The organism is Burkholderia alba (assembly GCF_034721475.1).
Classification (GTDB): Bacteria; Pseudomonadota; Gammaproteobacteria; order Burkholderiales; family Burkholderiaceae; genus Burkholderia; species Burkholderia alba.
Genome location: NZ_JAWJWL010000007.1, coordinates 157,710 through 213,113, shown reverse-complemented (window position 1 = coordinate 213,113; position 55,404 = coordinate 157,710). Strand labels below are relative to the sequence as shown.

Genomic DNA, 55,404 nt, shown 5'->3' with positions numbered 1-55,404 from the left:
GCGATGTGTACGGCGAGCGAGCACGCCCCCGGGGAATAGTAGAGACGATAGGCATTCATCGCGGCGACTCCGGGTGTCGAGTGAAGATGGCGCGAGTGTAGGAATCGCATCGGGGCGCGACAAACGATAAATTGTGACGCTCAGACATTAGTGTTACTAATACGCGATGGCCCGTTCACCGATTCCTCCGCTGCAGACCCTGCGCGCCTTCGAAGCGTCGGTGCGGCTGCAGAGCTTCACGCGCGCCGCCGATGCGCTCGCGCTCACCCAGGGCGCGGTCAGCCAGCACGTGCGCGCGCTCGAAGCGCAAGTCGGCCGCCCGCTGTTCGTCCGCGAGCGCCACGGCGCGACGCCCACCCCGGCCGCGCACGCGCTGGCGCTGCAGGTCCGGCAAGGGCTGAGCGTGCTCGAGCGCGCGTTCGAGCCGACGCGCGCCGGCCGTGCCGCCGTTGCAGGCCCGCCCGCCGAAACCCTGCACGTCGGCGTGCTGCCGAGCGTCGCCGCGCGCTGGCTCGAACCGCGCCTGCCGCGCTTTCGCGCGCTGCATCCGTCGATCGAGATCGCACTGCACCCGGACGTGCGGCTCGCGCCGCTCGGCAAGCGCGACCGCGTCGACGTCGCGCTGCGCTACGGCCCGGGTTCGTGGCCCGGCGTCGTCGCGGAGAAACTGATGGACGAGACGGTGTTCCCGGTCGCGAGTCCGGCCTACCGCAATCGCGACGGCATCCCGCCGCGCGCCGCCGCCGACCTGCTGAGCGCGACGCTGCTGCGGCATCACGCGCAGCCGTGGGAGCCGTGGCTTCAGGCCGCCCGGCTCGACCTCACCGAGCATCCCCGCGCACCGCGCTTCAGCGATCCGGAGGCGCTGATCGACGCGGTGCTGCACGGCCGCGGCGTCGCGCTCGCGCGCCGTTCGCTGATCGCGCCCGAACTCGCGTCGGGTGCGCTGGTGCGGGTGTCGAAGGTCGCCATCGTCGACGTCTACGCGCACTATGTCGTGTGGCGCGACGGCCATCCGAAGCACGCGGCGATCCACGCGTGGCTCGACTGGCTGCGCGGCGAAGTACGCCGCAAGACGCCGCGCCGGTAACGCGGGCGCCCGCACGCCGCCGCGATGCGAGACGGCGACGGCGACGGGAAATCGTCAGGAATACGCAAGGAAATCGTCATAACACCGCTGTTGCAAACGTTTCACGGAATCGTCTCATCGTCTCTTCATACTTTCCGGCGATTCGCGATCAGCCTTTTACCTGGAGACATCCGATGCGTCACCGCGCGACCGTCGTCCTAGCCCTTTCCGCCGCCGTGCTGCTCGCCGCCTGCAGCGACGACGCCACGCATGCCGCGCGAGCCGGCGCCGACGCACGGCAGACGGGGGCCTCGGCGAACGCCGGCGACACGGCGAGCGCGTTCAACAGCACGGCGCCCGCCAGCGGCGGTGCGTCGGGCGACGCGCCGCTTGCCACGCCGGTCGTTCACTATCCGCCCGACGACAGCGACGACGCGCCCGACTCGACCGCCACGGCGGCCGCGCCCGCATCGACGCCCGGCTGATCGCCTGCTTCCGTCCCCCCGCAGAACCCGCCAGAGGTGAAAACATGACGTCAGAAAGTCGCCGCCGTTTCCTGCATACCGTTGCCAATTCCGCGGGCGCCGCCGCCGCGCTCACCGTGTTCCCCGAGTCGATCCGCCGCGCGCTCGCGATCCCGGCCGCGCCGGGCACCGGCACGATCCGCGACGTCGAGCACGTCGTGGTCTTCATGCAGGAAAACCGCTCGTTCGATCATTACTTCGGACACCTGCGCGGCGTGCGCGGCTACAACGATCGCTTCCCGATCGCGCTGCCGAACGGCAAGCCGGTGTGGTACCAGCCGTCGAAGGCGAACGCCGCGCAGCCGGTGCTGCCGTTCCGCCTGAACACGCTGACGACGAGCGCGCAGTGCATCGGCGATCTCGACCACTCGTGGTACAAGACGCAGGCCGCGATCGACGGCGGGCGCTACGACCAGTGGCCCGCGAACAAGACCGACATGACGATGGGCTATCACGTGCGCGAGGACATCCCGTTCCACTACGCGCTCGCCGATGCGTTCACGGTCTGCGACAACTACTTCTGCTCGCTGCCCGGCCCGACCCACCCGAACCGCTCGTACCTGATGACGGGCACCGTCGATCCGACCGGCAAGTTCGGCGGCCCGCTGCTCGACAACAACGACTACGTCGACGGCGACGGCCCGCCGCAATACCAGCTGCTGTCGTGGACGACCTTCCCGGAGCGCCTGGAAGCGCGCGGCGTGTCGTGGCAGGTCTATCAGCAGGGCGTGAACGGCAACGACCCGATCAACGGCAACTACGGCACGAACGTCCTGCAGAACTTCGCGAACTTCATCAACGCGCAGCCGGGTTCGTCGCTCTACCAGCGCGCGCAGACGGCGCGCACGCTCGACGACCTGAAGGCCGACGTACTGGCGAACAAGCTGCCGCAGGTGTCGTGGCTGCTGCCGCCCGCCGCGTTCTCCGAACATCCGAAATACACGCCCGCGTACGGCGCGAACTACACGTCGCAGATCCTCGACGCGCTGACCGCGAATCCCGACGTGTGGCGCAAGACCGTGCTGTTCATCATGTACGACGAGAACGACGGCTTCTTCGATCACGTCGTGCCGCCGCAGCCGGCCACCACGCGCGCGCAGGGCCTGTCGACCGTGACGGTCGACGGCGAGATCCACAACGTCGTGAACCCCGGACGCGGCGGCAGCTACACCGCCGACGGCCTGCCTTACGGCCTCGGGCCGCGCGTGCCGATGACGGTCGTGTCGCCGTGGACCAAGGGCGGCTTCGTGTGCTCGCAGGTGTTCGATCACACGTCGGTGATCCGCTTCATCGGCGAGCGCTTCGGGATCGACGAGCCGAACATCACGCCGTGGCGTCGGACCGTGTGCGGCAACCTCACGTCGGCGTTCGATTTCCGCACGCCGGATGCGACGTTGCCGCCGCTTCCCGACACCAGCAACTACCGTTCGATCGCGGACCAGCTGTGCACGACCAAGCCCGCGCCGACGGTGCCGGCTCAGCCGAGCCCGATCGATCCGCAGGAACCCGGCGTGCGCCCGGCGCGCGCGCTGCCGTACGAACTGCACGCGAATGCGTCGCTGCACGGCACGCAGCTGCGCATCGAGTTCGCGAACCGCGGCGACCAGGGCGCGCATTTCTACGTGTACGCGTCGAACCGCACCGACGGTCCGTGGCGCTATACGGTCGGCGCGCACCACACGCTGCACGACGAGTTCGATCTGTCGGTGACGGGGGGCGCGTACGCGTTCACGGTGTACGGCCCGAACGGCTTCGTGCGCAGCTTCGCCGGCAAGGCCGTCGCACAGGCGCAGCACGGCTGGCGCTCGGCCGCGCATCCGGAGGTGAAAGCGGGCTACGACGTCGCGAACGGCAATCTGTTCCTGAAGATCACGAACCACGGCGGGGAACGCGTGCAGCTCACGCTGACCGACAACGCGTACGGTGCGCCCGCCCGCCGACTGACCCTGCACGGGGGCGAGGAGCGCGTCGAACAGTGGCTGCTCGCGTCGAGCCACCACTGGTACGACGTCACCGTGTCGGACGCCGCGACGGGCGACTTCGTGCGCCGCTTCGCCGGCCACATCGAGAACGGCCGCCCGAGCTATTCCGATCCGGCGGCGGTCGCGCCCGTGACCGCCTGAGCCGGCGGCCCGACCCACGACAAAAGCCTGGCCGCGCGCCAGGCTTTTTTATCGGACGGCCGCGCGCGACGGCCGCCGCGTCACGCCGCCGCCGTCGCGGCCACTGCGCGCGCCGGCGGCTCGAACTCCCCCGCCGGATCGCGGAACCGCAGCGGCGCCGCGCAATGCACGAGCGTATCGATGAAGTACTTCGCGCGCGGCCACGGGCCGTAGCCGGCCGCCGTGTTGATATGACCGGCATCGCCCAGGTTGACGTACGCGCTGCCGAGCCGGTGCGCGAGTTCGCGCGCCTCGCCCGCGCTCATCCACGGATCGGTTTCGCTGCCGATCACGATCGACGGCACGGTCAGACGCCGGCCTTCGAACGCGCCCGCGAAGGTGAATTTCCGGGGGCTCGCCGGTGCGACGAGCAGCACGCCGGCGACGTCCGCTGTCGGCGTGCCGCGCTGCGTGAGCGCGTGCGCGGCCGCGAGGCAGCCGAAGCTGTGCGCGGCAAGCACGAACGGCCCGCGTTCGCGCGCGAGCAGATCCCGCACCGACTGCGCCCAGCGGGCCAGCTGCGGCGCGTCCCAGTCGTCCTGTTCGACGCGCAGCGAACGCGCGAACTGCCGCTCCAGCCAGGTCTGCCAATGCGCGCCTTCGCTGCCGTGCAGCCCGGGCACGGTCACGAGCCGCGGCGGCCAGTTCGATTTGCTGCATGCGCGCATGTTTGCCTCGCTAGGCTGGGAGTCTGGTTCCGATTGTGGTGTGGACCACACGCGCGACGAACCAATTTTTTGTGCTTTGCATTTCGGCGCGCGGCGGCGAAACCGGCGCCGAAACCGTAGAATGAGGGCCTCACTCAGGAGACGTTTGATGCCCGCCCCGCTTCCCGGCGCGTTGCGCCCGTTCCACCTGGCCTTTCCCGTCACGAGCCTCGATCACGCGCGGCGCTTCTACGGCGGCCTGCTCGGCTGCGCCGAAGGCCGCAGTTCCGATCGCTGGGTCGATTTCGATTTTTTCGGCCATCAACTGGTCGCGCACCTCGCGCCCGACGAAACCGGCCGCGCCGGCGTCAACCCGGTGGACGGCGACGATGTGCCGGTGCGTCACTTCGGCGTCGTGCTGTCGATGGACGAATGGCAGGCGCTCGCCGATCGCCTGACGGCGGCCGGCACGTCGTTCGTGATCGAGCCGCACCTGCGCTTCAAGGGCGAAGTGGGCGAGCAGGCGACGATGTTCTTCCTCGATCCGTGCGGCAATGCACTCGAGTTCAAGGCGTTCGCCGACATCGGCCAGCTGTTCGCGAAGTGAGCCGCATGGACCTGCTGTTTTACTCCCCGCATCAGGACGCCGCCGACTGGCAGCGCGAGATCGCCCGCGCGCTGCCCGGCGCGCGGCTTCGCGCGTGGCAGCCGGGCGACGACGCGCGCGCCGACTACGCGCTCGTCTGGCGCGCGCCGCGCGCGTTCTTCGCGCCGCGCGACGGATTGCGCGCGGTGTTCAATCTCGGCGCGGGCGTCGATGCGCTGCTCGCGCTGGAGCACGCGCATCCCGGCACGCTGCCGCGCGAGCTGCCGCTCGTGCGGCTCGAGGACACCGGCATGGCGCCGCAGATGGTCGAGTACGTGACCCATGCGGTACTGCGCTATCTGCGCCGCTTCGACGAGTACGATCAGCAGCGGCGCGACCGGCTGTGGCGGCCGCTGCCCGCGCATCCGCGCGCGACCTTCACGGTCGGCGTGCTCGGCCTCGGCGTGCTGGGCGAGCAGGTCGCGCGCGCGCTCGCGGCGTTGAACCTGCCGGTGCGCGGATACAGCCGCCGCTCAAAGCACATCGAAGGCGTCGCGACGCATGCGGGCGACGTGCGCCCGGGCGATGCCGCGCTCGACGCCTTCCTCGACGGCGCGAAAGTCCTCGTGAACCTGCTGCCCAGCACGCCCGACACTCGCGGCGTGCTGAACGCGCACACGTTCTCCAAGCTCGCGACCGGCGCGTATCTGATCAACGTCGCGCGCGGCGCGCACCTCGTCGAGGCCGACCTGCTCGACGCGCTCGCGTCCGGCCGGATCGCCGCCGCGACGCTCGACGTATTCGAGCGCGAACCGCTGCCCGCCGATCATCCGTTCTGGCGCGAGCCGCGCATCGCGATCACCCCGCATATTTCGGCGGAAACCCTGCGCGCCGAGGCGATCGAGCAGATCGCCGCGAAGATCGGCGCGCTGGAGCGCGGGGAAGCGATCGGCGGGATCGTCGATTACGCGCGCGGCTACTGACCTCGACGGTCCGCCGCTCGCCCCCATCAGGATTCAGGCATCAGGAGACAACCATGACATTTCCCCCATCCGTGAAGATCGTTGAAGTCGGCCCGCGCGACGGCCTGCAGAACGAAAAGGACTTCGTTCCGACCGACGTGAAGATCGAACTCGTGAACCGGTTGTCGCGGGCCGGGTTCCGCAACGTCGAGGCGGCGTCGTTCGTCTCGCCGAAATGGGTGCCGCAGATGGCCGACGGCGCGCAGGTGATGGCCGGCATCGAGCGGCGCGCGGGCACGCTCTATTCGGTGCTCACGCCGAATCTCAAGGGTTTCGAGAACGCGCTGGCCGCGCGGGCCGACGAAGTCGTGATCTTCGGCGCCGCGAGCGAGGCGTTCTCGCAGAAGAACATCAATTGCAGCATCGCCGACAGCATCGCGCGCTTCGAGCCCGTCGCGCGCGCCGCGAAGGATGCGGGCTTGCGGCTGCGCGGCAGCGTGTCCTGCTCGCTCGGCTGCCCGTATCAGGGCGACGTGCCGGTCGCGTCGGTCGTCGACGTGGTCGAACGGTTCGCCGCGCTCGGCTGCGACGAGATCGACATCGCCGATACGATCGGGGTCGGCACCCCGCAGCGCACCCGCGAAGTGATGGCCGCCGTCACCCGGGTGTTCCCGCGCGAACGGCTGTCCGGGCACTTCCACGACACCTACGGCCAGGCGCTCGCGAACATCTACGCGGCGCTGTTCGAGGGCATCGAGATCTTCCACGCGTCGGTCGCAGGGCTCGGCGGCTGTCCGTATGCGAAGGGCGCGACCGGCAACGTCGCGACCGAGGACGTGCTGTACCTACTGCAGGGCCTCGGCATCGACACCGGCATCGACCTGTCGCAAGTGGTCGCGGCCGGCGATTTCATTTCCACCTCCATCGGCCGCGCCAACGTCTCGCGCGCGGGCCGCGCACTGCTCGCGAAAGCGCGCGGCGCCGCCGAAGCGCCGGCCTGTGCATAATGCCGTTCCGTTCACATCCCCCTCCGCAAGCTTCGTCATGAAATCCACCCCCTCACTCGACGCGCTGCCCGATTCCGCGCGCCGCGTCGCGCTGCTGCTGCGCGAGCGCGGCCACGCCAAGGGCATCGTGATGCTCGAGGCAACCGGCAAGACTTCCGCCGAAGCCGCGGCCGGCCTCGGCTGCTCGGTCGCGCAGATCGCCAAGTCGATCCTGTTTCGGCGCCGCTCGGACGGCGCGCCGGTGCTCGTCATCGCCAGCGGCGTGAATCGCGTCGACGAACGGAAGGTCGCCGCGCAGGTCGGCGAGATCGGCCGCGCCGATGCGAAATTCGTCCGCGACCACACCGGTTACGCGATCGGCGGCGTCTGCCCGATCGGCCACCTGGTCGACCCCGTCACGCTGATCGACGCGGATCTGCTCGGGCTGGACAGTCTGTGGGCGGCGGCCGGCCATCCGCATGCGGTGTTCAACCTGACGCCGCAGGAGCTCGTCTCGCTGACGGGCGCGCCGGTCAGCGACGTCGCGCTGCGCGAGGACGCCGGCGCATGAGTGACGCGATCGCCACCGGCGTCCCGTCGCCGTGCACGGGTATTTGCAGGATCGATGCGGCCAGCGGCTGGTGCGAGGGTTGCCGCCGCACGCGCGACGAAATCGCCGGATGGCGGGCGCTCGACGACGACGGCAAGCGCGCGGTGCTCGCGCGCCTCGACGCGAGACGCGTACCGGCGGCGCACGACGGCGACGCCTGACGGTGCGCGCCGGCATGCCGCGCGGTCCGTCCGCCGCGTGTGCGCCGCGCAAAAAAAAACCGTTCAACCAAATTGGCGAACGGCGCTCAGAAACGGAATTCTGTCGACGTGATCAACGTCACTGCGCATCATACGAGCGCCCCCCGGGCATCGCATCGGGAGTTTCCCTACGGATTTTCGCGGCGGCGCGGCATCGCGCGCGGCGGTCCGTTCGCGACGTCCGCCGCATCGCGACATCCCGGCGCCTGCCGCGCGCCGGACCTTCAAATCTTCGCAGGCGCGCGCCGCGCCGGCACGATCCGCCAGCCGAGATTCACCCCCGCCGCCGCAACCAGGATCAACACCGCGCCGAATGCCTGGCTCCACGCGAGCGTCTGTCCGAACGCGAAGCGATCGACCGCGATCGCGACGAGCGGATAGATGAACGACAGCGCGCCCGTGATCGCGGTCGGCAGTTTCTGGATCGCGCCGTACAGCAGCACGTACATCAGGCCCGTGTTCACGATGCCGAGCACGATCAGGTCGGCCCACTGCGCCGGCGTGGTCGCGGGCACCGCGTCGTAATGGACGAACGGCGCGAGCATCACGACGCCGAGCCCGACCTGGATCAACGCGAGCAGGTGCGGCGGCGTCCCTTTCAGATGCTTCGTGATGATCGACGACACCGCGTACAGGAACGCCGCGCCGAGCGCCAGCGCGACGCCCTGGAGATACGCGCCGGGCGTCGCGAGCACCGCCGGCTCGACCCGCACGACGCAGACGAGGCCGGTAAACGCGAGCAGCAGCCAGACGATCGTCGAGGCCGTGATCCGTTCGCGGAAAACCAGCGCGCCCAGCGCGACGAGCATGAACGGCTGCGTATGGTAGACGGCCGTCGCCATCGAGATCGACGCGCGCGAATACGCGCCGAACAGCAGCACCCAGTTCGCGACGATCGCGACGCTGCCGAGCGCCGTCAGGCCGATCATCCGCCACGAGAACAGGTCGCGGCGCAGCAGGCCGAGCGCCGCGCACACGATCGTCAGCGTCGCGCCGCCGAACACGCAGCGGAAGAACACCACATTCATCAGATGCTGCTGCGACGACACGACCAGCCAGCCGATCGTCCCCGACATCAGCATGGCCATCACCATCTCGAGCGCGCCTCGCCGTGTTTCCTGATTCATCATGGTTCGTCATCCGGTATGGAATGACTTGATTTTAGAAGTTGGGCTGCCGACAATCCATGCATAAACCATGAGTCTTGCGCCGATTCACCTTTTAAACGAAGGCCGATATGCCGAAACACCTTATCGCACCGTCCGTCGCGGGGCTGCTCGACGCGACCGACCGCGAACTGCTGCGCATCCTGGCCGAGGACGCGCGCACGGCAACCAGCGAACTCGCGCGCCGCATCGGCCTGTCGGCGCCGAGCACGGCCGACCGGCTGCGCCGCCTCGAAACGCAGGGCGTGATCGGTCGATTCACGGTGGAGATCGACCCGCGCGCGCTCGGCTACACGCTGCAGGCGATCGTGCGGGTGAAACCGCTGCCGGGGCAGCTGCATCTGGTCGAGGAACTGCTGCGGCGGATTCCCGAATTCGTCGAATGCGACAAGGTGACGGGCGACGACTGCTTCATCTGCCGCCTCTATCTGCGCTCGATCGAGCAGCTCGACGGCATCCTCTCGAAGGTGACCGAACGGGCGGAGACCAGCACGTCGATCGTGAAATCGACGCCGGTCGCGCGACGCCTGCCGCCGCTGGGGCCCGACGACGACGCATGAAGCGTGACGACGCGCGGGCCGGCGGCGCGCGCCGTCACGCGGCCACGTCGCGCGCCTCGAAGAACGCCAGCATCTCCTCGATCAGCGGCCCGGGCGCCTCTTCCGGCATGTAATGGCCGCAGTCGAGCGCCCGGCCGCTCACGTCGCGCGCGACGCGCCGCCATTCCTCGAGCGGGTCGAAGCAGCGCCCGACCACGCCCTCCCTGCCCCACAGCACCCGCAGCGGACAAGCGACCTTGTTGCCGCGTTCGAGATCCGCGCGATCGTGATCGAGATCGATCGTCGCCGACGCGCGGTAGTCCTCGCAGATCGCCTGCACGGCGCCCGGCTGCCGCAACGCATGGCGATACGCGTCCAGCGCTTCGGCCGTGAACGGCGCGAGCCCCGCCGAGCGGTTACCCATCAACTGATCGACGTACGCATCGGGATTCGCGCCGATCAGCGTCTCGGGCAGCGGCGCCGGCTGGATCAGGAGAAACCAGTGAAAGTAGGCGGTCGCGAACGCGCGGTTCGTGCCCTCGTACATCGCGAGCGTCGGCGCGATGTCGAGCAGCAGCATCCGTTCGACCGCGTCGGGATGATCGAGCGCCATCCGGTGCGCGACGCGCGCGCCGCGATCGTGCGCGCCGACATAGAAACGCCGGAACCCGAAATGGCGCATCACCGCGACCTGGTCGGCCGCCATCACGCGCTTCGAGTAAGGCAGGTGCCGCGCGTCGCTCGGCGGCTTCGACGACGCGCCATAGCCGCGCAGATCGGTCGCGATCACGGTGAAATGTCTGGCGAGCGCCGCGGCGACGCGATGCCAGATCATGTGCGTCTGCGGGTGCCCGTGCAGCAGCAGCAGCGGCGGACCCGAGCCTCCTTTGACGCCGAAGATGTCGGCGTCCTGCGCCTTGACACGGAACGGCGCGAACTCCTCAAACGACATGGTCTTGTTCTCTAGAATTGTTGTTAATGCCCATTGTAGGAGTGCATTACCCGCAGCACAGCGCGCTTTCCGGCTCAAACCGTAGAACCAGAGCACTCCCTCCACACCCCGCCGCCGGCACGCTTTTGAGCATCGGCCTACAATCGCACGATCGTTCGTATTAATATGCTGCGAAGCACGCGGCACGCAGCCGGTCGAAGCGCAGGGCAGGCGTCGCGTCGCTACACTCTTTCATGCCGTCCGCACCCGGCCACGATCCTGGAGATCCATCATGGCTTTGCCCGCCGTCCTGCAAAATCTCGCGTTGCCCGTCATCGCGTCGCCGATGTTCATCGTCAGTTATCCGGAACTCGTGCTGGCGCAGTGCAAGGCCGGCATCGTCGGCTCGTTCCCCGCGCTCAACGCGCGGCCGGCCGAACTCCTCGACGAATGGCTCACGCAGATCGAGACGCAGCTGGCGCAGCACAAGGCCGGCCATCCGGACGCCGTGATCGGACCGATCGCCGTCAACCAGATCGTCCACCAGTCGAACGTGCGGCTCGAGCACGACGTGCGCGTCTGCGTCGAGCACAAGGTGCCGATCTTCATCACCAGCCTGCGCGCGCCCGCTCGCGAGATCGTCGACGCGGTGCACAGCTACGGCGGCATCGTGCTGCACGACGTCATCAATCTGCGGCATGCGCAAAAGGCCCTCGAAGCAGGCGTCGACGGGCTGATCCTCGTCGCGGCCGGCGCGGGCGGCCACGCGGGCACGACGTCGCCGTTCGCGCTCGTCGGCGAAGTGCGCAAGCGGTTCGACGGCCCGATCGTGCTGTCCGGCTCGATCGCCAACGGCGGCTCGATTCTCGCTGCGCAGGCGATGGGCGCCGATCTCGCGTACATGGGCACGCGCTTCATCGCGACCCGGGAAGCGCACGCGGTCGACGACTACAAGCACGCGATCCTGAACGCCAGCTCGGCCGACATCATCTATACGAACCTGTTCACCGGCGTGCACGGCAACTACATCCGGCAGAGCATCGTGAATGCGGGCCTCGATCCGGAAGCGCTGCCGGAAGCCGACAAGTCGAAGATGAATTTCGGCAGCGACAAGGCGAAGGCGTGGAAGGACATCTGGGGCGCCGGGCAAGGCGTCGGCCTGATGGACGACGTGCCGTCGGTCGAGGAACTGGTCGCGCGGCTCGCGCGCGAGTACGGCGACGCGAAGGCGCGTCTCGGCATTCGCGCATGACGATCGGGCGCGAGCCGGTCGCGCGGCTCGCGAATGCGCAGTGCCTGAAACGCAAAAGGCGCGGACGATGCGGTCCGCGCCTTTTTTCATCGGCTCGCCGCGCGAGCCGGGGTCCGGGTCAGCCGATCCGCTTCATCCGCGGCATCGACAGCACCTTCAGCCGCTCCTCGATCGACGGACACAGCGACTGGCCCGCGAAGCGGTCCGCGAGGAAGTCGACGAACGAGCGCACCTTGGCCGACACGTGGCGCCGGCTCGCATACACCGCGTAGATCGGCAGCTCGCGCGGCGGCAGCACGTCGAGCATCAGCGGCACGAGCCGGCCGGCCTCGATGTCCTCGCCGACCACCTCGGTGCCGAGCAGCGCGATGCCCGCACCGCCGAGCACCGCGACGCGCAATCCTTCGAGATGGTTGACGATCAGGTTGCCGTTGAGGCTCACGCGCGACGCGGCCACGACATCGGTCGCCATCGAGTCGAGCGAGGTCGCGTTCGATTCGCGCCGCAGGTAATTGTGCCGTTCGAGATCGGCGATCGACGCGGGGGTGCCGTGCTTCTTCAGATAATCGGGCGACGCGACGAGCAGGATGTGGGCGGTGGCGATCTGACGGGCCACCAGCGACGACGATTTCATGCCGGCGGGCGCCGCACGCACCGCCACGTCGTAGCCCTCGTCGATCAGTTCGACGACGCGATCGGACAGCGTGATCTCGACCGTGACATCGGTATAGCGTTCGGCGTAGTCGGTGACGGCGTCCATGACGTGGCGCAGGCCGAATGCCGACAGCGACGTGACGCGTAGCCGGCCCTGCGGTACTACGCTGGCCGCGCCGACCGCCTGGCCGGCTTCGTCCAGCTCGGTCAGCGCCTGGACAAGGCGCTCGTAATACTCGCGTCCTGCCTCGGTCGGCGCGACCCGGCGTGTCGTGCGATGCAGGAGACGCGCGCCGAGCTGCTGCTCGAGATGCATCACATGCTTGCTCGCCATCGCCGCCGACATCTCCATGCGTTCAGCCGCACCGACGAAGCTGCCGACTTCGACGACGAAGCGAAACACATTCATGCTGACGAGGGTATCCATCGAAAATGCTCGCAATCGAGGGGAATTAGGCAATCGCAAGCCACTGTAACAAAGCCTGAGAAACGAAAACGTCAAGAAAGGCAAAACGGCGCCACTTATGTGACGCCGCCAACATCCGACGCATCGAGTCCCGATTGTTTAGAACTTCGCACGAATCCCCGCGCCGAACGTATTCCCGTTCGACATGCCCGACAGGCGGTCATTCATGTACGCGGCGTAGAGGTCGGTGCGCTTCGACAGCGGGTAGTCGTAGCCGAGCGCCCAGGTCTGGCGGGTCTGGTCGAGTCCGCCCGCGTCGCGCGAGTACGCATACGACGCCAGCGCGCTGCCGGCGCCGAGCGGCACCGACACGCCGCCCTGCGCGGTATTCACGTGCCAGCTGCCGGCGATCTGATCGTTCTTCGTATACATGTACTGGCCGTATAGCTTCATGAACTTGAGGTCGTAGCTCACGCCGACCTGCGCGACGCCCTGGCTCTTCATCCCCGCGATCAGCGAACCGAGATCGCCCGGGTTGTTGTTGAAGTTCACGTACTGGTAGACGGCCGTCGCGGCGAACGGGCCGCTGAAGTACATGAACTGGCCGCTCCACTTCTTCGAACCGTTGCCGCCCGCCTGGTTGCCGAGCGCGTACATCACGCTCGCGTTGAAGCCGCGATAGTCCGGCGTCGTATACGACACCGCGTTGTTCCAGCCCGAATCGCCGACCACGCCCTGGTCCGTCGTGTAGGTCGGGAAGGTGCCGAGTCCGAGGAACACGTGATAGACCATCGGCGAGAACACGTACGAGTCGATGAACGGATTGAACAGGATCGTCGACACGAACAGGTGCGTGGTGAGACGTCCCGCCGTCACGGTGCCGTACGGCGATTGCAGGCCGACGTACGAATTGCGCGCGAAGAACGTGTCGCCGTTGAAGCGGCCGTAGTTGCCGTTCTGCGGCCGGAAGAAATCTTCGAGCGTGAAGATCGCCTTGTAGCCGCCACCCAGATCCTCGGTGCCGCGCACGCCCCAATACGACGTCGACATTCCGCCGCCCTGCACGCCCCATGCGCGCTCGCTGCCGGGGAATTTCTGCGCGCCGACCCAGGTATCCACCTGGCCGTACAACTGAATGCTCGATTGCGCGTGCGCGCCGGTCGCCCCGGCGGCAAGCGTCGCCGCGGCGGCGAACGAGAAGGAGGTTTTCAGCGCGCGGCTGGCCAGTGACTTCATGTGATCTCCGTGGTGTCGTAAGGGAACGGGCGGCGCGAGCGCGTTGTTGTATGGGCCGGATGCGTGCGCCGGTTGGGGCGCAGTCATCTTTACGGACCATTTGTCCTGTCAAAAAAGGGGGCGCTTATTGCGGGTATAGCGTCAGCATTAATTTGCCGGCCAATTGGCGGGTATCGACGCGCGTATCGGCAAGCGAGGCGGCGGCATTCAAGCCGACAGAAAGCTTTCGATAGACCCGAAAGCCGCGCCGGAGCAGCCGGGCGGCTCGGTCGAACGGGACGATGAAACGCGGACGGGTCGCCGGGCTCGCGCGCACGCACCGGCAACGCGGCGCGAAAGATAGCGCAGGCGGGGAAACCGGCGCAATGCGCGGCGGAATTTCAGCGGGGACTGTGGCGAAATTGCATCATCGGACAGCGTTGCGCCGCCCGGATCGCTCAGGTCAGTTGCGATAGAACGACGAGAAGAACGGCGGACGGGGGACGTCCTCCTGCGATCGCGGCGGCGGCATCGGCCTGCCGCCGCGCTCTTCGTTGTAGCGGGCGACGTCCGCGCGGATCGAGCCGGCGCGCATCGGCAGCGAGCCGTCGGGCGGATGCGGCATCGGACGCGCGTCGGCGCTGATCGCCCGGTACGGGCTTTGCGGCGCGTAGTGGCCGGACGACGGATTCGGGCGCAAACCCCAGCGCGACGCATAGCCGTTGACGCCGATCCGCGCCTGGTTGCCGCGCGGGTAGGCCTGCTCGTACCCGCCGCCGCGCGCGGCGCCATAGCCGCCGAACCCGTGACCGCCGCCGTGGGGCGGCTGTGCGAAGGCGAACGACATCAGCAGCGCGCCGATTGCGCCTGCCGCCCATCGTCCGATCATCCGCTTTGCCCGTTCCGTCATCATCATGTGCCTGCCGACCGCGCTCGCACGTCCGGCGACAGACAGCGCGAGAGCCTTTCAGCAGTAATTTATGGGCGGGTTGCACACGTGTCGAGCCAAAAAGTGTTAGGCCGTCAGCACCGGTGTAACACCGTGTTACTGCTATGTTTTTCAACAATTTCGCGGCCCGAGGGACGGCCTGTCTGTGCCGATCTTTTGACATTTTCACTGTAAGGCGCCGTATTCTTCCGACCGCGCCATCCCCATCCGGGGCAGGATCACATCATGCATCGGAATCATTAATCGATTCACGGAATGAATTTGCCTATTCAATAGGCCGCCGCGACAATGTCGCTTCCGCGACCGGCGCCGGTTTCGTCATGCGTCTGCGCTACCGCCCGCCCGCATTCATTCGAGACTTCCGATGGCCCGCCCTCGTTTCATCCCTGACAACTTCACGCTCGCGCTCGTCGGCACCGTCGTGCTCGCGAGCCTGCTGCCGTGTCGCGGCACGGCCGCGCACGCATTCAACTGGGCGACCAACCTCGCCGTCGGCCTGCTGTTCTTCCTGCACGGCGCGAAGCTGTCGCGCGAAGCCATCGTCGCCGGCGCGACGCACTGGCGGCTGCACGCGGTCGTGCTGCTCAGCACCTTCGCGCTGTTCCCGTTGCTCGGCCTCGCGCTGAAGCCGGTGCTGACGCCGCTCGTCACCCCGGCCCTGTACGCGGGGGTGCTGTTCCTCTGCACGCTGCCGTCGACCGTCCAGTCGTCGATCGCGTTCACGTCGATCGCCAAGGGCAACGTGCCGGCCGCGGTATGCGCGGCATCCGCGTCGAGCCTGCTCGGCATCTTCATCACGCCCGCGCTCGTCGGGCTTATCATCACGTCGCAGTCGGGCGGCGCGGCGTCCCCGTGGAGCACGGTCGGCAGCATCGTGATGCAGCTGCTGGTGCCGTTCATCGCCGGACAGCTGCTGCGGCCCGTGATCGGCGCGTGGATCGAGCGCAATCGCGGGGTGCTGCGCTTCGTCGACCAGGGCTCGATCCTGCTCGTCGTCTATGTAGCGTTCAGCGAGGCCGTGAATCAGGGGCTCTGGCATCAGATTCCGCCGAGCGCGCTGCTCGGCCTCGTCGTCGTCAACGTCGTGCTGCTCGCGGTCGCGCTGCTGCTCACCGCGCTCGTCAGCAAGCGGCTCGGTTTCAGTCGCGCGGATCAGATCACGATCATCTTCTGCGGCTCGAAGAAGAGTCTCGCCGCCGGCGTGCCGATGGCGAAGGTGATTTTCTCCGCGCATGCGGTGGGGGCGATCGTGCTGCCGCTGATGCTGTTCCACCAGATCCAGCTGATGACGTGCGCGGCGCTCGCGCAGCGCTGGGGGGCGCGCGACCTGAGCGGCGAGCAGGACGCCGACGTTCCCGCCGGCGCGCTGCGCACCGGCGAGCGCTGACGCGGGGTTTGCGCGGTTCGCCGGGGCGCTTCGCGAGCGCGACCGGCACCCGGCAAACCCATCCGCCGACGAGCGGCTGCGTCGCCGCTCGGCATCCGCGTTTTCGGTTCGTTCTTCCACTTGCCCTTTTGTCTCACCTCTCCGCCTCACCTTTCCGCCTCACCTTTCCGCCTCACCTTTCCGTCTCACCTTTCCCCGCCTCACCTTTCCCCGCCTCACCTCCATCGCCGCATACCGCACCCTCGACACGCGCGCACCAGTGCCGCCGCCCCCGCATTTCGCCCTCGTCGCGGCCGTCTTCACGCGCCATCGTTTGCGCGGCGCGCCGCCCCACGCCGGTGCGCCGCTTCACAAAAAATTCATTCAATCCTCGCGGTTCCGCGCCGTTAAGCCGGGCGTCCCGTCCCCAGCCGCTCGCCCCATGCCACCGCCCGTCCGCGCCCTCCCCGAATCCACCCGCATCGCCGCGCTGATCGACGAGCAAGCGCTCGCCGCCGTATTCCAGCCGATCGTGGATATCGACACCGGCGCGATCATCGGCCACGAAGGATTGATCCGCGGCCCGTCCGGCTCGCCGCTCGAACAGCCCGCCGCGCTGTTCGCGCAGGCCGCGCGCGAGGGCGCGTCGATCGCGCTCGAGCATGCGGCCGCGGAGGTCTGCATCGAGGCGTTCGTCGCGCTCGGCTGCGACGGCAAGCTGTTCCTGAACTTCAGCGCGAACGCGATCCTGCAGTTCGCCGCCGTGCGCGAACGCGCACGCGCGCTGCTGCGCCGCACCCAGTTCGCCGTCGAGCGGATCGTCATCGAGCTCACCGAGCAGAACGCGATCCTCGACGTCGGCGCCTTCGCGACACGGCTCGCCGCGCTGCGTCACGCGGGCATCCAGTTCGCGCTCGACGACTACGGCACCGCCAACGCCAGCATGAATCTGTGGGTGAGTCTCCATCCCGACGTCGTGAAGATCGACCGGTTCTTCATCCACGACATCGCGAACGATCCGCTCAAGTTCGAAGCGGTCAAGGCGATGCAGCACTTCGCCAACGCGAGCGGCGCGAAGCTGATCGCCGAGGGGATCGAGAACGAGGCGGACCTGATCGTCGTGCGCGACATGGGCATCGGCTGCGGCCAGGGCTTCTTCCTCGGTCATCCGCATGCGCAGCCCGCGCGGCAGGTAGCGGCGCCCGCGCAGGACGCGATCCGCTCGCCGCACATCGCGATCTTTCCGGGCGCGACCCGTACCGGCCCCGCGCCGCGTCCGGGCGGCGGCACCGTGGCCTCGAAGATGCTGGTCGCGGCGCCCGCGCTGCCGCGCCGCGCCACCAACAACGACGTGCTGGAACTGTTCAATCGCCTGCCCGACCTGCACGCGGTGGCCGTCGTCGAAGGCGACCGGCCCATCGCGCTGATCAACCGCCGCAGCTTCATGGACCGCTACGCGCTGCCCTATCACCGCGAGGTATTCGGCAAGAAGGCCTGCCTGCAGTTCGCGAACGATGCGCCCGTCGTCATCGAAAACGCGATGACGGTCGAGCAGATGGCGAAGCTTCTGACCAGCAACGACCAGCGCTACCTGGCCGACGGCTTCGTCATTACCGAACACGGCCGCTATCTCGGCCTCGGCACCGGCGAGAACCTGGTGCGCGCCGTCACCGAGGTCCGGATCGAGGCGGCGCGCTACGCGAATCCGCTGACCTTCCTGCCCGGCAACATCCCGATCAGCTCGCACATCGCGCGACTCGTCGACAACGAGGCCGGCTTTCATGCGTGCTACGTCGATCTCAATCAGTTCAAGCCGTTCAACGATCAGTACGGCTACTGGCAGGGCGACGAAGTGCTGAAGTTCTCGGCCGCCGTGCTTGCCGACGTCTGCGACCCGACCCGCGACTTTCTCGGCCACGTCGGCGGCGACGACTTCCTGGTGCTGTTCCAGAGCACCGACTGGGCCGCCCGCGTGAAGCGCGCGATCCGCCTTTTCAACGAGGGCGCGCAGCGCTTCTATGCGAGCGCAGACCGGCTCGCGGGCGGGATTCGCGGCGAGGACCGCTACGGCAATGCCGCATTCTTCGGCTTCGTGACGATGGCGATCGGCTGCGTGCACGTGCCGCCCGTCAACGGCCGCGCGCTGCGCTACGGCAGCGACGAGATCGCATCGGTCGCCGCGCTCGCGAAACGCCGTGCGAAGCAGCAGCCGACCGGCTATTTCCTGATCGACATCGAAGAAGGCAGCACGTGGCTGCGCACGCGCGGCGACGCGCCGCTCGCCGACTTCGGCTGATCCCTCGCCGCCCCGTCGCGCAGCCTTCGTTCGCCGTTCGCCGTTCGCCGTTCGCCGTTCGCCGTTCGCCGCGAGCCGTTCGCCGCGAGCCGCGAGCCGCGAGCCGCGAGCCGCGAGCCGCGAGCCGCGAGCCGCGAGCCGCGAGCCGCGAGCCGCGAGCCGCGAGCCGCGAGCCGCGAGCCGCGAGCCGCGAGCCGCGAGCCGCGAGCCGCGAGCCGCGAGCCGCGAGCCGCGAGCCGCGAGCCGCGAGCCGCGAGCCGCGAGCCGCGAGCCGCGAGCCGCGAGCCGCGAGCCGCGAGCCGCGAGCCGCGAGCCGCGAGCCGCGAGCCGCGAGCCGCGAGCCGCGAGCCGCGAGCCGCGAGCCGCGAGCCGCGAGCCGCGAGCCGCGAGCCGCGAGCCGCGAGCCGCGAGCCGCGAGCCGCGAGCCGCGAGCCGCGAGCCGCGAGCCGCGAGCCGCGAGCCGCGAGCCGCGAGCCGCGAGCCGCGAGCCGCGAGCCGCGAGCCGCGAGCCGCGAGCCGCGAGCCGCGAGCCGCGAGCCGCGAGCCGCGAGCCGCGAGCCGCGAGCCGCGAGCCGCGAGCCGCGAGCCGCGAGCCGCGAGCCGCGAGCCGCGAGCCGCGAGCCGCGAGCCGCGAGCCGCGAGCCGCGAGCCGCGAGCCGCGAGCCGCGAGCCGCGAGCCGCGAGCCGCGAGCCGCGAGCCGCGAGCCGCGAGCCGCGAGCCGCGAGCCGCGAGCCGCGAGCCGCGAGCCGCGAGCCGCGAGCCGCGAGCCGCGAGCCGCGAGCCGCGAGCCGCGAGCCGCGAGCCGCGAGCCGCGAGCCGCGAGCCGCGAGCCGCGAGCCGCGAGCCGCGAGCCGCGAGCCGCGAGCCGCGAGCCGCGAGCCGCGAGCCGCGAGCCGCGAGCCGCGAGCCGCGAGCCGCGAGCCGCGAGCCGCGAGCCGCGAGCCGCGAGCCGCGAGCCGCGAGCCGCGAGCCGCGAGCCGCGAGCCGCGAGCCGCGAGCCGCGAGCCGTGAGCGTGCGGTGGACCGCTGCCCGGCACCGCTCCACCGCACACGGCCCGCCTCCTCGTCGAAAACCGGCGGCGCACGCGGATGGTCAGCGTGCCCGCCCATGCGGCCGGCGCCGTATTCACCCGCGTCGCGCTTGCCGGTCATACCCGAGGCGACGGCGCCCCTCCCGTAGCAAAGCGCGTCATGCAGCCCACACCCGCCGCCGCCCCCTTTCCTGAACCCGGCTGCGGCTGCCGATAGCCGTCGTGCTCGCCCGCGTCGCGAGGCGCTTGCCCGCCGCACAAGGCGCTATCGACCTTCCCGCCGGCGGTATGAGCCGGGCGTCCCCCGCCGCGCGATTCGACTCACCGGCAAGCACTATGTTTACACCATTTTAGTAAACGATGAAAAACCACTTAACCGTTTAAATACGGGTATTTACCAGCCCTTCCTTATCGTTTACAGACTTCCATTCTTGGATTTTTACTATACAATCGCCGTCACCCTAAACACTCGGGATCCGGACGATGGGAACCACCATTCGCGATGTTGCGCAGGCGGCAAACGTATCGATCGGCACGGTGTCGCGTGCGCTCAAGAACCAGCCCGGCCTCTCGGAAACCACTCGCGAGCGCGTCGTCGAGGTCGCGCAGCGGCTCGGCTACGATCCCGCGCAGCTCAGGCCGAGAATCCGGCGCCTGACGTTCCTGCTGCACCGTCAGCACAACAACTTCGCGGCCACGCCGTTCTTCTCGCACGTGCTGCACGGTGTCGAGGATGCGTGCCGCGAACGCGGCATCGTGCCGACGCTGCTCACCGCCGGCCCGACCGACGACGTGATCCGCCAGATGCGCCCGCACGCGCCCGACGCGATCGCGGTGGCCGGCTTCATGGAGCCGGAAACGCTCGAGGCGCTCGCCGCCACGGGCCGCCCGCTGGTGCTGATCGACCTGTGGGCGCCGGGCCTGCGCTCCGTGAACATCGACAACCGCAGCGGCGCCGCGCTCGCGATGCAGCACCTGTTCGCGGCCGGCCGAAAGCGGATCGCGTTCATCGGCGGCTCGCTCGCGCACTACAGCATCGCGCAGCGTGCGCTCGGCTACCGCCGCGCGTTCTTCGAGGCCGGCCTGCTGTTCGATCCGTCGCTCGAGGTCACGCTCGACGCCGGCCTCGATCCCGACACCGGCGCCGCCCGCGCGATGCAGCAACTGCTCGACGCGCCCGGCCCGCGCCCCGACGCCGTGTTCGCGTACAACGACGCGGCCGCGCTCGCCGCGATGCGCGTCTGCGTCGCGCGCGGCGTCCGGGTGCCGGAAGACATCGCGTTCGTCGGCTTCGACGACATTCCCGCCGCCGCCCATGCCGCGCCCCCCCTCACGACGCTCGCCGTCGACAAGGAAACGCTCGGCCGGCAAGGCGTCGAGCTGCTGCTCGCCGACGCCCCGGAGCACACTGAAATCAGCGTGCCCGTGCAACTGATCGCACGGGCCAGCAGCGGCGCCGCCGCCCCCGCGGCGCGCCCCCTTACCTCGGTTATCGGATCATGACGACCTCCGCCCTGCATGCCGCCCGACCGGCGCCCGACGCGCCGGCCACACCCGCGCCGCCCGTCGCGAACTTCCGCGACGCCGCCTTCCTGCTGTCGCACGTCGAAGACACGCTGCGCTTCTATGCGCCCACCGTGTTCGACCCGACGGGCGGCTTCTTCCACTTCTTCCGCGACGACGGCTCGATCTACAACCGCACGACCCGCCATCTCGTCAGCAGCTGCCGGTTCGTCTTCAACTACGCGATGGCCTACCGGCAGTTCGGCGACCCGCGCTACCTCGACTACACCCGCCACGGGCTGCGCTTCCTGCGCGACGCGCACTGGGACGACACGCTCAAGGGCTACGACTGGGAACTCGAATGGCGCGACGGCGAAAAGCGCGCGACGCTCGACGGCACCCGCCACTGCTACGGCCTCGCCTTCGTGCTGCTCGCCGCCGCGCACGCGACGATGGCGGGCGTCGACGAGGCCAAGCCGCTGATCGCCGCGACGTTCGACCTGATGGAGCAGCACTTCTGGGTTCCGTCGTCCGGCCTGTACGCGGACGACGCGAGCGCCGACTGGCACGTGTCGGACTATCGCGGGCAGAACGCCAACATGCACACGACGGAAGCGCTGCTCGCCGCATACGAGGCGACCGGCGACGCCGCGTATCTCGATCGCGCGGAGCAGGTCGCGTCGAACATCACGCGGCGCCAGGCCGCGCTGTCGCAGAATCTGGTGTGGGAGCACTATCGCGCGGACTGGTCGATCGACTGGGACTACAACAAGGAAGACAGCTCGAACATCTTCCGTCCGTGGGGCTTCCAGCCCGGCCACCAGACCGAATGGGCGAAGCTCCTGCTGATCCTCGAACGGCATCGGCCGCTCGACTGGCTGTTGCCGCGCGCGGTCGAACTGTTCGACGCGGCGCTCGCGCACGCGTGGGATTCGGATCACGGCGGGCTCTACTACGGCTTCGGCCCCGACTACACCGTCTGCGATCACAACAAGTATTTCTGGGTACAGGCCGAGACCTTCGCCGCCGCCGCGCTGCTCGCGGAGCGCACCGGCAGCGAACGGTTCTGGGACTGGTATGACGAGATCTGGCGCTACAGCTGGAATCATTTCGTCGACCACCGCTACGGGGCGTGGTACCGCATCCTCACCTGCGACAACCGCAAGTACAGCGACGAGAAGAGCCCCGCGGGCAAGACCGACTATCACACGATGGGCGCGTGCTACGAAGTGCTGAACGCGCTGCCGGCCCGCCCCGTCGCATCCCACCGTCACCAGGAGAACGCGCAATGAGCGCAGCCGCATTCCCGCACTTCGTGTCGGCGGGCGACATCCTCACCGACATGGTCCGCACCGGCGGTTCGAACTGGGTGTCGCGCCCCGGCGGCGCCGGCTGGAACGTCGCGCGCGCGGTCGCCCGGCTCGGCGTGCCGAGCGCGAGCGCCGGCGCGATCGGGCGCGACTGCTTTTCCGACGAGCTGTGGCACGCGAGCGAAGCCGCCGGCGTCGACCTGCGCTTCCTGCAGCGCGTCGATCGCCCGCCGCTGCTCGCGATCGTCCACGAGACTCAACCGCCCGCGTACTTCTTCATCGGCGAACGCAGCGCCGATCTCGCGTTCGACCCGGCGCAGCTGCCGGCCGGCTGGGAAGCGCACGTCAAATGGGCGCATTTCGGCTGCATCAGCCTCGTGCGCGAACCGCTCGCGTCGACGCTCATCGCGCTCGCCGCCGCGCTGCGCGCGCAGGGCGTGAAGATCAGCTTCGATCCGAACTATCGCAACCTGATGACGGCCGGCTACCGGCCGACGCTCGAGAAAATGGCCGCGCTCGCCGATCTCATCAAGGTATCGGACGAGGATCTGCGGCACCTGTTCGACGGCGACGAGGCCGGCGCGATCGCGCAGCTGCGCGCGCTGAACCCGCGCGCGGCGCTCCTCGTCACGCGCGGCGCGCAGGCGGCCACGCTCTACGCGGACGGCGAGACGCTGGAGGCGAGCCCGCCGCGCGTCGAGATCGCGGATACGGTCGGCGCGGGCGACGCGTCGATCGGCGGCCTGCTGTTCAGTCTGATGACCGCGCCGCAGCGCGCGTGGCGCGACCATCTGGCGTTCGCGCTCGCCGCGGGCGCGGCGGCATGCCGCCACACCGGCGCGCACGCGCCGGCGCTGGACGAGGTCGTCGCGCTGCTGGAGGACTGACCGCGCGGCGCCGCTGAAATCGCGGTGGCGCGGTGTTACGATGGGACGTCCTTCTTGCGGGAGAAGCATCATGGACGGCAACATCTACACCAAGGGCATCTATACGGCCAAGGCGCACACCCGGAAGACGGATCGCGGCCACTATCAGGGCTACGTGATCCTGTCGCGGGACGAAGGCGGCGCGCCCGACAACACGCTCTACGAGGTCGAGGCCACGAGCGCGAACGAAGAAGAAGCGTTCAACGAAGCGAAAGCGCTCGCGCACCGCATTCTCGGCGAGATCGAGCTTTGAGCGTCTCGGCCATCGCATCGGCAAGGGCAGGCGAACACGCCTGCCCTTTTTTTACGCGTACGCGGCGCCCCCGCCGCGCCCCCCCGCCGCGTCACCAGAGCCGGGCGATCACCGACACGATGCCCATGATCACGAGCGTCGACATGAACGGAAACGGATAGGCGCGCGAGCCGATCTTCAGCGTCACGTCGCCCGGCAGCCGCCCTACCCCGAGCTTCGACAGCCACGGCCAGGCCCGCGTCAGGATCATCACGGCCAGGAAGGTGGTGAGCAGCCAGCGGAACACGATGCGCCTACAGCGTGTGCGAGCGGTCGCCGCGCGCGAACGCGTCGAGCGTGCCGTCGATGCCGCGCGAGAACGCGATCACCTTGAACAGCTCGCCCATCTCCGCTTCGGAGATCAGCTTCTGCACCGCGTTGGCGGCGGGCAGGAAACTGCGCGCGTCGGACGGGTCGAGCGCGGCGAGCGCGTCGGTGATGCCGGCGTTCAGCAGGAAGCGCGCCTGCGACGTATAGCCGAGCAGGTCCGCACCGGTTTCGACGCCGGCCTCGTAGATGCCGGTGAACTCGACGTGCGCGGTGATGTCCTGCAAGCCCGGATACAGGAACGGATCGCCGTGCGCGCGGTGGCGGTAGTGGCACATCAGCGTGCCCTGCGCGCGCTGCGGGTGGTAGTACTCGTGATGCGGAAAACCGTAGTCGACGAACAGCGCGGCGCCGCGCGTCAGCGTCGTGCAGACCGTGCGCGTGAAGGCCGTCGCCGCGTCGTGGGTCTCGGTGACGTAGCCTTCCTCGACGTCGAGCGCGGCGAGCGGCGCGAGACGCGCGTCCGCCGCGCAGGGACGGTCCTCGAACACGAAGCCGTGCGCCGCGCCCAGCGCGACGCCGCGCTCGAGCCAGCCCTGCGCGCCCTTCACGACGATCCGCACCGGCATCGCATCGAGCACCTCGTTGCCGATCACCACGCCCTCGAACCGGTCCGGCAGCGCGTCGAGCCAGCGCACCCGCGCCGCGAGCGCCGGCGCGGCCGCCAGGATCGTGTCGCGCTGGCGCGCGCGCAGTTCGCCCGACAGATCGACGATCGCGTACTCGTCGAATTCGGCGCCCAGCCCGTCGAGTGCCTCCAGCAGGCCCGCCGCGAGACGCCCGGTGCCCGCGCCGAACTCCATCACGCGCCGCGTGCCGCTCGCGGCGAGCGCCTGCGCGACCGGCCGGGCGAGCGTCTGCGCGAACAGCGGCGACAGTTCCGGCGCGGTGACGAAATCGCTGCCGTCGTCGCCGCGCCGGCCGAATTTCTGCGCGCCGCCGCTGTAATAGCCGAGGCCCGGCGCATACAGCACACGCTCCATGTAGCGGGAAAAAGGCAGCCAGCCGCCCGCCGCCCCGATCTCGGCGCGCAGCAGCGCGGCGAGGGTTTCGGACTGCGCGAGCGCGTCGGGGCCGGGAGCAGGTAAACTAGTGGGTTCGTGAGCTTTCGGGTTCATCCCGGCATTGTAAATGACCGTTTCCGCCGATACGTCCGCCCCCCACCCCGCACGGGTCGTGCTGATCACGGGCGCCGTGCATACGGGCGCCGTGCATACGGGCGCCGTGCATACGGGCGCCGTGCATGCGGGCGCCGTGCATACGGGCGCCGTGCATGCGGGCGCCGCGCATGCGAGCGCCGTGCATGCGGGCGCCGCGCCGGCCGGCGCGGGACGCCTGGAGCACGCCGCCGCGCCCGGCATCGCACCCGACGGGCGCGCGTTCGCCGTGGGCTTCGCGCAGCTCGGCTGGGACGTCGCGCTCGCGGTCGGCGATCCGGCCGCGCGCGACGCCGCCGCCGCGCTGGTCGCGGAGATCGAGGCGCTCGGCCGTCGAGCCGTCGTGCTCGTCGCGGATCTGTCCCTGGAGGACGACGTCCGGCGGCTGGTGCCCGCCTGCACGGCGGCGCTGGGCCGCCCGGCGTGCATCGTGAGCCAGTCCGAGCCCGCGCGGGCCGGCGACGCCCGAGCCGCCGGCTACGCGCCGCTGCTGGACGCGATGGCGCGCAACGTCGCCGCCCCGCTCGCGCTGGCCCGCGCGCTGCACGACGCGACGCCCGATCAGGCGAACCGCGACGAAACGCTGCGCGCGGCCATGATTCACGTGCTGGATCAGGCACTGTTTCATCCGGCGCCCGAGCCGCTGCCGCATGCGCTGACGCAGGCGGCGCTGCACCGGGCGATCGGCGCGCAGGCGCTGGCGCTGGCGCCGAAGGTGCGGGTCGCGGGCCTTGTCCGGGGACGCGCGACGCAGCCGGACGTGCTGGCCGACGCGGCCTGTTATCTGGCGGACGCCGCCGGGATCACGGGCGCGACGCTGAACGTCGACGGCGGCGAGCATCTCGCCCCGCCCGCCGGCGGCAGGATTTGACCGATGCGGCGGGACGCGGGCCAGCGATGGCCGCGCGTCCCGCCGCGCCGTTTTGCGTGCATGCACGCCAATTTGACTGGAACGACCATGTTTGCCGCTCTCCTGCACCCCCGGCTCGCCGATTGCCGCAGGCTCTACCTGCGCGACTACGAGGTGTATATCAATATCGGCGCGTTCGAGCATGAGAAGCGTGGCGAGCAGCGAGTCGTCATCAACGTCGATCTGTTCGTGCCGCTCGCGCAGACCACGCCGGTCGAGGACCGGCTGCGCGAAGTGGTCGACTACGACCTGATGAAGCAGAGCGTCGCGCACTGCGTCGCGCGCGGACACATCCACCTGCAGGAAACGCTGTGCGACGCGATCGCCGCGCACCTGCTGTCGCACGACGCCGTGCGCGCGGTGCGCGTTTCCACCGAAAAACCGGACGCCTACCCGGACTGCGACGCCGTCGGCGTCGAAGTCTTCCGCATCAAGGACGAGGAGCGAGCATGAATGCGCCCCATACCCCCCATCTGAACGGCGCCGCGCCGGCCGCCGACGCGGCCGCGGCGGATGCCGGCCGCCGCGTGCTCAACCGCCGCGAGCAGAAAGAAGCGTACGAGAACAACAAGCTGTTCAAGCGGCTCGCGCGCCAGGTCGGCCAGGCCATCGGCGACTACAACATGATCGAGGCCGGCGACAAGGTGATGGTGTGCCTGTCCGGCGGCAAGGACAGCTACGCGATGCTCGACGTCCTGATGCGACTGCGCGAGCGCGCGCCGATCGATTTCGACCTCGTCGCCGTCAATCTCGACCAGAAGCAGCCGGGCTTTCCCGAGCACGTGCTGCCGGAATACCTGAAGCAGCTCGACATTCCGTTCCACATCGAGAACCAGGACACCTACAGCATCGTCAAGCGGCTCGTGCCGGAGGGCAAGACCACCTGTTCGCTGTGCTCGCGGCTGCGCCGCGGCATCCTGTACCGGGTGGCGGGCGAGCTGGGCGCGACCAAGATCGCGCTCGGCCACCACCGCGACGACATCCTGCAGACGCTGCTGCTCAACCTGTTCTACGGCGGCAAGCTGAAGGGCATGCCGCCCAAGCTGCAGTCGGACGACGGCAGAAACGTGGTGATCCGCCCGCTCGCGTACGTGAAGGAAACCGATCTGGAGAAGTACGCGGCACTGCGCGAATTTCCGATCATTCCGTGCAACCTGTGCGGCAGCCAGCCGAACCTCAAGCGCGCGGAAATGAAGGCGCTGATCCGCGACTGGGACAAGCGTTTCCCGGGCCGCGTCGACAACATGTTCAGCGCGCTCTCGAACGTCGTGCCGTCTCATCTGATGGATACCGGGCTGTTCCCGTTCGCCGGGCTGCGCGCGACGGGCCAGGCCGACCCCCAGGGCGACATCGCGTTCGACGAGGAACCGTGCGGCACCGACGCCGGCGCGCCGGGCGCGGCCGCCGGCGCGCGGCCGATTTCGATCGTCCAGTTCGACGACCTGTAAGCCGGTCCGTCCGCCGCCGGCACGCGCCGGCGGCGAGCGCGCCGGGCCGCGTCCGCGCTGGGCCCCATGATAAAATGGCCGGCTTCGAACTCTCCCTACTCGCTGGCGCCATGAATATCGTGATTTTGGCGGCAGGCACCGGCAAGCGCATGCGTTCCGCGCTGCCGAAAGTGCTCCATCCTCTGGCCGGCAGGCCGCTCCTCTCCCATGTGATCGATACCGCTCGCGCGCTCAAGCCGTCCCGGCTGGTCGTCGTCGTCGGTCATGGCGCGGAGCAGGTGCAGGCGGCCGTCGCCGCGCCCGACGTGCAGTTCGCCGTGCAGGCGGAGCAGCTCGGCACCGGGCACGCGGTACGCCAAGCGCTGCCGCTGCTCGATCCGGCCCGCCCGACCCTCGTGCTGTACGGCGACGTGCCGCTGACCCGCGTCGGCACGCTGCAGCGGCTCGCGGACGCCGCCACCGACGCGCGCTACGGCGTGCTCACCGTGACGCTCGACGATCCCAACGGCTACGGCCGGATCGTCCGCGACCAGGCGGGCGGCGTGACACGCATCGTCGAGCAGAAGGACGCGTCGCCCGACGAACTGAGGATCGCCGAAATCAACACCGGCATCGTGGTCGCGCCCACCGCGCAGCTGGCCATGTGGCTCGGCGCGCTGAACAACGACAACGCGCAGGGCGAGTACTACCTGACCGACGTCGTCGAGCAGGCGATCGAAGCGGGGTTCGAGGTCGTCACGACCCAGCCCGACGAGGAATGGGAGACGCTCGGCGTCAACAGCAAGGCGCAGCTCGCCGAACTGGAGCGCATTCACCAGCGCACGCTCGCCGACGCGCTGCTGACGGCGGGCGTCACGCTCGCCGATCCGGCCCGCCTCGACGTGCGCGGCACGCTGGCCTGCGGCCGCGACGTGTCGATCGACGTGAACTGCGTGTTCGAGGGCGAGGTCTCGCTCGGCGACGACGTGACCGTCGGACCGAACTGCGTGATCCGCCACGCGACGATCGGCGCGGGCACGCGCATCGACGCGTTCTCGCACATCGACGGCGCGCAGCTCGGCGCGCGCACCGTGATCGGCCCGTACGCGCGGCTGCGGCCGGGCACGACGCTCGCCGACGACGCGCACATCGGCAACTTCGTCGAGGTGAAGAACGCGGAGATCGGCCGGGGCTCGAAGGCGAACCACCTGAGCTACATCGGCGACGCCGACATCGGCGCGCGCGTGAACGTCGGCGCGGGCACCATCACCTGCAACTACGACGGCGCGAACAAGTTCCGCACCGTGATCGGCGACGACGTGTTCGTCGGCTCCGACACGCAGCTCGTCGCCCCGGTGCGCATCGGCGCGGGCGCGACGATCGCGGCCGGCACGACGGTGTGGAAGGACGTCGACGACGGCATGCTGGTGCTGAACGACAAGACGCAGACCGCGAAGAGCGGCTACGTACGTCCGGTCAAGAAGAAACGCTGAACGACTTTCACGGGCGCCGGAGACGGCGCCCGCATCATTTTTGAGGATCGATTCCTATGTGCGGTATTGTCGGAGCAGTCGCCCAGCGCGACATCGTGCCGGTACTGATCGAAGGGCTGCGCCGGCTCGAATATCGCGGCTACGACTCATGCGGCGTCGCGGTGCTCGAAGCCGACGCGCCGAAGCGCGCGCGCAGCGTCGCCCGCGTCGCCGATCTCGACGCCCAGGTGCGCGAGTCGCACCTCGCGGGCCACACGGGCATCGCGCACACGCGCTGGGCCACGCACGGCGCGCCCGTCACGCACAACGCGCATCCGATCTTCTCGTCGAACGCGCTCGCGCTGGTTCACAACGGCATCATCGAGAACTTCGAGACGCTGCGCGACACGCTGCGCAGCCAGGGCTACGAGTTCGTATCGCAGACCGACACCGAGGTGATCGCGCACCTCGTGCACAGCCTGTATCGCGGCGACCTGTTCGCCGCCGTGCGCGAAGCCGCGCGGCAGCTGCACGGCGCCTACGCGATCGCGGTGATCCACAAGGACCAGCCGCACACGGTGGTGGGCGCGCGGCAGGGTTCGCCGCTGGTGGTCGGGTTCGGCGACGGCGAGAATTTCCTCGCGTCGGACGCGCTTGCGCTCGCGGGCAGCACCGATCATTTCACGTTCCTCGAGGAAGGCGACGTGTGCGAGCTGTCGCTCGACGGCGTGAAGATCGTCGATCGCGACGGCGCGACGGTCGAGCGCGAAGTGCGCGTCGTCAGCGCGTACGGCGGCGCGGTCGATCTGGGCCCGTATCGCCACTTCATGCAGAAGGAAATCTTCGAGCAGCCGCGCGCGATCTCCGACACGATTCCGCAGACGGAGGCCTTCGATCCGCAGCTGTTCGGCGAGCACGCGGCCCAGGCGTTCTCGGACATCGACAGCATCCTGATCCTCGCGTGCGGCACCAGCTACTACTCGGGGATGACCGCCAAGTACTGGCTCGAATCGATCGCGAAGATCCCGACCCAGGTCGAGATCGCGAGCGAATACCGTTACCGCGAATCGGTGCCGAATCCGCGCGCGCTGGTCGTGGTGATCTCCCAATCGGGCGAGACGGCCGACACGCTCGCCGCGCTCAAGCACGCGCAGGCGCTCGGCCACCGGCACACGCTGGCCGTCTGCAATGTCGGCACGAGCGCGATGGTGCGGCTCACCGAGCTGGCGTTCCTGACGCACGCGGGCACCGAGATCGGCGTGGCGTCGACCAAGGCGTTCACGACGCAGCTGGTCGCACTGTTCATCCTCGCCGCCACGCTCGGCAAGCTGCGCGGCCACGTCGACGCGGCGCGCGAGACCGACTATCTGAAGCAGCTGCGCCACCTGCCGGCTGCGCTGAACAGCGTGCTCGCGCTGGAACCGCAGATCATCGCGTGGTCGGACGAGTTCGCGCGCAAGGAAAACGCGCTGTTCCTCGGCCGCGGGCTGCACTACCCGATCTCGCTCGAAGGCGCGCTGAAGCTGAAGGAAATCTCGTACATCCACGCGGAAGCGTATCCGGCGGGCGAGCTGAAGCACGGGCCGCTCGCGCTGGTGACGGAAGCGATGCCGGTCGTGACGATCGCGCCGAACGACACGCTGCTCGAAAAGCTCAAGTCGAACATGCAGGAAGTGCGGGCGCGCGGCGGCGAGCTGTACGTATTCGCCGATGCGGACACCCATATCGTCAACGACGAGGGGCTGCACGTGATCCGGATGCCGGAGCATTACGGCCCGCTGTCGCCGATCCTGCACGTGGTGCCGCTGCAGCTGCTCGCGTATCACACCGCCTGCGCGCGCGGCACGGATGTGGACAAGCCGAGAAATCTGGCGAAATCGGTGACGGTGGAGTGAGGAAGAGCGGTCGGGTTGCCGGGATACCCCCCGGCGGACCGCCCGCGCCGCGCCGCGCTCAACTCTTGAAAACCCCGAACGGCAAGGTCCAGCCAAAGGAACGGTTGGTCTGCTCCAGCCGATGCTTGAGCGCGACTTCATCCAGCGACAGCTCCGCCCGGGGGAGGCTCGCCAGCGTCTCGCTCGGCGTATGGCCGAACCGCTCCTTGAACGCCCGGTAGAAGTGCTTCTCGCTGGGAAAACCGTGATTCCACGCAACGTCCGCCATGCGGACGCCTGACCGGTTGGGATCGGCAAGGACGTGATAGGCGCGCTGCAGCCTCTTGCGCTGGATCTGCCGCATTACGCCGCCATGGCTATCCAATAGCTGGTACAGCTTGGCGCGCGACACGCCGACGCTCCGGCAGATCCGATCCGGCGTGAGGTCGGCTTCCAGCAGATGGGCATCGACATAGCGCATGACGCGATCGAACAGAACGTCGTGGATCGGAATGCTCGCTTGCCGCACCGCATCCGAGGTCGGATCGACCGCGGCGGTGATGAGATGCAGCGTCGATTTCACGATGTGCGGGACGTCGTCCCTGTTCAGGGTCGGCAGATTCCGGAACAACGACACCAGGTAATCTCTCAACAGCAGCGCCACACCGCCCGACAGCGTGAGTCCGTGCCATTGCGCGGTCCGGCTCGGCAGGAAATCCCTGGGCACGACCAGAGAAATCATATCGCCGGGTTCGATCCTGGATTCGTTGGCCTGAGCGGCATCGAAGATGAACAGATCGCCGGCTGCCTTGGCCGGCTGAGGGCTCGCCGGCCGATAGAGCAGCCTGCCGCTGACGACGATCGACAAGCGAAAGAAATCCTGGCCGTCTGCCCGGATCAGCCGCTCGGTCCGATTGACCTCGTAGGCGGCGTTCCGCCCTCGGTCGACCCAGCTCCTGCCCGACAGAATGAAAGGACCGAGCACGGCGCCGGTGGATTGCGCATCGAACGCAACGGAACCGCCGTTCTGCAGCCGGCAATGGCAATGGTTGTCGCGCACCCAGGCGCTGAACCGTTCCTTCTCGGGAAAGTCGAGGGTCGAAAACCTGAAAAGCGGAACTAGAGACGTTGAGGTCATCGCGTTTTTCATTCCCCGGCGATTTTTTTCTGCAATCCGAACAGATACGCCACCTTAGAATGATCTCCGATGTCCCGCAAGGGGGATGAGGCGGCTGTCCGGCCACCCTGCGTCAAAGGGCACGATGACCGGGGCACGCGGCCGACAGATCACCCCGCTCGGGCCACCCCGGCTCGTGGCGATGCGCGGCGCCCTGCTCCCCACCGATCCGCGAGCCCCCTTCTCCGCTTAAACAAAGTTTCATCTTGCGATGGCGTTCTTTCAGGCTTCGCGGCGGCCCCTCCCGCCATAATCGCCAGCATCGCGCGATCGACGAGGAGGCGAGACATGACACGTCCCATGAGCATCGAGAAGATCAACGAGTACGGCAAGCAGGCGGTGGTGGTGTCGATCGACCAGTCGTCGGTGCTGCTGGACCCGGAAGACGTCGACGCCGTGATCCAGTATCTGAGCCTGCTGCGCGCGTCGATGCAGCCGCCGATTCCCGACGTGCCGTCGCGCACCGGGCAGTACGTGATGGAAATGGACCCGTGCTGGTACACCGAGAAACACCCGCTCTATGGCGGCGCCGTGCTGTTCATGCGCCATACGGGCCTCGGGTGGGCAGGCTTCGCCCTGCCCCCGCATAGCCTCAAGCGGCTGCATGCGTGTCTCGCCCGGCATCTGGAAGCCGAGGTAGAAACGGCAAGCCTGCCGAACTGACGCGCCGCGCCCTCGCGGCGCCGGTCGCGACCGCGGTTGCCCGTCGATCGCATCGGGTCCGGCCATGCCCGACCCTGCGGTTTCGCGTATAGCCTCGCGCACGCCGCGGCGCTCCCCGCCTCTCGCGGTCCGCCCTGCGCCTGCCCCGCCTAAGCCGATGCGACAACGATGCGCAAACAGGCCGCCCGGCGCGGCGGCCCGTATCCGCTCGACTCAGAACCGATGCCGCATCCCGACCGCCACCGCCAGTTGCCGGTTGGTCGTCGACGCATCGAGCGTATTGATCTGCGCGCTGCCGAGCAAGGTGCCGTCGCCGCCCGACACTTGCCGATACACGCCCTCCATGTACACATCGGTGCGCTTGCTGAGCGCGTAGTCGCCCTGCAGCGAGACCGTGTGGTACTTCGGTTTCGCGCTGCCCGACGACGTATCGAGTTTGCCGTCGGTAAACGTATAAGCACCGGCGACGCTCAGCATCGGCGTCAGGAAGTAGCGCGCATTCACCTCGTAGTTGTCGAAGCGCAAGCTGTTGCCGTTCAGCGCCGCATAGGTGCCGCCGGCATCGAGCCCGGTCAGCCCGTCGACCTTCGTGTGCGTCCACACGAACCCGACGGTGGCCGGACCGAACGCGTAGCCGCCGCCCGCGCCGAACACGCGCTGCCGCTGGCCGAGGAACGTCGCGGTGCCGTCCGCGCTGCTCACCGCGCCCGCCGGATTCGTGCCGACCCCGCCCGGGTTGTCGATCTGCAGGTACGCGGCCGCGAGGTTCAGCGGCCCGTTCGCATACGATGCGCCGATGCTGTACGCGCGGTTGTCGGCAAACCCGCCGGCCGCGTTCGAGAGCCCGTACAGGCCGCCCGCCTGGAAGCCCGCGTAGTTCGCGCTCTGGAATTTCACCGCGTTGTTGATGCCGAATCCGCCGTTCAGGTTGTCGTTGTCGAACGGATGCGCGGCCAGGTTGCCGCCGAACTGCGTACCGGTCGACGACAGCGGCCCCAGGTAATCGACGACGGAATCGTATTGCTTGCCGAGCGTCAGCGTGCCGTACTGCGCGCTTTGCAGCCCGACCCACGCCTGCCGGCCGAAGATCTCGCTGGACTGGTTCAGGCCGCCGTTCTGCAGATTGAAGCCGCTCTCCAGCTTGAAAATCGCATGCAGGCCGCCGCCGAGATCCTCGCTGCCTCTCAGGCCGAACAGCGTATTGCTGACCGCGCTGCTGCTCGCGTCATAGGTCGGTCCGGATTGCGAACCGTTCGCCGAGCGCGTGTTGTTGCCATAGACAAGGCCCGCGTCCAGCACGCCGTAGAGCGTCACGCTGCTCTGCGCGTGGGCCGCGCCCGCGAACAGCGCGGACACGCCGGCGATCAAAACCAGTTTCTTCATCGTTGTGCTCCGTTATTGATGACTGGGTCCGACGCCGTCGTGCGGCCTGCGCAAGCGGCATCAGCGGCACGAGTGTAGGAACGCGCGCGCGGCGCACGACGATAAAAACGGCAATTCCAGGTTTCAAAACACGCAAGAACGATTCGTCGAAAGGCGAGAACGCTTGTGCCGCATGACGCGGCGCGCAGCGATCGCCCGCTGCGAGTCCGATCGACGACGCACGGCTGTAGCCGCCCCGCAACGCGGCAACCCGATCGTCCGAATGCGGTCGCCAGGCCGCGAGCTCGCGAGGATTCCCGCCGAATCCACGCGAATCGCACCGCATTATTGCGACGTCCGGCATGCCGCCTCATGCGCCCGCCCACGTCGCCGCGCATCGCCGCCGCGCGCCAGCGACATTCATGAACGTCGCATCAACTTAAAAAAACCTTAATCAACACAGCGGCTGCGCTTCATTCGCCGTCGCCGATGATGTACGCGTCCCTTCTTCCTGGCGTATGACCATGAACCAGCTTCAAGCGATGCGCGTCTTCACGCGCGTGGTCGATCTGGCCAGTTTCAATCTCGCCGCGCGGCAGCTCGGCATGTCGGCCGCCGCCGTCACGCGCAGCGTCGGCATGCTCGAAGCCCATCTGAACATGCGGCTGCTGAACCGCACGACCCGCAGCCTGTCGCTCACCGAGGCGGGCAAGGAGTACCTGGACGGCTGCCGCACGATCATCGAGAAACTCGACGAGATGGAATCGAATCTCGTGCAGGCGACCCGCGATCCGCGCGGCACGCTGCGCATCGCCGCATCGATGAGCTTCGCCAGTTCCGGGCTCGGCACGCTGCTCGCCGCGTATCGCGCGCTGCATCCGCGCGTGGGCTTCGACATCACGACCTTCGACACGCACATCGACATGGTGGAAGGCGGCTACGACGTGTGTTTCTCCGACGACCGGCGGCTCGCCAACTCGACACTGGTGAGCCGGGCGCTGACGACCATCAGCGAACTGACGGTCGCGTCGCCTGTCTATCTGGCCCGTCACGGCACGCCGCCCGATCCGGGCGCGCTCGGCGAGCACAGCCTGCTGACGGTGTCGGACGGCTCGTCGCGCACCTGGGAATTCGCGGACGCCGACGGCACCTACCGGGTCTATACCGGCAGCGCGCTCACGTCGACGGGCAGCGGCATGGTGCGGATCGCCGCGCTCAATCACATGGGCATCGCGCAGCTGCCGCTGCCGCTCGTCATCGAGGACATCGAGCACGGCGCGCTCGTGCCCGTGCTCGAGCAGTACGAAGTCAACGGCGGACCGCGCCGCGTATCGATCCTGTATCCCGGGCGCAATTACCTGTCGATGAAGGTGCGCAGCTTCATCGACTTCGCGGTCGGCCAGTACCGGATGCCCGACCGCGCCGCGCCGCTGCTGGCCGTCGCGTGAACGCCGGGACGTCCGCCGACACATCATGCCGAAAATACTGACGATCGAAGACGATGCGCTGATCGCGCACAACATCGCGCACGCGCTGCGCGCCTGCGGCCATACCGTCGACGTCGCGCGCACCGGCCGCGAGGGCATGGCCCGGGCGATGATCGGCGAGTACGACGTGGTGACGCTCGACCGGGTGCTGCCCGACCTCGACGGGCTCACGATCGTCGCGACGATGCGCGGCGTGGGCATGGAAACGCCGGTGCTCGTGATGAGCTCGATGTCCGACGTCGACCAACGCATCCAGGGGTTGCGCGCGGGCGGCGACGACTATCTGATCAAGCCGTTCTCGCTCGACGAGATGTCCGCCCGCATCGAGGTGCTGATGCGCCGCCGCCCGCGTCACGCGAAGGTCGAGACCGTGCTGCGCGCGGGCGCGCTCGAACTCGATCTCGTGCGCCGCAAGGTCATGCATCGCGCGAGCGAGCTGGCGCTGCTGCCGACCGAATTCCGCGTGCTCGAATTCATGATGCGCCACGCGGGCCGGGTGCTCACCCGCACGATGATCTTCGAGGCGGTGTGGGGCTGCCGCTTCGATCCCGGCACCAACCTGATCGACGTTCACGTCGGACGCCTGCGCAAGAAGGTCAACCAGCCCGGCGAAGCGCCGCTGATCCGCACCATCCGCGGCTCGGGCTACATGCTCGGCTGACCGGTCGATCGGGCGGGCGCGCCGCGCGCCGCCCGCCTAAAACTTGTTTCATCTTTTTAGCTGCCGGCTGTTAGGCCCCGCTCCCCAGAATGCACACGTCGGCCGCATGTCGGTGTTTTCCCTGCTCCATGCGAGTCCGCGCCTTCATCGACGCCATTGAACGGAGCAGCGCCTCATGCTGAAAATAGTCCGGCTCGCCTTAATCCGGCCCTACACCTTTATCGTGCTGGCGTTGCTGATCCTGCTGATCGGCCCGCTCGCCGCGCTGCGCACGCCGACGGACATCTTTCCGGACATCCGCATTCCCGTCATCAGCGTGATCTGGAATTACTCGGGCCTGCAGCCCGACGACATGTCGGGCCGCATCGTCACCTACTACGAGCGCACGCTCGGCACGACGGTCAACGACATCCAGCACATCGAGTCGCAATCGTTCCGCGGCTACGGCATCGTGAAGATCTTCTTCCAGCCGACCGTCGACATCCGCACGGCCACCGCGCAAGTCACGTCGATCTCGCAGACGGTGCTCAAGCAGATGCCGCCCGGCATCACGCCGCCGCAGATCCTGAACTACAACGCGTCGACCGTGCCGGTGCTGCAGATCGCGCTGACCAGCGACACCCTGGACGAGCAGAAGCTCGAGGACTACGCCGAGAACTTCATCCGCCCGCAGCTGCTGAGCGTGCCCGGCGTGGCGATCCCGACGCCGTACGGCGGCAAGACGCGCGAAGTGCAGATCGACCTCGATCCGCAGGCGCTGCAGGCGCGCAAGCTGTCCGCGCAGGACGTCGCGAACGCGCTCGCGCAGCAGAACCAGATCATCCCCGCCGGCACCCAGAAGATCGGCCGCTTCGAATACAACATCAAGCTGAACAACAGCCCGGCCGCGATCGACGAGCTGAACGCGCTGCCGATCAAATCGGTCGACGGCACGCTGATCGCCATGCGCGACGTCGCGCACGTCCGCGACGGCTATCCGCCGCAGCCGAACATCGTGCGCGTCGACGGCCATCGCGCGGTGCTGATGAGCATCCTGAAGAACGGTTCGGCGTCGACGCTCGCGATCATCTCCGGCGTGAAGGCCAAACTGCCGCTGATCGAGGAGACCCTGCCGCCCGGCCTCAAGCTCGTCACGATGGGCGACCAGTCGACCTTCGTGACGGGCGCGGTGAGCGGCGTGGCCCGCGAGGGCATCATCGCGGCCGCGCTGACATCCGCGATGATCCTGCTGTTCCTCGGCAGCTGGCGCTCGACGCTGATCATCGCCGCGTCGATCCCGCTCGCGGTGCTGGCGGCGATCGCCGGCCTGGCCGCGCTCGGCGAAACCCTCAACGTGATGACGCTCGGCGGTCTCGCGCTCGCGGTCGGGATTCTCGTCGACGACGCAACGGTGACGATCGAGAACATCAACTGGCATCTCGAGCAGGGCAAGGACGTCCGGCACGCGATCATGGACGGCGCGGCGCAGATCGTGATGCCCGCGTTCGTGTCGCTGCTCTGCATCTGCATCGTGTTCGTGCCGATGCTGCAGCTCGACGGCATCGCGCGCTTCCTGTTCGTGCCGATGGCCGAAGCGGTGATCTTCGCGATGGTCGCGTCGTTCATCCTGTCGCGCACCTTCGTGCCGATGATGGCGCAATACCTGCTGAAGCCGCACGCGTCGGGCGGGCACGCATCCGGCGAACTGGCGGCGATCATGGCGACGACGCACGGCGCCCATGCGCACCGGACGCCGTCGCGCAACCCGCTGGTACGCCTGCAGCGCGGCTTCGAGCGCCGCTTCGAGCGCTTCCGCGCCCGCTACCGGATCGTGCTCGGTCTCGCGCTCACGCATCGCAAGCGCTTCATCGCGGGCTTTCTCGTCGCGATCGCGGCATCCTTCCTGCTCACGCCCTGGCTCGGCCGCAACTTCTTCCCCGATATCGATGCCGGGCAAATAACGATCCACGTGCGCATGCCGGTCGGCACGCGCATCGAGGGCACCGCCGACGCGTTCGATCACATCGAGAACGCGGTGCGCGGCGTGATTCCGCCGAACCAGCTCGCGAACATCGTCGACAACATCGGGCTGCCGCACAGCGGGATCAACCTGACCTACAACAACAGCGGCACGATCGGGCCGGAGGACGGCGACATCATGATCTCGCTCGACGCGCATCACGGTCCGACCGCGCGCTACGTGCGGCGGCTGCGCGAAGCGCTGCCGCGCGCGTTTCCCGGCACGACGTTTTCGTTCCTGCCGGCGGACATCGTCAGCCAGATTCTGAACTTCGGCTCGCCCGCGCCGATCGACGTGCAGGTCGCCGGCCCCAACCAGGCGGCGAACCAGCGCTATGCGACCGAACTGCTGCGCAAAGTGCGCCTCGTCGCGGGCATCGCGGACGCGCGCATCCAGCAGGCCGCCACCTATCCGCAATTCACGATCGCCGTCGACCGCTCGCGCGCGGACGAGCTGGGCATCACCGAGCGCGACGTCACCAACTCGGTGGTCGCGAGCCTGTCCGGCACCGGCCAGGTCGCGCCGACGTTCTGGCTCAACCCGAACAGCGGCGTGTCCTATCCGATCGTCGCGCAGACGCCGCAGTACCGGATGACGTCGCTGTCCGATCTGAAGAACCTGCCGGTGACGGGCGCGGGCGGCAACGCGCAGGTGCTCGGCGCGATCGCGACGATCACGCGCGGCGTCGGCGACGCGATCGTGTCCCACTACGACATCAAGCCGCTGTTCGACATCTACGCGACGACGCAGGGGCAGGATCTCGGCGCGGTCGCGTCACGCATCGACCGGATCGTGCACGCCACCGCCCGGGATCTGCCGAAGGGCTCGGTGGTGACGGTCCGCGGTCAGGTGCAGACGATGAACAGCGCGTTCTCGGGGCTGCTGTTCGGGCTGCTCGGCGCGGTCGTGCTGATCTACCTGCTGATCGTCGTCAACTTCCATTCGTGGGCCGACGCGTTCGTGATCGTGACCGCACTGCCCGCCGCGCTGGCGGGCATCGTCTGGATGCTGTTCACGACGCACACGCCGCTGTCGGTGCCCGCGCTGACCGGCGCGATCCTCTGCATGGGCGTCGCGACCGCCAACAGCATTCTGGTGGTGAGCTTCGCCCGGGACCGCCTCGCGGCGACCGGCGACGCGCTCGTCGCCGCGATGGAAGCCGGCTTCACGCGCTTCCGGCCGGTGCTGATGACGGCCCTCGCGATGATCATCGGGATGGCGCCCATGGCGCTCGGCCTCGGCGACGGCGGCGAACAGAACGCGCCGCTCGGCCGCGCGGTGATCGGCGGCCTGCTCTGCGCGACCTTCGCCACGCTGCTGTTCGTCCCCGTCGTGTTCAGCCTCGTCCATCGGCGCGACGGCCGGCGGCACCCCGCGCCTTCCGATCTTTCCCCTTCCGAATCCGGAGTCACCCATGTCCACTGAGATCGATATCCATCCCCCGGCGCGGCTGCGTCACCTGCGGCTCGCCGGCCTCGTCGCGCTGCTCGCGGCGGCGGGCATCGTCGTCGCCGGCATTTCCGGCCGGGTGCACGCGAAGCAGGAAGCCACGGTCTGGTCCGCCGAACAGGCGATCCCGACCGTCGTCGCGTATCCGCCCGGCCGCGACGGCGCGACGCAACGCATGGTGCTGCCCGGCCGGCTCTCCGCGCTCGTCAACGCGCCCATCTATGCGCGCGTGTCCGGCTACCTGCATGCGTGGTACGCCGATATCGGCACCCCCGTGAAGGCCGGCCAGCTGCTCGGCCTGATCGACACGCCCGATCTCGACCAGCAGCTGCTGCAGGCGCGGGCCGACCTGCAGAACTCGATCGCCAACGAGAAGCTCGCCGAGACCACCGCAATGCGCTGGACCAAGATGCTGCGGCAGGACTCCGTCTCGCAGCAGGCCGCCGACGAGAAGACCAGCGACCTGGTGGCCAAACAGGCGACCGTCGCCGCCAACGAGGCGAACGTGAAGCGCCTCGAGGCGCTGGAATCGTTCAAGCGCATCACCGCCCCGTTCGACGGCGTCGTCACGGCGCGCAAGACCGACATCGGCGCGCTCATCGACGCCGGCAGCGGCAGCGGACCGGAGCTGTTCGCCGTGTCCGACGCACGCCGGCTGCGCGTCTACGTGAGCGTGCCGCAAAGCGAGGCCGCCGCGATCCGTCCCGGCATGACGGCGACGCTGACCGTGCCCGAGCATCCCGGCATGAGCTTCGACGCGAAGCTCGTCGACACCGACGACGCGATCACGCCGTCGTCCGGCACGCTGCTGGTGCAGCTGATGGTCGACAACCGCTCGGGCCAGCTGATCCCCGGCGAATACACCGAAGTGCATTTCGCGATGCCGACCGATGCGAACGCGCTGCTGATCCCGGCCAGCTCGCTGATCTTCCGGCAGAACGGCCTGCAAGTGGCGGTGGTCGATCCGCACCAGCACGCGCAGCTCAAACCGGTGACGATCGGCACCGATCTCGGCACGCAGGTCGTGATCGCATCGGGTCTCGCGCCCGGCGACCGGGTCATCGACAATCCGCCGGACTCGCTCGCGAGCGGCGATCCGGTCCGGCTCGCCGCGCCTCGCGCCCCCGGCGGCGGCGCGCTCGCGTCGGACAACCGGGAGCATGCCCATGGGTGAGCGCCGTCTCTATGCCGCACTCGCGGGCGTCGCGCTCGTGACGGGGTGCTCGTTCGCGCCGACCTATCACGTGCCCGCGACGGCGATTCCGACGGCCTTCAAGGAAGCCGGCGCATGGCAGCAGGCAAGCCCCGCCGATCGGTTCCCGCGCGACGCGTGGTGGACGGTGTATCGCGATACGGCACTCGATGCGCTCGAACTGCAGGTCGCGCGCGCGAATCCGGACGTCGCGGCAGCCGTCGCGCGGCACGACGAGGCCGGCGCGTATCTCGACGAAGCGCGCGCCGGCTTCTTTCCGACGCTCGGCGCCGGCGCCGGCGTGTCGTCGAACCGCCAGTCCGAGCGCCGCCCGCTGCGCGGTTCGGACCAGCCGAACGTCTACGGCGCGAATACGTTGCAGCTCGGCGCCAGCTACGACCTCGATCTGTGGGGCAAGGTGCGCAACGAAGTGGCCGCCGGCCGCGCCGACCTGCAGGCCAGCGCCGGCGATCTCGCATCGGTGCGCCTGAGTCTGCAGGCGAGCCTCGCCGACGCGTACTTCAACGCGCGCGGTCTCGACGAGCAGCAGAAGCTGCTCGCCGACACCATCAGCACGTATCAGCGCGCGCTCGAGCTGACGATGAGCCGGCACGCGGGCGGCATCGCGTCCGATCTCGACGTGTCACGCGCGCAGACCCAGCTGGACTCGGCGCGGGCGGCCGCCGAAGACGTGCGGGCCCGCCGCGCGCTCTACGAACACGCGATCGCGACGCTCACCGGCGTGCCCGCGTCGTCGTTCTCGCTGCCGCCGTCGCTCGACGCCGCGTACCTGCCGTCGATTCCCGCCGGCATCCCCGCCGCGCTGCTGCAGCGGCGGCCCGACATCGCGGCGGCCGAGCGGCGCGTCGCGGCCGCGAACGCGAAGATCGGGGTCGCGCGCGCGGCGTTCTTCCCGGATCTCTCGCTCGGCCTCGACGGCGGCTATCAGAGCGACACGCTGTCGCCGTGGCTCGTCGCGCCGAACGAGATCTGGTCGATCGGTCCGAGCCTCGTGATGACCCTGTTCGACGGCGGCCGCCGCGAAGCCGTCACGCAAGCGGCGCGGGCGCAGCTCGCGGAGAACGGCGCGCATTACAAGTCCGTGGTGCTGCAAGCGTTCCAGCAGGTCGAGGACAATCTCGCGCTGCTCCACCATCTCGGCGACGAAGCGGCGCGCGAGGATTCGGCGCTGGCCGCCGCGCGCCGCACGCTGCAGCTGTCGATGTCGCAGTACCGCGACGGCGTGGTCAGCTATCTCGAGGTGGTGACCGCGCAGACCACCGAGCTCAACACCGAGATCGACGCGCTCAACCTCGACACGCGACGCCGGCTCGCCTCGGTCGGCCTGATCGAAGCGCTCGGCGGCGGCTGGTCGGCAAAGGACGGCGGCACGCCGCCCGACCCGGCACGGGCGGCACGACCGGCGATCGCGGCGAACGCCGGGCCGCACGCGGGCTGACGCCGGCGCTCGTCACGACGGTGAACGGCGCGCGCCGAGCGTGCGTGCCGGCTCCGCTCCGGAAGCCATCCCCCGTCCGATGAAAAACACGCCGCCGGACAACCGGCGGCGTGTCGGCGCAACACGGTCCGTCCGATACTCGAGCGGACATCAGAAGCGATGCCGCACGCCCGCCGCGACGATCGCCTGCCGGTTGTTCGACGACGGCGCGAGCGAGTAGACCGACGCGTTGCCGAGCACCGCGATGCCGTCCGCGCCGCTCACGCGCTGGTACACACCCTCCAGGTACAGATCGGTGCGGCGCGACAGCGCGTAGTCGGCCTGCAGCATGAACTGATTCCACTTCGGCGACACGCTCGCGCCCGCCGTCTCGAAGCGCCCGTCGGTGAACGTGTACGCCCCGCCCACCGACAACATCGGCGTGATCGCATAGCGCGCATTCACCTCATAGTTGTTGAACGTCAGCAGTTGGCCGGCGAGCGGCGCGTACGCGCCGCCCTGCGCGATCTGGCGCGGATCGTCGAGCATCGTGCGCGTGAACACGAGGCCCACCGTCGCGGCGCCGAACGCATAGCGGCCGGCCGCGCCGAGCGTGCGCTGCCGCGCGCCCGTCATGATCGCGTCGCCGTCGGTGCTGCTGAGCGCGCCCCCCGCGTTCTGCGGCGCGTTCACGCCGCCCGGTTGGCTCGATTGCAGATAGGCGAGCGCGAGATCGACCGGGCCGCCCGCCCACGCGGCGCCGACGCTGAATGCATTGTTGTCGCTGAACCCGCCCGCCGCGTTGCTGAACGCGTACGCGCCGCCGAACGTGACGCCGCCGTAGCTCGCGCTGCGGAACTTCACCGCGTTGTTCATCCGCATGTCGTTGTTCAGGTTGTCGTTGTCGAACGGATGATCGGCGATGTTGCCGCCGAATCCGGAGCCGGTCGCGGACAGCGGCGCGACGAAGTCGACGAGAAAGTCGTACTGGCGGCCCATCGTGAGCGTGCCCCATTGCCGGCTGGCGAGACCGACCCATGCCTGGCGGCCGAACTCGTCGCCGCCGTTGCCGAGCTTGCCGTTATCGATGTTGAAGCCGTTCTCCAGATCGAACACCGCGCTCAACCCGCCCCCCAGATCCTCGGTGCCGCGCAGCCCCCAGCGGTTGGTGCTCACGTTGCCGCTTTCCATCATCCAGTTGCCGTGCCCCGCGCCGCCCGCGCCCTTCTGGTTGCTCACGTAATCGATGCCGGTGTCGAGCGTGCCGTACAGCGTCACGCTGCTCTGCGCGTGCGCGGCGGTTGCGAAGGTGCCTGCCAGCGTCAGCAGCGTGATTGCCCATGTCTTTGCCATGTTTCGTTCCGGAAAAAGTAGTCGGTGGTTCACGCATCGGCCAATCCGTTCCGGCGGTTGCCGGAGTTTGGGTCGGCCCGTGATGCGATAGCCGGAATTTAGGCAACGCGAGTGACACTCAGGTGATCGAAACGGCCTGTTTCATGAAGCTTTTTTCATGCTCGGGATGCGGTTCGTTCAGATGCTTTCCGCACGGCGCCGGCACGCTCGCCGGCGGGTAAATTTCTTTTCATCCGACCACTACCGATCCGCCATACCGGGTTGACTATGCTTCCCTTCAACCGAGGTGCGCATGCGTCAATGCCCGCCGCTTCGGCACATCAACCCGATATTGTGAGGATAACGAAGATGAAAGCACTGATGATCGCCATCGCCGCCGTGTGCGCCGCGGCCGCCGTTCCCGCCTTCGCTCAGACGAACGCGTCGTCGACGCAGCAGGTTGCGTCGCTGTCGTCGCCCGGCATGTCCGGCGGATCGTCGCTGGCGCAGGCCGGCGCATGGGTGCCGCCGTACGGGCAGGCGATGCAGGAGAAAACGCGCGCGCAGGTTTATCAGGAGTTGGTGCATGCCGAAAAGGACGGTCAGCTCGCGTATCTGAACTCGACGCTCTACGCGCACTGATGCGCGCCGGACGTCATCCTTCTCCGGCCCGCCGGCGCGTCTGCCGCGCCGGCAACCGCCGGCTGCACGCCTGAGCGCGCAGCGCAGCGGATGCTCCGCACGCCGATCCATCCGGCGCATCGCACCTGCCACGCGCCCGTTTCCCTCTCCCCGTCCGATGAAGAATCACACCCTCCTCAAGCGCCTCGCGCGGCTCGCCCTCGCGGGCCTTGCGGCCGGCGCACTGCTGTCCGGCTGCGCTACCGCCCGCCCGAACGGCCCCGGCGATTGCGTCGGGCCGCCCGACTTCTGCAACGTGTTTTTCGGTTCGTAGCGTTCGACGCGTCAACGCCGCAGGCACGCCGCCCCTCAGGGCGGCGTGCCTGTTTCGTCTCCGGCCGGCCGAGCGTCAGAACGTGTGACGGATACCCACACGCCCGACCATCTGCTTGCCGTTCGACGACGGATCGAAACCGGCGATCTGCGCGAGCGCACCGCCCGTCGCATGCTGGTAGATCGCCAGCGCATAAACCGCCGTGCGCTTCGACAGTTCGTACTCGGCGCTCAGGTTGACCTGCTGATACTTCGGCTCTTGTTCGGTCGCGTGATCGCGGCCTTCGGTATAGGTAAAGCCCGCGCCGAAATTGAGCTGGCTCGTCGCCGCGAACGTGCCGGCGAGTTCATAGTTCTGGAACTTCACGTCCTGTCCGTCGTCGCCTTGCTGAAAGTCGACATCGGTGAAGTTGCCCATCAGCTTGAACGCGCCGAGCTGATACGACGCCCCCGCCGCGAAAATACCCTGGCTGCGCGCGCGCTCGAGATAGGTGCCGTACACCGCATTGGTATAGCCGGCGCTGTTCTGATAGCTCTGGATCGATTGCTGCGGATCGTTCACCCGCAGATAGCCGACACCGGCCGAGAACGGTCCGTTGGTGTACGACGCGGCCGCGCTGTAGGCCGCGTTGTTCGAGAACTGCCCGGCCTGTCCGCCGAACGAATACAGCGCTTCGCCCGTGAAACCTCCGATGGTCGGGCTCGTGTACTTCACCGCATTGCTGACCGCGAACCCGTTGTCGAGATTGTCCATGTCGTTCGGGTGCGAGAAGTACCAGCCGCCGTAGGCGTCGTTCAGCGAATACGGCTCGATCAGGTCGACGATCGGATCCCACTGGCGGCCGAAGGTCACCGTGCCGTATGCGTGGCTCGCGAGTCCGACGTACGCATTGCGCGAGAACGCGAGGCCGCTGCCGAGGTTGCCGTTGGTCGAGTTGAAGCCGCTTTCGAGATCGAATACCGCCGCCAGACCGCCGCCCAGATCCTCCTTGCCGCGCAGGCCCCAGCGGCTGCCCGCGCTCACGCCGCTGGCCATCTGCCACAGATGCTGGTCGTTCACGTTGCTCGCGTAGTCGATACCGGTATCCAGCACGCCGTACAGCGTCACGCTGCTTTGCGCATGTGCCGCTCCGGCCGCGCCGACGCACAGCAGCGCGGCGATCGCCCGGTTCAATCCGAAAAGCTTGTTCATTGTCGGTGGTCCTTTTTCATCGTGAACGAATCGTTCGCAATCCTGTTCTTGTCGATTGCGTGGCCGCCAATATATCGACGCAAAATCAAGCCGCACTTGCAATTCAGTCTTTCACTTTTAGTGTTGGGAAATCACGTGAAGGATATTGACGGCGTGCGCCGCCGACCGCCGGAATACCGTCGTCGGCAAGACTGGAAAGGGTCGGGAGCCGCGTCGCGCGTCAGCGCGGCGCGATGGTGATCTGATAGCCGTAGCGGCTGACCGTTTCGATGCGGACGTCGGGGACGAATCGAACCAGCTTGCGGCGCAAGCGCGATACGACGAGGTTCACGCTCGACGGATCGACGTCCTCCTGGTCTTGCCACGCATAGCGAATCAGCTGATCGCGCGGCACGGGCGCGTTGGCCTGGCGCATCAGGCATTCGAGCAGCAGGTACTCGCGCCGCGTGACCGCGAGCCGCCGCTCGCCCTCGACCAGTTCGCGCGTCAGCGCATCGAGCGTCAACCCGCTCGCGCTCGGCACGTGAGGGGCCGCGCGCGCGCCGGCCGTGCGCTGCAGCGCCTGGATGCGCTCGTGCATTTCGATGAACGAATAGGGCTGGCCAAAGCACGCATCGGCGCCCGCGCGCAGCGCGCCGACCCGATCCTGCGCGCTCGCATGGCCGAGCACGACGACGAGCGCCGCGCCGCCGCCGCGCATCGTGAACGACGGCAGCGCGGTGAACAGCGCGGGATAGCCGGCCGGATCGAAGGCCATCGCGACGATGGTATCGAAGTGTTCCTGGCCGGAGAGGAAAGCGCCGTCGCGCAGATCGTCGGCGCGCTGCAGGCTGTGGCCGCTCTCCTGCAGGGCCTTGTACAGCCACGCGGCTTCGGGATGGGGCGCCGTGACGAACAGGATCCGCATCAACGATCCGCCGCGCGGGAAACGGCGGCGCCCGTCACGCGAGCGTCCTCGACCAGCACTCGATCGTCACGCAGGTGCCGGGGTTCGCGCTGTCGATCCGCAGCGAGAAATCGTGCACGTGGATCACCGCCGATACGATGCTCAGGCCGAGCCCCGAGCCCGCCAGATGTCCGGTTCGTTCGCTGCGGTAGCGGTGGCGCAACACCGCGTCGCGCTCCTCCGGCGCGATGCCCGGGCCGTTGTCGACGACGTCGATCTGCGGACCATACGGCGTCTGCCGCAGATCGAGACGCACGACGCCGCCCTCGGTGGTGTACTTCAACGCGTTGTCGAGCAGGTTGCTGAGCGCCTCGAACAGCAACGCGCGATCGCCGTGGATCGTGCCGACCGCGTCGGTGCGCACGACGAATTGGATCGCGCGGCTGTCGGCGAGCGGTTCGAACAGCTGGCCGACATCGTTGACCAGCGCCTGCAGTTCCACCTCGGCGAACCCGCCGCGCCGCTGCAGCGTGCCGATTTCCGAAATGCGCAGCATCGCGCGGAAGCGTCCGAGCAATGCGTCGGTCTCCGCCCGCGCGCGGTCGACCAGGCTCGTGAGCGCCACGTCGTCGAGCGTCGCGGCCCGCTCCGCCGCGTGCGCGAGCAGCGTGTGCACATGCGCGAGCGGTGTGCGCAGATCGTGCGCGATGCCGTCGCAGACGCCCTTGACTTCGTTCATCAGGCGCTCCACTTCGGCGAGCATGTGATTGACGAGATGCGACAGCATGTCGATCTCGTCGCGCCCGCCGATGGGCAGGCGCTGCCCCAGGTCGCCCTGCGCGATGCGCTGCGTGACTTGCCGGATCGCCTTCAGCCGGCGCATCTGCCGGATGCTCAGCGCTAACCCGCCGGCGATGCCGGCCGCGAAGCAGAAGAGGCCGCCGCCCACCAGCGCGTTGATGATCGACTCGCGGATCCGCAGGATGTGGGTCAGATCGCGCGCGAGCACGAGCTTTTCGCCGCCGAAGCGCTGCGCCGCCATCGCGCGCACGATCGGCGCGACCTGGCCGCTGGAGATCTTCAGCGTGTGGTTGAGCGTCATGCCGCTGCGGTCGGTTTTGAGCTCCGGCGGGAACTCCATCACGTCGCCCGCGATATGCCGGCCGTCCGCCGTGAACAGGCCGTAGTAGTTGGTATGCATGCGCTCGTGCTCCAGCCGGCGATGAATCGCGTCGGCCAGCTCGGTATGCGGCATCGAATCGAAGTAGATCATCTGCCATTCGATCACGACGTCGGTCTCGCGCTCCATGTCGTGCGTGATCGCCGTCGCGATGAAGCCGAGCAGCAGCATCACCGATACCGAGAAAGTGACCGCGTAGACGGCGATCAGCCGCGACGTGGTCGAGCGCCGGCGCGGGTTGCGCCTGGCTCGAAGAGTCAGTCAAGGAGGGGGTGCTCACGAAAGGATGTAGCCCGCCCCGCGCACGGTCTGAATCATCGGCTTCGCGTCGGGCGGCTCGATTTTCTTGCGCAGGCGTCCCATGTGGACATCGATCAGGTTGGTGCCGGGGTCGAAGTGATAGCCCCACACCGCCTCGAACAGCATCGTGCGGGTGATGGTCTGGCCCGCGTGGCGCATCATGAATTCGAGTACGCGGTACTCGGTCGGCAGCAGCGCGATCTCGTCGCCGTTGCGGTAGACCTTGCGGGAGATCAGATCGAGCGTCAGCGGGCCGACGCTCAGGCTCGTCTCGGATTGCGCGGGAGAAGCCCGACTGCGCCGCAGCAGCACTTCGAGGCGCGCGGCCATTTCCTCGGGGTCGAACGGTTTCGTCAGGTAGTCGTCGCCGCCCGCGCGCAGACCGCGCACGCGCTCGTCGACGTCGCCGAGCGCGCTCAGCATCAGTACCGGCGTGCGAATCCCGATGCTGCGCATCGTCATCAGGATCGTGAGGCCGTCGACACCGGGCAGCATCCGGTCGAGCGTGATGACGTCGTATTCGTCGCTGATCGCGCGCGCCATGCCGTCCCGGCCGTTCGACACCCATTCGACGGTGAAACCGCGACTTTTCAATTCGCCGACGATTTCATTCGCGGTGATTTCATCGTCTTCTATCGTGAGCACTCGCGACATCGTCGTTCCGCGCGCCGCACTACGTTCGGCCACCGTGTGCGGCCCACGCGGCTGGCTATTCAAGGGCATCCATGTTGCCATATTCGGCTCGTGCTTTCAGCGCGTGACAGCTTGCGTCCTGGGAGAGACCGCACGCTCGTGGCGCAACGGTCGTACGCAGACTACACGCGCGCACGTGGCGCTCGCATATCGGTTTCATTAAAAAAAATTTAAGAAGCGGAGCGGCCGGGACGGCCTGGAGGCGGGCATTCGACGCCGGCCGCGCGGCGGTGCGTCGAACCCGGGCGGCGCGCGCCCGGTATGGCGGGTCGGATGAAGAAAGCGGCGACGGGGCGTTCAGCGCAAACGCGTCCGTCGCACCGCGCCGCGGCGGCGGATCCGGTCAGTCCGTTCGCATCGGCAACCATGCTCGCGTCGATCGCGAACGGCGTGCGCGTTCGCGATCGCCGCGGCAGGAGCCGCCGTCACGTGCTTTGTGCCGCGGTGTCCGTGCGATGCGGCTCTTCCGCGGCGTGCGGCGTTGCCGTGCTTGTCCGGCGCGCGCGATCCTCCGCGCGGTGCTCGCGCTCGACTTTCGCATGCAGCAGAACGGCATCGGCTATCGCCAGCCCCGAGCCCTGGACCTTGGCCTCCGACAGCGCGGGCGCCGCCAGCAGCGCGGCCGTCATCAGGACCGTCATCGTATTGCGCTTCATCATCCGCTCCTTCCACGCCGCGGCCGGTCGGGCGGCCCGGGATTCGCACCGGGCACGGCGCGATCGACGGGCTCGACGATATACCCGTGCGGCTAACCGATCGCGAGCGCGGACGTGAAGGAATGTTTAGCTGCGCGCGCAACCATCGGGCGAGCGAGCATGAAACAAGTTTCATCTGCGCTCTGCCGTTTCGACAACCCCGCTCCTCTAGCCTTCGAGTCGTGATCCGCGCCGCGCACCGGCCGGACTTCCCGCCACCGCCCGGACACGTTCGCCCGGACGACCGACACCAAGGAGCCCTCGATGAAACTCACCCCCCGCGTACTGGCCTGTACGTTCCTGATGGTGCTGGGCACCACGGCTCATGCTGCGCCGAAATTGACCCCGCAGCAATGCACGGACTATCCGTTCGTCCACACCAAGGGCCCCATCACGCATGCGCAGCTGATCAACGAACTGTCCGAACTCGAATCGGTCGGCTACAACCCGGCGGCCGGCGAAGACGACAACTATCCGGACGACATCGACGGCGCGCAGCAGCGCTTGATGACCAAGTACCAGCAGGATTGCCGCGGCGCCGGCAGTTCGGTCGCGGCGAACACGCCCTAGGCATCCCCCGCATCACGAGCGAGATTGGCCGCGCGGGCAGCCTTGCCGCGCGGCTTTTTTTGTGTGACGAATAGTGCGGCGACGCTTGATGCCGACGCTTGATGCCGACGCTTGATGCCGACGCTTGATGCCGACGCTTGATGCCGACGCTTGATGCCGACGCTTGTCGCGCAGCGCGTACCGCGCGATGCGCGACACCGTTCTTTCCCGCGGGCAACGCAACGCGATCGCCATGCCGGGCCGCGCGCGGGCGCCACTCGCCCGCCGCGTTCAGCGCTCCTCGCCGAAGCGCCCGGCCAGCCAGTCGATGAACACCCGCAGCCGCGCCGACAGATGCCTCGAGCGCGGATACAGCACCGAGACCGGGATCGGCGTCGGACGACAGTCCGGCAGCACCGGCACCAGCGCGCCGCGCCGGAAATCCGCTTCCAGCCGGTAGCGCGGCGCCTGGATCAGCCCGAGCCCCGCGCGCGCGGCGGCCGCGTAGGTCTCCGCGCCGGCGACCCTCACCGTCGACGGCAGCATCACCTCGCGGGACTTGCCGTCCACGACGAACTCCAGCGGCAATACCGCCCCGGTCGCCGACGACCGGAAACCGACCATCCGGTGACCGTCCAGCCGATCGACGGATTCGGGCATGCCGTGACGGTCCAGATAGGCCGGCGACGCACAGGTGATTTCGTCCAGCGTGGTCAGCCGCCGCGCCACGAGATCGCTGTCGGCGAGCTTGCCGACCCGCAGCACGCAATCCACGCCTTCGCGCAGCAGATCCACGTAGCGATCGCCTTCGCTGATCTGCAATTCGATATCCGGGTACTCGGCCAGGAACGCGGGCAGCCCCGGCACGACGAAGTGGCTCGCCAGCGTGCCGTGAACGCCGACATGCAGCAGCCCGCGCGGCTTGACGCCCGCGAACACGCTGTCCGCATCCTCGACTTCCGCGATCACGCGCAGGCAGCGCTGGTAATACGCCTCGCCGTCGAGCGTCGGACTGACCTGACGCGTCGTCCGCTGCAGAAGCCGCACGCCGAGGCGGGCCTCCAGCCCCTTGACGGCGTCGGTCGCCGACGAGCGCGGCAACCCCAGATCGTCCGCCGCCTGGGTGAAGCTCCGGCACTCGACGATCCTGACGAACACCCGCATGGCATCGAAGCGATCCATTGTCCGGAATTTCGAATAATGATGCCGATTTATACCCGATTATCTTTCCAACGTGAATAGCTATCGTTGCATCAACCCGCTGATCTCCAGCGGTTCATCAGGAGCCCACACCATGAGCCACGCCAACGAACCGACCGCCAAGGTCGCCCTCGTTACCGGCGCCGCGGGCGGCATCGGCGCCGCCATCGCGGCGCGCCTCGCGCACGACGGCTTCGCCGTGATCGTCAACTACGCCGGCAGCGACACCGCCGCCGAGGCGCTGGTGCGCCGGATCGAGGCAGCCGGCGCACGCGCGTGCGCCGCCCGTGCCGACATCGCGGACCCCGCCGCCGTGACCCGCCTGTTCGATACGGCCGCCGAGGCGTTCGGCGGGATCGACGTGCTGGTCAACAACGCCGGCATCATGGCGCTCGCCCCGCTCGCGGACAGCGACGACACGCAGTTCGACCGCCAGATCGCGGTCAACCTCAAGGGCACCTTCAATACGCTGCGCGAAGCGTCGCGCCGCCTGCGCGACGGCGGACGCATCGTCAACCTGTCGTCGAGCGTGACGACGCTGCTGCAGCCGACCTACGGGGTGTACGCGGCGACCAAGGCCGCGGTCGAAGCGATGACCAGCATCCTCGCGAAGGAACTGCGCGGCCGGCGCATCACCGTCAACGCGATCGCGCCCGGACCGACCGCGACGAAGCTGTTCCTCGACGGCAAGCCGCAGGAACTCGTCGACCGGCTGGCCCATGCGGCGCCGCTCGAACGACTCGGCCTGCCGGAGGATATCGCCGCCGCCGTCGCCTTCCTCGCCGGCCCCGACGGCGCATGGATCAACGGGCAAACCTTGCGGGCCAACGGCGGCATCGTCTGAGCCGGCCCGCCCCCTTCGCGTTTTCAGGAGATCGCTCATGTCCAGGCAAATCATCCTCGTGACCGGCGCGTCGTCGGGCTTCGGCCTGATGACCGCGCGCGCCCTGGCCGCCGCCGGCCACACCGTCTATGCATCGATGCGCGACACGCAAGGGCGCAACGCGCCGCGCGTCGCCGAAGCCGCCCAGTGGGCACGCGAACGGCAAGCCGATCTGCGCACCGTCGAACTGGACGTCCAGTCCGACGCCTCCGCCGCCTCGGGCGTCGCGCACATCCTGCGCGACGCGGGCCGGCTCGACGTGATCGTGCACAACGCGGGCCACATGGTGTTCGGCCCGGCGGAAGCCTTCACGCCGGAGCAATTCAGCCAGCAATACGACGTCAACGTGCTGGGTGCGCAGCGGGTCAACCGCGCCGCGCTGCCGCACCTGCGCGGACAGGGCGGGGCCTTGCTGGTGTGGGTCGGCTCGTCGTCCACCCGGGGCGGCACGCCGCCGTTCCTCGCGCCGTATTTCGCGGCGAAGGCCGCGATGGATGCGCTCGCGGTGTCCTATTCGACCGAGCTCGCGCGCTGGGGCATCGAGACCACCATCATGGTGCCCGGCGCCTTCACGCAAGGCACCAACCACTTCGCGCATGCGGGCACGCCCGCCGATCGGGACGTGGCCGCCGCGTACGAGACCGGGCCGTATGCGGGTGTCGCCGAGCAGGCGCTGAAGGGGTTGAGCGGCCTGGAGCCGGCCGATGCCGATCCGGCGGAAGTCGCGCGGCAGATCGTGCGGGTGGTGGACCTGCCGTTCGGCAAGCGGCCGTTCCGCGTGCACGTCGATCCGTCGCAGGACGGCGCGGAAGTCGTCAACGCGGTGGCGGACCGGATGCGCCGCGAGATGTATGCGGCGATCGGTTTGAAGGATCTGCTGTCGCCCCGCGTGATTGCGTGATTGCGTGATTGCGTGATTGCGTGATTGCGTGAGGACGTGAGGACGTGAAGCGCGATCACGGGCGCACGTGATCGCGCAACCGCGTGATGAAGCAATCGCGAACCGGCGCCCCGGCATCCGGAGGGCGTAACGCCCTCCGGCCGCGCCCGTTCAATACAGCCCGCACCCCGACATCGCGAACACACTCAGCTTGCCCGCTCCCGCCACGCACCCGCTTACGCGCCGTCCGGCACCTTCTGCCGCAGCGTCACGAATTCCTCCGCGGCAGTCGGATGGATGCCGATCGTTTCGTCGAATTGCGCTTTCGTCGCGCCGGCGCGAATCGCGATCGCGATGCCCTGGATGATTTCCGCCGCGTCGCGCCCGACCATGTGCGCGCCCACCACGCGCTGGCTGTCGCGCGCGACCACGAGTTTCATGAACGTGCGTTCGTCGCGTCCCGACAGCGTATGACGCAGCGCCTTGAACGCGGTCTTGTAGACGTCCACCTCGCCGAGCGCCGAGCGCGCGTCCGCCTCCGACCAGCCGACCGTCGCAACCTCCGGCTGGCTGAACACGGCGGACGGCACATAGCGGTGATCCGCGCGGACCGGCTTGCCGCCGAACAGGTTCGCGGCAAGCAGCGCGCCGTCGCGCGTCGCGACCGGGGTGAGCTGCGGGCGCGACGTGACGTCGCCGATCGCGTGAATCGATTCGACGGAGGTGGTCGAGTAATCGTCGACCTTGATCGCGCCGCCCGGCTCGCGCTCGACGCCCGCCGCCTCGAGGCCGAGCCCGCCGCTGTTCGGCGCGCGCCCGGTTGCGTAGAGCACCTCGCCGTACGGACCGTACGTTTCGCCGCCGACCCGCAGCGACAGCGCGCCTTCCGCCGAGCGCGTGAGCGCCTGCACGTCCGCATGGGTATGGATCGCGGTGCCCTGCTTCGTCATCTCGTCGGCCAGGAAGCGCCGCACGTCGTCGTCGAAGCCGCGCAGGATCTGCTCGCCGCGATAGAACAGATCGACCTCGACGCCCAGCCCGTTGAAGATGCCCGCGAACTCGACCGCGATGTAGCCGCCGCCGACGATCGCGATGCGCTGGGGCAGTGCCGGCAGATCCAGCGCCTCGCGCGACGTGATCGCATGCTCGATGCCCGGCACCTTCGGCAGCGTCGGATGCGATCCGGTGGCGACGCCGATGTGCCGCGCGGTGAAGCGGCGGCCGCCGATCTCGACCGCGTGCGCGTCGACGATGGTCGCGCGGCCTTCGTGAATGGCTACGCCCGATTGTTTCAGCAGGTCGATGTAGCGCTCGCTCAGGCGCGCGATCTCGCGATTCTTCGCGGCGATCAGCGCGGGCCACGAAAAAGTGCCGAGGTCGAAGCCCCAGCCGAAGCCGGCGGCGTCCTCCACTTCGTGGCCGTAATGCGACGCGTAGACCAGCAGCTTCTTCGGAATGCAGCCGCGCAGCACGCAGGTGCCGCCGATCTGCTCCTCCTCCGCGATGCCGACGCGCGCGCCGTGCGACGCCGCGACGCGGCTCAGACGCACGCCGCCGGAGCCCGCGCCGATGACAAAGAGGTCGTAATCGAATTCCATGGCGTCGCCTTGTCGAAGAAACGATTACAGGACGATAACAAGAATCCGGCCGTCGTGCGGCGCGTCGCGTCGACGAAAAAAAACGGGAGACTTATCGTCTCCCGTTTTCGTCGCGCGGCATGCCGCGTCCGCTCAGGCCTGCGAGCCGTCGCTGTCGGGCGCCGCCGTGTTGTCGGCATTGTCCGCCGCCTCGTTCTCTTTCTTCTCGACGAGGCCTTCCAGCGCTTCCGCGCCCTTGAAGCCGGCGACCGCTGCAATCCCCTTCGTCAACAGGCCCGCATTCGGATCGACTTTGTCCGTCGCTTCGACCGCCGCCACCGCACCTGCAATCTCGCCTACCGTGTCCAAGATACCCATCGCAATCACCGTTCAGGTTGAATGTGAGCGTGCATGATCGCACGGACCCGCGCCGCATCGCGGCGCTTGTTGTAACAATCCGTAGCGCCCGTAGCGTCGCGCCGATCGGTCAGCCGATCCGGCGCGGCGATCCGGGCGGACATGCCCATCTCAGCCCATCACACGCACACAACATGCGACCCGTTGATCGCAATGCCGGCGCGATGCAGGTTAGCGCAATCCCCTCCGCGCAACTGTCAAACTCTGTTGGAAACTTTTCGGATTCCTTTCGTTTAGCGGGAACCCTCTAGCGTCCGGCGCAATCCCAGCGCTTCCTGTCGGGCAGCTTACTGGCTCGCGCCGGAGGCGGGCGCCGCCGCGTCGCTCGGCTTGCTGCTCACTTCGTCGTCGTCCTTGTTGCTGCATGCCGCGAGCAGCAACGCCGCGCTCAGTGCCGCGACCCACGCGTAACGCTTCATCGTTCCACCCATCGAGACCTCCACGCATCGCATCGCGCGACGGCGGGCGGCGCACCGCCCGCCGTCGCG

The 55,404-nt window shown here is 68.5% G+C and carries 54 protein-coding genes and 1 pseudogene (1 of these 55 cut by a window edge); 32 read left to right on the top strand and 23 right to left on the bottom strand.

What is annotated here, in order from left to right; genetic code table 11:
• Positions 1 to 59, bottom strand: the beginning of a protein-coding gene (locus RZR99_RS10440; RefSeq protein ID WP_323119676.1) for a glutathione S-transferase family protein. 580 nt of this gene lie to the left of the window's left edge; the window shows 59 of its 639 coding nt (coding positions 1-59); the start codon lies at positions 57 to 59; its stop codon lies off the left edge, out of view.
• A 107-nt stretch (positions 60 to 166) separates the two neighbouring features.
• Here RZR99_RS10440 and RZR99_RS10435 point away from each other — a divergent pair, with 107 nt between their 5' ends.
• From RZR99_RS10435 to RZR99_RS10425, 3 genes are all read left to right on the top strand, one after another.
• Complete coding sequence (locus RZR99_RS10435; protein ID WP_323119675.1) at positions 167 to 1,090, top strand: LysR substrate-binding domain-containing protein; 924 nt, start codon at positions 167 to 169, stop codon at positions 1,088 to 1,090.
• 173 nt (positions 1,091 to 1,263) lie between these two features.
• Entirely contained in the window at positions 1,264 to 1,554 is a 291-nt protein-coding gene (locus RZR99_RS10430; RefSeq protein ID WP_323119674.1) for a hypothetical protein, read from the top strand.
• Between the two features lie 44 nt (positions 1,555 to 1,598).
• Positions 1,599 to 3,716, top strand: coding sequence for a phosphocholine-specific phospholipase C (locus tag RZR99_RS10425; protein ID WP_323119673.1), 2,118 nt, complete (start codon positions 1,599 to 1,601; stop codon positions 3,714 to 3,716).
• An 80-nt stretch (positions 3,717 to 3,796) separates the two neighbouring features.
• Here RZR99_RS10425 and RZR99_RS10420 read toward each other — a convergent pair whose 3' ends face one another.
• Complete coding sequence (locus RZR99_RS10420; protein ID WP_323119672.1) at positions 3,797 to 4,423, bottom strand: RBBP9/YdeN family alpha/beta hydrolase; 627 nt, start codon at positions 4,421 to 4,423, stop codon at positions 3,797 to 3,799.
• Positions 4,424 to 4,571: 148 nt separating this feature from the next.
• Between RZR99_RS10420 and RZR99_RS10415 the strand changes: the two genes are divergently transcribed.
• The 5 genes from RZR99_RS10415 to RZR99_RS33300 are packed head-to-tail and all read left to right on the top strand — an operon-like array spanning position 4,572 to position 7,707.
• Positions 4,572 to 5,009 carry a VOC family protein gene (locus RZR99_RS10415; protein WP_323119671.1) on the top strand — a complete coding sequence of 146 codons (438 nt, stop codon included), beginning with the start codon at positions 4,572 to 4,574 and terminating at the stop codon, positions 5,007 to 5,009.
• Positions 5,010 to 5,014: 5 nt separating this feature from the next.
• Positions 5,015 to 5,971 carry a 2-hydroxyacid dehydrogenase gene (locus RZR99_RS10410; protein WP_323119670.1) on the top strand — a complete coding sequence of 319 codons (957 nt, stop codon included), beginning with the start codon at positions 5,015 to 5,017 and terminating at the stop codon, positions 5,969 to 5,971.
• 53 nt (positions 5,972 to 6,024) lie between these two features.
• Positions 6,025 to 6,957, top strand: coding sequence for a hydroxymethylglutaryl-CoA lyase (locus tag RZR99_RS10405; RefSeq protein WP_323119669.1), 933 nt, complete (start codon positions 6,025 to 6,027; stop codon positions 6,955 to 6,957).
• Positions 6,958 to 6,994: 37 nt separating this feature from the next.
• Positions 6,995 to 7,507, top strand: coding sequence for a YbaK/EbsC family protein (locus RZR99_RS10400; protein ID WP_323119668.1), 513 nt, complete (start codon positions 6,995 to 6,997; stop codon positions 7,505 to 7,507).
• Positions 7,393 to 7,707 (top strand): DUF1289 domain-containing protein, encoded by a 315-nt coding sequence (locus RZR99_RS33300; protein WP_407655430.1) that lies wholly within the window; start codon positions 7,393 to 7,395, stop codon positions 7,705 to 7,707. The genes RZR99_RS10400 and RZR99_RS33300 overlap by 115 nt, the downstream gene beginning before the upstream one ends.
• Before the next feature lie 263 nt (positions 7,708 to 7,970).
• Here RZR99_RS33300 and RZR99_RS10390 read toward each other — a convergent pair whose 3' ends face one another.
• On the bottom strand, positions 7,971 to 8,876 hold the full coding sequence (locus RZR99_RS10390) for a DMT family transporter (protein WP_323119666.1): 906 nt from the start codon (positions 8,874 to 8,876) through the stop codon (positions 7,971 to 7,973).
• A gap of 107 nt (positions 8,877 to 8,983) precedes the next feature.
• On the opposite strand from RZR99_RS10390, the gene RZR99_RS10385 reads away from it, so the two are divergent.
• The gene (locus RZR99_RS10385; protein ID WP_323119665.1) at positions 8,984 to 9,472 is read left to right on the top strand and encodes an Lrp/AsnC family transcriptional regulator; all 489 of its coding nucleotides are present in this window, start codon (positions 8,984 to 8,986) and stop codon (positions 9,470 to 9,472) included.
• Between the two features lie 34 nt (positions 9,473 to 9,506).
• On the opposite strand, the gene RZR99_RS10380 is transcribed toward RZR99_RS10385, so the two are convergent.
• Positions 9,507 to 10,403, bottom strand: a complete 897-nt coding sequence (locus RZR99_RS10380; protein WP_323119664.1) for an alpha/beta fold hydrolase — start codon at positions 10,401 to 10,403, stop codon at positions 9,507 to 9,509.
• Between the two features lie 271 nt (positions 10,404 to 10,674).
• On the opposite strand from RZR99_RS10380, the gene RZR99_RS10375 reads away from it, so the two are divergent.
• Positions 10,675 to 11,634, top strand: a complete 960-nt coding sequence (locus RZR99_RS10375) for an NAD(P)H-dependent flavin oxidoreductase (protein WP_323119663.1) — start codon at positions 10,675 to 10,677, stop codon at positions 11,632 to 11,634.
• Positions 11,635 to 11,752: 118 nt separating this feature from the next.
• On the opposite strand, the gene RZR99_RS10370 is transcribed toward RZR99_RS10375, so the two are convergent.
• The 3 genes from RZR99_RS10370 to RZR99_RS10360 all read right to left on the bottom strand — a co-directional run bounded on the left by RZR99_RS10370 (position 11,753) and on the right by RZR99_RS10360 (position 14,822).
• Positions 11,753 to 12,715, bottom strand: a complete 963-nt coding sequence (locus RZR99_RS10370; RefSeq protein WP_323119662.1) for a LysR family transcriptional regulator — start codon at positions 12,713 to 12,715, stop codon at positions 11,753 to 11,755.
• A gap of 138 nt (positions 12,716 to 12,853) precedes the next feature.
• The gene (locus RZR99_RS10365) at positions 12,854 to 13,930 is read right to left on the bottom strand and encodes a porin (RefSeq protein WP_323119661.1); all 1,077 of its coding nucleotides are present in this window, start codon (positions 13,928 to 13,930) and stop codon (positions 12,854 to 12,856) included.
• Positions 13,931 to 14,372: 442 nt separating this feature from the next.
• Positions 14,373 to 14,822, bottom strand: coding sequence for a peptide-binding protein (locus RZR99_RS10360; RefSeq protein WP_323119735.1), 450 nt, complete (start codon positions 14,820 to 14,822; stop codon positions 14,373 to 14,375).
• 400 nt (positions 14,823 to 15,222) lie between these two features.
• On the opposite strand from RZR99_RS10360, the gene RZR99_RS10355 reads away from it, so the two are divergent.
• Positions 15,223 to 16,245 (top strand): bile acid:sodium symporter family protein, encoded by a 1,023-nt coding sequence (locus tag RZR99_RS10355; protein ID WP_323119660.1) that lies wholly within the window; start codon positions 15,223 to 15,225, stop codon positions 16,243 to 16,245.
• A gap of 421 nt (positions 16,246 to 16,666) precedes the next feature.
• A complete protein-coding gene (locus tag RZR99_RS10350) occupies positions 16,667 to 18,520 on the top strand; it encodes a phosphodiesterase (RefSeq protein ID WP_323119659.1) in 1,854 nt (617 codons plus the stop codon).
• Here RZR99_RS10350 and RZR99_RS10345 read toward each other — a convergent pair.
• On the bottom strand, positions 18,442 to 19,566 hold the full coding sequence (locus RZR99_RS10345) for a hypothetical protein (RefSeq protein ID WP_323119658.1): 1,125 nt from the start codon (positions 19,564 to 19,566) through the stop codon (positions 18,442 to 18,444). The two genes, RZR99_RS10350 and RZR99_RS10345, sit on opposite strands and share 79 nt — an antisense overlap.
• A gap of 469 nt (positions 19,567 to 20,035) precedes the next feature.
• On the opposite strand from RZR99_RS10345, the gene RZR99_RS10340 reads away from it, so the two are divergent.
• The 4 genes from RZR99_RS10340 to RZR99_RS10325 all read left to right on the top strand — a co-directional run bounded on the left by RZR99_RS10340 (position 20,036) and on the right by RZR99_RS10325 (position 23,544).
• A complete protein-coding gene (locus RZR99_RS10340) occupies positions 20,036 to 21,055 on the top strand; it encodes a LacI family DNA-binding transcriptional regulator (RefSeq protein WP_323119657.1) in 1,020 nt (339 codons plus the stop codon).
• Entirely contained in the window at positions 21,052 to 22,347 is a 1,296-nt protein-coding gene (locus tag RZR99_RS10335) for an AGE family epimerase/isomerase (RefSeq protein WP_323119656.1), read from the top strand. The genes RZR99_RS10340 and RZR99_RS10335 overlap by 4 nt, the downstream gene beginning before the upstream one ends.
• Complete coding sequence (locus tag RZR99_RS10330) at positions 22,344 to 23,252, top strand: carbohydrate kinase family protein (protein WP_323119655.1); 909 nt, start codon at positions 22,344 to 22,346, stop codon at positions 23,250 to 23,252. Before RZR99_RS10335 ends, RZR99_RS10330 begins: the two co-directional genes overlap by 4 nt.
• A 70-nt stretch (positions 23,253 to 23,322) precedes the next feature.
• Positions 23,323 to 23,544, top strand: a complete 222-nt coding sequence (locus RZR99_RS10325) for a hypothetical protein (RefSeq protein ID WP_323119654.1) — start codon at positions 23,323 to 23,325, stop codon at positions 23,542 to 23,544.
• Positions 23,545 to 23,635: 91 nt separating this feature from the next.
• On the opposite strand, the gene RZR99_RS10320 is transcribed toward RZR99_RS10325, so the two are convergent.
• Genes RZR99_RS10320 through RZR99_RS33295 form a run of 3 tightly spaced genes read right to left on the bottom strand, consistent with a single transcriptional unit; the run spans position 23,636 to position 25,170 of the window.
• On the bottom strand, positions 23,636 to 23,830 hold the full coding sequence (locus RZR99_RS10320; protein WP_279901352.1) for a DUF2905 domain-containing protein: 195 nt from the start codon (positions 23,828 to 23,830) through the stop codon (positions 23,636 to 23,638).
• 7 nt (positions 23,831 to 23,837) lie between these two features.
• Positions 23,838 to 25,028: a class I SAM-dependent methyltransferase gene (locus RZR99_RS10315; protein ID WP_323119653.1), complete on the bottom strand. Its 1,191-nt coding sequence runs from the start codon at positions 25,026 to 25,028 to the stop codon at positions 23,838 to 23,840.
• Positions 25,000 to 25,170, bottom strand: coding sequence for a hypothetical protein (locus RZR99_RS33295; protein WP_407655429.1), 171 nt, complete (start codon positions 25,168 to 25,170; stop codon positions 25,000 to 25,002). The genes RZR99_RS10315 and RZR99_RS33295 overlap by 29 nt, the downstream gene beginning before the upstream one ends.
• On the opposite strand from RZR99_RS33295, the gene RZR99_RS10310 reads away from it, so the two are divergent.
• From RZR99_RS10310 to glmS, 5 genes are all read left to right on the top strand, one after another.
• Positions 25,165 to 25,938, top strand: a complete 774-nt coding sequence (locus tag RZR99_RS10310) for a short-chain dehydrogenase (RefSeq protein ID WP_407655428.1) — start codon at positions 25,165 to 25,167, stop codon at positions 25,936 to 25,938. The genes RZR99_RS33295 and RZR99_RS10310 overlap by 6 nt on opposite strands.
• A gap of 87 nt (positions 25,939 to 26,025) precedes the next feature.
• Complete coding sequence (locus RZR99_RS10305) at positions 26,026 to 26,430, top strand: dihydroneopterin aldolase (RefSeq protein ID WP_323119651.1); 405 nt, start codon at positions 26,026 to 26,028, stop codon at positions 26,428 to 26,430.
• Complete coding sequence (gene ttcA / locus RZR99_RS10300) at positions 26,427 to 27,425, top strand: tRNA 2-thiocytidine(32) synthetase TtcA (protein ID WP_323119650.1); 999 nt, start codon at positions 26,427 to 26,429, stop codon at positions 27,423 to 27,425. Before RZR99_RS10305 ends, ttcA begins: the two co-directional genes overlap by 4 nt.
• Before the next feature lie 110 nt (positions 27,426 to 27,535).
• A complete protein-coding gene (gene glmU / locus RZR99_RS10295) occupies positions 27,536 to 28,897 on the top strand; it encodes a bifunctional UDP-N-acetylglucosamine diphosphorylase/glucosamine-1-phosphate N-acetyltransferase GlmU (RefSeq protein WP_323119649.1) in 1,362 nt (453 codons plus the stop codon).
• A 56-nt stretch (positions 28,898 to 28,953) separates the two neighbouring features.
• Entirely contained in the window at positions 28,954 to 30,771 is a 1,818-nt protein-coding gene (glmS, locus tag RZR99_RS10290; protein ID WP_323119648.1) for a glutamine--fructose-6-phosphate transaminase (isomerizing), read from the top strand.
• Between the two features lie 58 nt (positions 30,772 to 30,829).
• Here the strand turns inward: glmS and RZR99_RS10285 are convergent, their stop codons facing one another.
• On the bottom strand, positions 30,830 to 31,888 hold the full coding sequence (locus RZR99_RS10285) for a helix-turn-helix transcriptional regulator (RefSeq protein WP_323119647.1): 1,059 nt from the start codon (positions 31,886 to 31,888) through the stop codon (positions 30,830 to 30,832).
• A gap of 327 nt (positions 31,889 to 32,215) precedes the next feature.
• Between RZR99_RS10285 and RZR99_RS10280 the strand changes: the two genes are divergently transcribed.
• The gene (locus RZR99_RS10280; protein WP_323119646.1) at positions 32,216 to 32,590 is read left to right on the top strand and encodes a hypothetical protein; all 375 of its coding nucleotides are present in this window, start codon (positions 32,216 to 32,218) and stop codon (positions 32,588 to 32,590) included.
• 213 nt (positions 32,591 to 32,803) lie between these two features.
• Here the strand turns inward: RZR99_RS10280 and RZR99_RS10275 are convergent, their stop codons facing one another.
• Entirely contained in the window at positions 32,804 to 33,973 is a 1,170-nt protein-coding gene (locus RZR99_RS10275) for a porin (RefSeq protein WP_323119645.1), read from the bottom strand.
• Positions 33,974 to 34,476: 503 nt separating this feature from the next.
• Between RZR99_RS10275 and RZR99_RS10270 the strand changes: the two genes are divergently transcribed.
• From RZR99_RS10270 to RZR99_RS10250, 5 genes are all read left to right on the top strand, one after another.
• On the top strand, positions 34,477 to 35,400 hold the full coding sequence (locus RZR99_RS10270; RefSeq protein WP_323119644.1) for a LysR family transcriptional regulator: 924 nt from the start codon (positions 34,477 to 34,479) through the stop codon (positions 35,398 to 35,400).
• Positions 35,401 to 35,425: 25 nt separating this feature from the next.
• Entirely contained in the window at positions 35,426 to 36,100 is a 675-nt protein-coding gene (locus tag RZR99_RS10265; protein WP_323119643.1) for a response regulator transcription factor, read from the top strand.
• A gap of 175 nt (positions 36,101 to 36,275) precedes the next feature.
• Positions 36,276 to 39,524: an efflux RND transporter permease subunit gene (locus RZR99_RS10260; RefSeq protein ID WP_323119642.1), complete on the top strand. Its 3,249-nt coding sequence runs from the start codon at positions 36,276 to 36,278 to the stop codon at positions 39,522 to 39,524.
• Positions 39,514 to 40,722, top strand: coding sequence for an efflux RND transporter periplasmic adaptor subunit (locus tag RZR99_RS10255; protein ID WP_323119641.1), 1,209 nt, complete (start codon positions 39,514 to 39,516; stop codon positions 40,720 to 40,722). Before RZR99_RS10260 ends, RZR99_RS10255 begins: the two co-directional genes overlap by 11 nt.
• Complete coding sequence (locus RZR99_RS10250) at positions 40,715 to 42,199, top strand: efflux transporter outer membrane subunit (RefSeq protein WP_323119640.1); 1,485 nt, start codon at positions 40,715 to 40,717, stop codon at positions 42,197 to 42,199. The genes RZR99_RS10255 and RZR99_RS10250 overlap by 8 nt, the downstream gene beginning before the upstream one ends.
• Positions 42,200 to 42,349: 150 nt before the next feature.
• Here the strand turns inward: RZR99_RS10250 and RZR99_RS10245 are convergent, their stop codons facing one another.
• Entirely contained in the window at positions 42,350 to 43,531 is a 1,182-nt protein-coding gene (locus tag RZR99_RS10245) for a porin (protein WP_323119639.1), read from the bottom strand.
• A 348-nt stretch (positions 43,532 to 43,879) separates the two neighbouring features.
• Here RZR99_RS10245 and RZR99_RS10240 point away from each other — a divergent pair, with 348 nt between their 5' ends.
• Together RZR99_RS10240 and RZR99_RS10235 are read left to right on the top strand one after the other, a co-directional pair.
• A complete protein-coding gene (locus RZR99_RS10240) occupies positions 43,880 to 44,152 on the top strand; it encodes a DUF4148 domain-containing protein (RefSeq protein ID WP_323119638.1) in 273 nt (90 codons plus the stop codon).
• 157 nt (positions 44,153 to 44,309) lie between these two features.
• Positions 44,310 to 44,465 (top strand): hypothetical protein, encoded by a 156-nt coding sequence (locus RZR99_RS10235; protein ID WP_323119637.1) that lies wholly within the window; start codon positions 44,310 to 44,312, stop codon positions 44,463 to 44,465.
• 75 nt (positions 44,466 to 44,540) lie between these two features.
• On the opposite strand, the gene RZR99_RS10230 is transcribed toward RZR99_RS10235, so the two are convergent.
• The 5 genes from RZR99_RS10230 to RZR99_RS10210 all read right to left on the bottom strand — a co-directional run bounded on the left by RZR99_RS10230 (position 44,541) and on the right by RZR99_RS10210 (position 49,374).
• A complete protein-coding gene (locus tag RZR99_RS10230; protein WP_323119636.1) occupies positions 44,541 to 45,656 on the bottom strand; it encodes a porin in 1,116 nt (371 codons plus the stop codon).
• 220 nt (positions 45,657 to 45,876) lie between these two features.
• Positions 45,877 to 46,563 carry a response regulator transcription factor gene (locus tag RZR99_RS10225; RefSeq protein ID WP_323119635.1) on the bottom strand — a complete coding sequence of 229 codons (687 nt, stop codon included), beginning with the start codon at positions 46,561 to 46,563 and terminating at the stop codon, positions 45,877 to 45,879.
• 34 nt (positions 46,564 to 46,597) lie between these two features.
• On the bottom strand, positions 46,598 to 47,893 hold the full coding sequence (locus RZR99_RS10220; RefSeq protein WP_323119634.1) for a sensor histidine kinase: 1,296 nt from the start codon (positions 47,891 to 47,893) through the stop codon (positions 46,598 to 46,600).
• Between the two features lie 105 nt (positions 47,894 to 47,998).
• Positions 47,999 to 48,676 (bottom strand): response regulator transcription factor, encoded by a 678-nt coding sequence (locus RZR99_RS10215; protein ID WP_323119633.1) that lies wholly within the window; start codon positions 48,674 to 48,676, stop codon positions 47,999 to 48,001.
• Between the two features lie 464 nt (positions 48,677 to 49,140).
• Positions 49,141 to 49,374, bottom strand: coding sequence for a hypothetical protein (locus RZR99_RS10210; RefSeq protein ID WP_323119632.1), 234 nt, complete (start codon positions 49,372 to 49,374; stop codon positions 49,141 to 49,143).
• Positions 49,375 to 49,674: 300 nt separating this feature from the next.
• Here RZR99_RS10210 and RZR99_RS10205 point away from each other — a divergent pair, with 300 nt between their 5' ends.
• On the top strand, positions 49,675 to 49,980 hold the full coding sequence (locus tag RZR99_RS10205; protein ID WP_323119631.1) for a DUF4148 domain-containing protein: 306 nt from the start codon (positions 49,675 to 49,677) through the stop codon (positions 49,978 to 49,980).
• Between the two features lie 270 nt (positions 49,981 to 50,250).
• Here RZR99_RS10205 and RZR99_RS10200 read toward each other — a convergent pair whose 3' ends face one another.
• Complete coding sequence (locus tag RZR99_RS10200; RefSeq protein WP_323119630.1) at positions 50,251 to 51,141, bottom strand: LysR family transcriptional regulator; 891 nt, start codon at positions 51,139 to 51,141, stop codon at positions 50,251 to 50,253.
• A 112-nt stretch (positions 51,142 to 51,253) separates the two neighbouring features.
• On the opposite strand from RZR99_RS10200, the gene RZR99_RS10195 reads away from it, so the two are divergent.
• Positions 51,254 to 52,003: an SDR family oxidoreductase gene (locus tag RZR99_RS10195; RefSeq protein ID WP_323119629.1), complete on the top strand. Its 750-nt coding sequence runs from the start codon at positions 51,254 to 51,256 to the stop codon at positions 52,001 to 52,003.
• Positions 52,004 to 52,040: 37 nt separating this feature from the next.
• Positions 52,041 to 52,943 (top strand): SDR family oxidoreductase, encoded by a 903-nt coding sequence (locus RZR99_RS10190; protein WP_323119628.1) that lies wholly within the window; start codon positions 52,041 to 52,043, stop codon positions 52,941 to 52,943.
• Positions 52,944 to 53,158: 215 nt separating this feature from the next.
• Here RZR99_RS10190 and gor read toward each other — a convergent pair whose 3' ends face one another.
• The 3 genes and pseudogenes from gor to RZR99_RS10175 all read right to left on the bottom strand — a co-directional run.
• The gene (gene gor / locus RZR99_RS10185) at positions 53,159 to 54,520 is read right to left on the bottom strand and encodes a glutathione-disulfide reductase (RefSeq protein WP_323119627.1); all 1,362 of its coding nucleotides are present in this window, start codon (positions 54,518 to 54,520) and stop codon (positions 53,159 to 53,161) included.
• A gap of 132 nt (positions 54,521 to 54,652) precedes the next feature.
• A complete protein-coding gene (locus RZR99_RS10180; RefSeq protein WP_323119626.1) occupies positions 54,653 to 54,877 on the bottom strand; it encodes a hypothetical protein in 225 nt (74 codons plus the stop codon).
• 326 nt (positions 54,878 to 55,203) lie between these two features.
• Positions 55,204 to 55,404: pseudogene (locus RZR99_RS10175) on the bottom strand (hypothetical protein); the annotation flags it as partial.

Bases quoted from the DNA above. Each gene is read 5' to 3' on its own strand.
- RZR99_RS10210 (WP_323119632.1), bottom strand. From the start codon at position 49,374: ATGATGAAGCGCAATACGATGACGGTCCTGATGACGGCCGCGCTGCTG.
- RZR99_RS10235 (WP_323119637.1), top strand. From the start codon at position 44,310: ATGAAGAATCACACCCTCCTCAAGCGCCTCGCGCGGCTCGCCCTCGCG.
- RZR99_RS10350 (WP_323119659.1), top strand. From the start codon at position 16,667: ATGCCACCGCCCGTCCGCGCCCTCCCCGAATCCACCCGCATCGCCGCG.
- RZR99_RS10375 (WP_323119663.1), top strand. From the start codon at position 10,675: ATGGCTTTGCCCGCCGTCCTGCAAAATCTCGCGTTGCCCGTCATCGCG.
- glmS (WP_323119648.1), top strand. From the start codon at position 28,954: ATGTGCGGTATTGTCGGAGCAGTCGCCCAGCGCGACATCGTGCCGGTA.
- RZR99_RS10340 (WP_323119657.1), top strand. From the start codon at position 20,036: ATGGGAACCACCATTCGCGATGTTGCGCAGGCGGCAAACGTATCGATC.
- RZR99_RS10255 (WP_323119641.1), top strand. From the start codon at position 39,514: ATGTCCACTGAGATCGATATCCATCCCCCGGCGCGGCTGCGTCACCTG.
- RZR99_RS10325 (WP_323119654.1), top strand. From the start codon at position 23,323: ATGGACGGCAACATCTACACCAAGGGCATCTATACGGCCAAGGCGCAC.
- RZR99_RS10205 (WP_323119631.1), top strand. From the start codon at position 49,675: ATGAAACTCACCCCCCGCGTACTGGCCTGTACGTTCCTGATGGTGCTG.
- RZR99_RS10400 (WP_323119668.1), top strand. From the start codon at position 6,995: ATGAAATCCACCCCCTCACTCGACGCGCTGCCCGATTCCGCGCGCCGC.
- RZR99_RS10220 (WP_323119634.1), bottom strand. From the start codon at position 47,893: ATGCTGCTGCTCGGCTTCATCGCGACGGCGATCACGCACGACATGGAG.
- RZR99_RS10355 (WP_323119660.1), top strand. From the start codon at position 15,223: ATGGCCCGCCCTCGTTTCATCCCTGACAACTTCACGCTCGCGCTCGTC.
- RZR99_RS10180 (WP_323119626.1), bottom strand. From the start codon at position 54,877: ATGGGTATCTTGGACACGGTAGGCGAGATTGCAGGTGCGGTGGCGGCG.
- RZR99_RS10370 (WP_323119662.1), bottom strand. From the start codon at position 12,715: ATGGATACCCTCGTCAGCATGAATGTGTTTCGCTTCGTCGTCGAAGTC.
- RZR99_RS10265 (WP_323119643.1), top strand. From the start codon at position 35,426: ATGCCGAAAATACTGACGATCGAAGACGATGCGCTGATCGCGCACAAC.
- RZR99_RS10335 (WP_323119656.1), top strand. From the start codon at position 21,052: ATGACGACCTCCGCCCTGCATGCCGCCCGACCGGCGCCCGACGCGCCG.
- RZR99_RS10275 (WP_323119645.1), bottom strand. From the start codon at position 33,973: ATGAAGAAACTGGTTTTGATCGCCGGCGTGTCCGCGCTGTTCGCGGGC.
- RZR99_RS10190 (WP_323119628.1), top strand. From the start codon at position 52,041: ATGTCCAGGCAAATCATCCTCGTGACCGGCGCGTCGTCGGGCTTCGGC.
- RZR99_RS10315 (WP_323119653.1), bottom strand. From the start codon at position 25,028: ATGAACCCGAAAGCTCACGAACCCACTAGTTTACCTGCTCCCGGCCCC.
- RZR99_RS10225 (WP_323119635.1), bottom strand. From the start codon at position 46,563: ATGCGGATCCTGTTCGTCACGGCGCCCCATCCCGAAGCCGCGTGGCTG.
- RZR99_RS10405 (WP_323119669.1), top strand. From the start codon at position 6,025: ATGACATTTCCCCCATCCGTGAAGATCGTTGAAGTCGGCCCGCGCGAC.
- RZR99_RS10280 (WP_323119646.1), top strand. From the start codon at position 32,216: ATGACACGTCCCATGAGCATCGAGAAGATCAACGAGTACGGCAAGCAG.
- RZR99_RS10390 (WP_323119666.1), bottom strand. From the start codon at position 8,876: ATGATGAATCAGGAAACACGGCGAGGCGCGCTCGAGATGGTGATGGCC.
- RZR99_RS33295 (WP_407655429.1), bottom strand. From the start codon at position 25,170: ATGCACGGCGCCCGCATGCACGGCGCCCGTATGCACGGCGCCCGTATG.
- RZR99_RS10270 (WP_323119644.1), top strand. From the start codon at position 34,477: ATGAACCAGCTTCAAGCGATGCGCGTCTTCACGCGCGTGGTCGATCTG.
- RZR99_RS10330 (WP_323119655.1), top strand. From the start codon at position 22,344: ATGAGCGCAGCCGCATTCCCGCACTTCGTGTCGGCGGGCGACATCCTC.
- RZR99_RS10435 (WP_323119675.1), top strand. From the start codon at position 167: ATGGCCCGTTCACCGATTCCTCCGCTGCAGACCCTGCGCGCCTTCGAA.
- RZR99_RS10410 (WP_323119670.1), top strand. From the start codon at position 5,015: ATGGACCTGCTGTTTTACTCCCCGCATCAGGACGCCGCCGACTGGCAG.
- RZR99_RS10360 (WP_323119735.1), bottom strand. From the start codon at position 14,822: ATGATGACGGAACGGGCAAAGCGGATGATCGGACGATGGGCGGCAGGC.
- RZR99_RS10380 (WP_323119664.1), bottom strand. From the start codon at position 10,403: ATGTCGTTTGAGGAGTTCGCGCCGTTCCGTGTCAAGGCGCAGGACGCC.
- RZR99_RS10240 (WP_323119638.1), top strand. From the start codon at position 43,880: ATGAAAGCACTGATGATCGCCATCGCCGCCGTGTGCGCCGCGGCCGCC.
- RZR99_RS10285 (WP_323119647.1), bottom strand. From the start codon at position 31,888: ATGACCTCAACGTCTCTAGTTCCGCTTTTCAGGTTTTCGACCCTCGAC.
- RZR99_RS10365 (WP_323119661.1), bottom strand. From the start codon at position 13,930: ATGAAGTCACTGGCCAGCCGCGCGCTGAAAACCTCCTTCTCGTTCGCC.
- RZR99_RS10195 (WP_323119629.1), top strand. From the start codon at position 51,254: ATGAGCCACGCCAACGAACCGACCGCCAAGGTCGCCCTCGTTACCGGC.
- RZR99_RS10415 (WP_323119671.1), top strand. From the start codon at position 4,572: ATGCCCGCCCCGCTTCCCGGCGCGTTGCGCCCGTTCCACCTGGCCTTT.
- RZR99_RS10260 (WP_323119642.1), top strand. From the start codon at position 36,276: ATGCTGAAAATAGTCCGGCTCGCCTTAATCCGGCCCTACACCTTTATC.
- RZR99_RS10215 (WP_323119633.1), bottom strand. From the start codon at position 48,676: ATGTCGCGAGTGCTCACGATAGAAGACGATGAAATCACCGCGAATGAA.
- gor (WP_323119627.1), bottom strand. From the start codon at position 54,520: ATGGAATTCGATTACGACCTCTTTGTCATCGGCGCGGGCTCCGGCGGC.
- RZR99_RS10425 (WP_323119673.1), top strand. From the start codon at position 1,599: ATGACGTCAGAAAGTCGCCGCCGTTTCCTGCATACCGTTGCCAATTCC.
- RZR99_RS10385 (WP_323119665.1), top strand. From the start codon at position 8,984: ATGCCGAAACACCTTATCGCACCGTCCGTCGCGGGGCTGCTCGACGCG.
- RZR99_RS10430 (WP_323119674.1), top strand. From the start codon at position 1,264: ATGCGTCACCGCGCGACCGTCGTCCTAGCCCTTTCCGCCGCCGTGCTG.
- RZR99_RS10250 (WP_323119640.1), top strand. From the start codon at position 40,715: ATGGGTGAGCGCCGTCTCTATGCCGCACTCGCGGGCGTCGCGCTCGTG.
- RZR99_RS10420 (WP_323119672.1), bottom strand. From the start codon at position 4,423: ATGCGCGCATGCAGCAAATCGAACTGGCCGCCGCGGCTCGTGACCGTG.
- glmU (WP_323119649.1), top strand. From the start codon at position 27,536: ATGAATATCGTGATTTTGGCGGCAGGCACCGGCAAGCGCATGCGTTCC.
- ttcA (WP_323119650.1), top strand. From the start codon at position 26,427: ATGAATGCGCCCCATACCCCCCATCTGAACGGCGCCGCGCCGGCCGCC.
- RZR99_RS10200 (WP_323119630.1), bottom strand. From the start codon at position 51,141: ATGGATCGCTTCGATGCCATGCGGGTGTTCGTCAGGATCGTCGAGTGC.
- RZR99_RS10230 (WP_323119636.1), bottom strand. From the start codon at position 45,656: ATGAACAAGCTTTTCGGATTGAACCGGGCGATCGCCGCGCTGCTGTGC.
- RZR99_RS10245 (WP_323119639.1), bottom strand. From the start codon at position 43,531: ATGGCAAAGACATGGGCAATCACGCTGCTGACGCTGGCAGGCACCTTC.
- RZR99_RS10305 (WP_323119651.1), top strand. From the start codon at position 26,026: ATGTTTGCCGCTCTCCTGCACCCCCGGCTCGCCGATTGCCGCAGGCTC.